Source organism: Variovorax sp. Sphag1AA (assembly GCF_014192575.1).
GTDB lineage: Bacteria > Pseudomonadota > Gammaproteobacteria > Burkholderiales > Burkholderiaceae_C > Variovorax.
In genome coordinates, this window is record NZ_JACHYC010000004.1 from 676,443 (window position 1) to 718,079 (window position 41,637).

Annotated in this window: 34 protein-coding genes (1 of these 34 cut by a window edge); 20 read left to right on the forward strand and 14 right to left on the reverse strand. The window is 65.6% G+C overall.

Translation table 11 applies throughout. The features are described 5' to 3' along the window. The 3 genes in view from FHW64_RS19255 to hemC are tightly spaced (at most 1 nt apart) and all read right to left on the reverse strand, a layout consistent with a single transcriptional unit that may run on beyond the window. On the reverse strand, positions 1-773 hold the 5' portion of the coding sequence (locus FHW64_RS19255; protein ID WP_184529067.1) for a uroporphyrinogen-III C-methyltransferase. The gene continues 304 nt to the left of window position 1, outside the view; only the first 773 of its 1,077 coding nucleotides appear in the window; its start codon is at positions 771-773; its stop codon lies beyond the left edge, outside the window. Continuing rightward, positions 770-1,540 carry a uroporphyrinogen-III synthase gene (locus FHW64_RS19260; protein WP_184529069.1) on the reverse strand — a complete coding sequence of 257 codons (771 nt, stop codon included), beginning with the start codon at positions 1,538-1,540 and terminating at the stop codon, positions 770-772. Before FHW64_RS19260 ends, FHW64_RS19255 begins: the two co-directional genes overlap by 4 nt. A 1-nt stretch (position 1,541) precedes the next feature. Next, positions 1,542-2,489: a hydroxymethylbilane synthase gene (hemC, locus tag FHW64_RS19265; protein WP_184529071.1), complete on the reverse strand. Its 948-nt coding sequence runs from the start codon at positions 2,487-2,489 to the stop codon at positions 1,542-1,544. A 54-nt stretch (positions 2,490-2,543) separates the two neighbouring features. On the opposite strand from hemC, the gene ppc reads away from it, so the two are divergent. Next, positions 2,544-5,390 carry a phosphoenolpyruvate carboxylase gene (ppc, locus tag FHW64_RS19270; protein ID WP_184529073.1) on the forward strand — a complete coding sequence of 949 codons (2,847 nt, stop codon included), beginning with the start codon at positions 2,544-2,546 and terminating at the stop codon, positions 5,388-5,390. A 108-nt stretch (positions 5,391-5,498) separates the two neighbouring features. Here the strand turns inward: ppc and FHW64_RS19275 are convergent, their stop codons facing one another. From FHW64_RS19275 to FHW64_RS19285, 3 genes are read right to left on the reverse strand one after another with little or no spacing between them, the layout of a single operon-like run. Beyond that, the gene (locus FHW64_RS19275; protein WP_184529075.1) at positions 5,499-6,662 is read right to left on the reverse strand and encodes an AI-2E family transporter; all 1,164 of its coding nucleotides are present in this window, start codon (positions 6,660-6,662) and stop codon (positions 5,499-5,501) included. After that, the gene (locus tag FHW64_RS19280; RefSeq protein ID WP_184529077.1) at positions 6,659-7,408 is read right to left on the reverse strand and encodes a LytTR family DNA-binding domain-containing protein; all 750 of its coding nucleotides are present in this window, start codon (positions 7,406-7,408) and stop codon (positions 6,659-6,661) included. The genes FHW64_RS19275 and FHW64_RS19280 overlap by 4 nt, the downstream gene beginning before the upstream one ends. After that, complete coding sequence (locus tag FHW64_RS19285) at positions 7,405-8,493, reverse strand: sensor histidine kinase (protein WP_409350631.1); 1,089 nt, start codon at positions 8,491-8,493, stop codon at positions 7,405-7,407. Before FHW64_RS19285 ends, FHW64_RS19280 begins: the two co-directional genes overlap by 4 nt. A gap of 49 nt (positions 8,494-8,542) precedes the next feature. Here FHW64_RS19285 and argH point away from each other — a divergent pair, with 49 nt between their 5' ends. The 6 genes from argH to FHW64_RS19315 all read left to right on the forward strand — a co-directional run bounded on the left by argH (position 8,543) and on the right by FHW64_RS19315 (position 15,299). Continuing rightward, a complete protein-coding gene (gene argH / locus FHW64_RS19290; protein WP_184529081.1) occupies positions 8,543-9,940 on the forward strand; it encodes an argininosuccinate lyase in 1,398 nt (465 codons plus the stop codon). 118 nt (positions 9,941-10,058) lie between these two features. Continuing rightward, positions 10,059-10,901, forward strand: coding sequence for a glycosyltransferase family 2 protein (locus FHW64_RS19295; RefSeq protein WP_184529083.1), 843 nt, complete (start codon positions 10,059-10,061; stop codon positions 10,899-10,901). A 20-nt stretch (positions 10,902-10,921) separates the two neighbouring features. After that, positions 10,922-11,893 carry a UDP-glucuronic acid decarboxylase family protein gene (locus FHW64_RS19300; protein ID WP_184529085.1) on the forward strand — a complete coding sequence of 324 codons (972 nt, stop codon included), beginning with the start codon at positions 10,922-10,924 and terminating at the stop codon, positions 11,891-11,893. A 4-nt stretch (positions 11,894-11,897) separates the two neighbouring features. Then, a complete protein-coding gene (locus tag FHW64_RS19305; RefSeq protein WP_184529087.1) occupies positions 11,898-13,271 on the forward strand; it encodes a UDP-glucose/GDP-mannose dehydrogenase family protein in 1,374 nt (457 codons plus the stop codon). Continuing rightward, positions 13,268-14,515, forward strand: a complete 1,248-nt coding sequence (locus tag FHW64_RS19310; protein ID WP_184529089.1) for a glycosyltransferase family 4 protein — start codon at positions 13,268-13,270, stop codon at positions 14,513-14,515. Before FHW64_RS19305 ends, FHW64_RS19310 begins: the two co-directional genes overlap by 4 nt. Positions 14,516-14,531: 16 nt before the next feature. Beyond that, a complete protein-coding gene (locus tag FHW64_RS19315) occupies positions 14,532-15,299 on the forward strand; it encodes an SGNH/GDSL hydrolase family protein (protein WP_184529091.1) in 768 nt (255 codons plus the stop codon). Here the strand turns inward: FHW64_RS19315 and opgC are convergent. Next, the gene (opgC, locus tag FHW64_RS19320) at positions 15,281-16,420 is read right to left on the reverse strand and encodes an OpgC domain-containing protein (protein ID WP_184529092.1); all 1,140 of its coding nucleotides are present in this window, start codon (positions 16,418-16,420) and stop codon (positions 15,281-15,283) included. The two genes, FHW64_RS19315 and opgC, sit on opposite strands and share 19 nt — an antisense overlap. A 141-nt stretch (positions 16,421-16,561) precedes the next feature. Here opgC and FHW64_RS19325 point away from each other — a divergent pair, with 141 nt between their 5' ends. Then, positions 16,562-22,453 (forward strand): MG2 domain-containing protein, encoded by a 5,892-nt coding sequence (locus tag FHW64_RS19325; protein ID WP_260305529.1) that lies wholly within the window; start codon positions 16,562-16,564, stop codon positions 22,451-22,453. A gap of 21 nt (positions 22,454-22,474) precedes the next feature. On the opposite strand, the gene FHW64_RS19330 is transcribed toward FHW64_RS19325, so the two are convergent. Genes FHW64_RS19330 through FHW64_RS19340 form a run of 3 tightly spaced genes read right to left on the reverse strand, consistent with a single transcriptional unit; the run spans position 22,475 to position 25,755 of the window. After that, positions 22,475-23,023, reverse strand: coding sequence for a hypothetical protein (locus tag FHW64_RS19330; RefSeq protein WP_184529096.1), 549 nt, complete (start codon positions 23,021-23,023; stop codon positions 22,475-22,477). Between the two features lie 32 nt (positions 23,024-23,055). After that, a complete protein-coding gene (locus FHW64_RS19335; protein WP_184529098.1) occupies positions 23,056-24,465 on the reverse strand; it encodes a phospholipase effector Tle1 domain-containing protein in 1,410 nt (469 codons plus the stop codon). Between the two features lie 36 nt (positions 24,466-24,501). After that, positions 24,502-25,755 carry a hypothetical protein gene (locus FHW64_RS19340; RefSeq protein ID WP_184529100.1) on the reverse strand — a complete coding sequence of 418 codons (1,254 nt, stop codon included), beginning with the start codon at positions 25,753-25,755 and terminating at the stop codon, positions 24,502-24,504. A gap of 317 nt (positions 25,756-26,072) precedes the next feature. Here FHW64_RS19340 and FHW64_RS19345 point away from each other — a divergent pair, with 317 nt between their 5' ends. From FHW64_RS19345 to pbpC, 8 genes are read left to right on the forward strand one after another with little or no spacing between them, the layout of a single operon-like run. Beyond that, the gene (locus tag FHW64_RS19345; RefSeq protein WP_184529102.1) at positions 26,073-26,531 is read left to right on the forward strand and encodes a hypothetical protein; all 459 of its coding nucleotides are present in this window, start codon (positions 26,073-26,075) and stop codon (positions 26,529-26,531) included. Positions 26,532-26,561: 30 nt separating this feature from the next. Next, the gene (locus FHW64_RS19350) at positions 26,562-26,837 is read left to right on the forward strand and encodes a DUF2277 domain-containing protein (protein WP_184529104.1); all 276 of its coding nucleotides are present in this window, start codon (positions 26,562-26,564) and stop codon (positions 26,835-26,837) included. Positions 26,838-26,865: 28 nt separating this feature from the next. Next, positions 26,866-27,276 carry a PaaI family thioesterase gene (locus FHW64_RS19355; RefSeq protein ID WP_260305530.1) on the forward strand — a complete coding sequence of 137 codons (411 nt, stop codon included), beginning with the start codon at positions 26,866-26,868 and terminating at the stop codon, positions 27,274-27,276. 1 nt (position 27,277) lies between these two features. Next, positions 27,278-27,550: a hypothetical protein gene (locus tag FHW64_RS19360; protein ID WP_184529106.1), complete on the forward strand. Its 273-nt coding sequence runs from the start codon at positions 27,278-27,280 to the stop codon at positions 27,548-27,550. A gap of 7 nt (positions 27,551-27,557) precedes the next feature. Further along, the gene (locus FHW64_RS19365; protein ID WP_184529108.1) at positions 27,558-27,935 is read left to right on the forward strand and encodes a TfoX/Sxy family protein; all 378 of its coding nucleotides are present in this window, start codon (positions 27,558-27,560) and stop codon (positions 27,933-27,935) included. A gap of 36 nt (positions 27,936-27,971) precedes the next feature. Next, entirely contained in the window at positions 27,972-28,598 is a 627-nt protein-coding gene (locus tag FHW64_RS19370) for a LysE family translocator (RefSeq protein WP_184529110.1), read from the forward strand. Next, entirely contained in the window at positions 28,595-29,509 is a 915-nt protein-coding gene (locus tag FHW64_RS19375; protein ID WP_184529112.1) for a polysaccharide deacetylase family protein, read from the forward strand. Before FHW64_RS19370 ends, FHW64_RS19375 begins: the two co-directional genes overlap by 4 nt. 34 nt (positions 29,510-29,543) lie before the next feature. After that, positions 29,544-31,721 carry a penicillin-binding protein 1C gene (pbpC, locus tag FHW64_RS19380; protein WP_184529113.1) on the forward strand — a complete coding sequence of 726 codons (2,178 nt, stop codon included), beginning with the start codon at positions 29,544-29,546 and terminating at the stop codon, positions 31,719-31,721. A 310-nt stretch (positions 31,722-32,031) separates the two neighbouring features. Here pbpC and panE read toward each other — a convergent pair whose 3' ends face one another. Both panE and FHW64_RS19390 read right to left on the reverse strand, forming a co-directional pair. Continuing rightward, positions 32,032-32,964, reverse strand: coding sequence for a 2-dehydropantoate 2-reductase (panE, locus tag FHW64_RS19385; protein ID WP_184529115.1), 933 nt, complete (start codon positions 32,962-32,964; stop codon positions 32,032-32,034). Between the two features lie 16 nt (positions 32,965-32,980). After that, positions 32,981-34,648, reverse strand: coding sequence for an L-lactate permease (locus FHW64_RS19390; RefSeq protein WP_184529117.1), 1,668 nt, complete (start codon positions 34,646-34,648; stop codon positions 32,981-32,983). Between the two features lie 94 nt (positions 34,649-34,742). On the opposite strand from FHW64_RS19390, the gene FHW64_RS19395 reads away from it, so the two are divergent. Both FHW64_RS19395 and FHW64_RS19400 read left to right on the forward strand, forming a co-directional pair. Next, entirely contained in the window at positions 34,743-35,900 is a 1,158-nt protein-coding gene (locus tag FHW64_RS19395) for an alpha-hydroxy acid oxidase (RefSeq protein WP_184529119.1), read from the forward strand. Between the two features lie 89 nt (positions 35,901-35,989). Further along, positions 35,990-37,327, forward strand: coding sequence for an MFS family transporter (locus FHW64_RS19400; protein ID WP_184529121.1), 1,338 nt, complete (start codon positions 35,990-35,992; stop codon positions 37,325-37,327). 6 nt (positions 37,328-37,333) lie between these two features. Here the strand turns inward: FHW64_RS19400 and FHW64_RS19405 are convergent, their stop codons facing one another. Further along, positions 37,334-37,903 carry a putative glycolipid-binding domain-containing protein gene (locus tag FHW64_RS19405; RefSeq protein WP_260305531.1) on the reverse strand — a complete coding sequence of 190 codons (570 nt, stop codon included), beginning with the start codon at positions 37,901-37,903 and terminating at the stop codon, positions 37,334-37,336. A gap of 62 nt (positions 37,904-37,965) precedes the next feature. Between FHW64_RS19405 and FHW64_RS19410 the strand changes: the two genes are divergently transcribed. Beyond that, positions 37,966-39,222: a DNA polymerase IV gene (locus tag FHW64_RS19410; protein WP_184529123.1), complete on the forward strand. Its 1,257-nt coding sequence runs from the start codon at positions 37,966-37,968 to the stop codon at positions 39,220-39,222. A 26-nt stretch (positions 39,223-39,248) separates the two neighbouring features. On the opposite strand, the gene FHW64_RS19415 is transcribed toward FHW64_RS19410, so the two are convergent. Beyond that, on the reverse strand, positions 39,249-40,277 hold the full coding sequence (locus FHW64_RS19415) for a purine nucleoside permease (protein ID WP_184529125.1): 1,029 nt from the start codon (positions 40,275-40,277) through the stop codon (positions 39,249-39,251). A 158-nt stretch (positions 40,278-40,435) separates the two neighbouring features. On the opposite strand from FHW64_RS19415, the gene FHW64_RS19420 reads away from it, so the two are divergent. Beyond that, on the forward strand, positions 40,436-41,536 hold the full coding sequence (locus tag FHW64_RS19420; RefSeq protein ID WP_260305533.1) for a DNA topoisomerase IB: 1,101 nt from the start codon (positions 40,436-40,438) through the stop codon (positions 41,534-41,536). Positions 41,537-41,637: the final 101 nt, after the last annotated feature.

Consider the following 41,637-nt stretch of genomic DNA (forward strand, 5'->3'; position numbering starts at 1 on the left):
ACGCGCAAGAGCGAGCGCGCTTCGCCACGCACCGTCAGCAGGACGCGCTCCCACCACGGCGCTCCGGGCGGCACGGGCTCGGCCTGGAGCGCGCTGCCGCTTCCGCGCATCGCCACCGCGTTGACTACGGGAAGGTCGTCGAGGTTGCGGATGAGTTCATCGATCTTCTGTAGCGCCTCGCCCACGTCTGCGCTGGCAGAAGCGCGCAGCCGGTCGGCATCGTGCTGCATCGCGCGCTGCAGGGGGGCAAGTCTCGGCTGCGAGGCGCGCGCGATGCGCTGGTCGCCAGCCTTCAGCGTCGCGAGGAGCGGCTGGACGTTGCCCGTGACCTGCGCCTGCTGCAAGGCGGAGCGCACCGCGGCTTCGATATCGACCACGAGGTTCTCGTCGCGCGAACGCGAGAGGCTCTGCATGAGTTCTTCGAGTTGCGCCCGCTGGAGCGTGACTTCGTTGACACGTGTTTCGGTAAGTGCAAGCCGGGCCGCCGTGTCGCGCACGACCTCTTGCGCCTGCCTTGCGAGCGTGCGGGCTTCGAGCGATTGCGCGAGAGCGTCCGCGCTCTGCCGCGCGAGCTGTTCCTGCATGCCGCTGACCTTCTGCCACAGCGCGATCGAGATCACGAGGGCCACGAGCGCGACGATCGCCAGGACGCCGATCAGCAATCTGGACAACAAGGCGGCTGCGGCGGCAGGGCCGGCCATCGCGGCAGTGGGCGCTGCAGCGCGCACCGCGGGATCTGGCACAGGCTCGATCAAGACGGAAGCGTCGCTCATGCGAAGGATTCTATCGACGCGACCAACGACGACAGAGACGGCGGGGACACGTGCACGCGCCCGAAACCCGCAGTGCGAGCGGCTTGCGCGATGCGCTCGTGCGTTGTAAGTGCGCACGCGGCACGCCACTCGATCGCCGGCACGAGCGCGCGGAGATTCGAGATGGCTTCGGAGCTGCTGAAGAGCCAGATGGCCGAGCCGTCGGCGGCTTCGGCAATCAGTCGCCGCTCTTCGTCACCGATGGCGGGCGCAAGACGGCGGTAGGCGGCCACCGCGTCGCAAGTGCCGCCGACGCCGGCGATCTCGTTCGCAAGCCACTCGCGCCCCGCGGCCTGACCGGACGCATCGCCGCCTCGCACGATCAACACGCGCATGCCGGGACGCACCTGCGATCGCACCAGCGACCAAAGGGCCTCGGAGTCGAACTGCGCAGCATCGGCCGCGGGCGCGTCGATGGACGATTCGGGGACGCCGGCATCGCGCAGTCCGCGCACGGTGCCGGGGCCGGTCGCCCAGAAGCGGCAGTGCGAGGCTGCATCGATGCGGGCACCGTCGAGGAAGTGCGTGGCCGCCGCGGCACTCACGAACATCAGCGCGCCGTAGCCAGCGATTCGCTGCCATGCCTCGTCGATGGGTTTCCGGTCCGCGATCGATGCAATCTCGATCAACGGCAGTGCGACGGCATCGAGCCCCGCAGCACGCAGATCGTCCACCCACCTGGAGGCCTCACGCGCAGGTCGGGTGACGATCACTCGCCGACGCGACATCTCAGTGAGCACCGCCCGCGCGCAAGAGGCCGGCGGCGTTCTCGCCCAATGCACCCGCCTGCGCAAATTCCGCCACGCTCCCCTGCACGTGCACCCGCACCAGCGGCGCGGCACCTTCAGGGTCGCCCCAAGCGGCGTCGATGCGCAGGCCGCCCTCCGGCTGCCACCGGGCGTGAGCGGCCAACGGCATCGAGCAACTGCCGCCCATGGCGCGACTCACTGCGCGTTCGGCGGCAGTGGCCAGCCAGTCGGATCGGCTCGAGAGCGGTGCGAGGAGTTCGATCAAGTCCGAGCGATCCGCGCGTACCTCGATGCCCAGCGCGCCCTGCCCGGCTGCGGGCAGCATGGCGTCGGGTTCAAACGTCTGGCGGATTCGGCCTTCGAGCCCGAGTCGCTTGAGGCCGGCCGCGGCGAGCACGATTGCGTCGTACTGCCCTTCGTCCAGCTTGCGCAGGCGGGTGTCGAGATTGCCGCGCAGCGGTTCGATGCGCAGGTCGGGCCGCAGCGAGCGCAGCAGCACCACGCGCCGCAGGCTGGAAGTGCCGACCACCGCGCCGTGCGGCAGGGCATCGAGCGACTCGAAGCGCGGGGAGACGAGCGCATCGCGCGGGTCTTCGCGTTCCAGCACGCAAGCCAGCGCGAACCCTTCCGGCAGATCCATCGGCACATCCTTGAGCGAATGCACCGCGATGTCGGCACGGCCTTCTTCGAGTGCGAGCTCGAGTTCCTTGACAAACAGCCCTTTGCCGCCGACCTTGCTCAGGGAGCGATCGAGGATCTGGTCGCCTCGCGTCGTCATGCCCAGGAGGGTGACCGCGTGGCCCTGTTCTTGCAGGAGCGCCTTCAGGTGCTCCGCTTGCCACATCGCCAGTCGACTTTCGCGTGTGGCGATCACGATGTTGCTCAAGACCGTTCCAATGAGAGAGAAGTACCGCGGGGATGCTAGCATGTTGCGCCGCAGCAACGTTCGCCGCAGGCCTATTCGACGAGGAGAAGTTTCGAGATGAAGACGAGCCCCGCCCCGGCCGCCCCCAAGCGGAAAGCCAACGACGAAGACCTGCCACTGATCGCCGACATCCGCTTGCTCGGGCGCATCCTTGGCGACGTGATCCGCGAGCAGGAGGGCGAGGCGGCGTACGAGCTGGTCGAGAAGATCCGCACGCTCTCGGTCGCCTTCCGGCGCGATGCCGACCATGCCGCCGATCGCGCGCTCAAGAACCTGCTCAAGGGCCTGAGCGCGGCCGAGACGGTCAGCGTGATTCGCGCCTTCACCTACTTCAGCCATCTGGCCAACCTTGCCGAGGACAGGCATCAGATCCGCCGCCGCACCGAGGCCGATCGTGCCGGCGAAAGCGCCGAAGGCAGCCTGGAGATCGCGCTCGCCCGCATCCGCAAGGCGGGCATCAAGCCGGAAGCGGTCGTGGAATCGCTCGCGCACAGCTATGTCTCGCCGGTGCTCACCGCGCACCCGACGGAAGTGCAGCGCAAGAGCATCCTCGATGCGGAGCGCGCCATTGCCCAACTGCTCGCTGCGCGCGACGAGATCGCATTGCGTCAGCTCGCCTTTGCAGGCAAGAAAGACGCGCTCACGCCGATCGAGTACGCGGAGAACGAGAAGCAGATGCGCACCCGCGTCACGCAGCTCTGGCAGACGCGGCTGCTGCGCTTCTCCAAGCTCACCGTCGCGGACGAGATCGAGAACGCACTGAGCTACTACGAAGCCACCTTCCTGCGCGAGATCCCGCGCGTCTACGCTGCGCTGGAGAAGTCGCTCGGCGATGGCGGCACCGCTCTGGCTGTGGCGCCGTTCCTGCGCATGGGCCAGTGGATCGGCGGCGATCGCGACGGCAACCCCAACGTCACCGCCGAGACGCTCGAATACGCGCTGCGTCGCCAAGCCGAGCTGGCGCTGCGGCACTACCTGACCGAAGTGCACTACCTCGGCGGCGAGCTGTCGTTGTCGGCCACGCTGGTGGATGTGTCGGTAGAGATGCAGGCGCTCGCAGAACGCTCGCCCGACAAGAACGAGCACCGCGTCGATGAACCCTATCGCCTCGCGCTCACCGGCATCTATTCGCGGCTCGCGGCCACCTTGCGCGACCTCACCGGCGGCCAGGCGGCGCGCCATGCGGTGCCGCCGCAGAACCCCTATCTGCGCGCCGAAGAATTCCTTGCCGACCTGCACACGATCGAGGAATCGCTCGTCGACCAGCACGGTGCGGTGCTGGCAGCGCAGCGGCTGCATCCGCTGATCCGCGCGGTGGAAGTGTTCGGCTTCCATCTCGCGACGGTCGACCTGCGCCAGAGTTCCGACAAGCACGAAGCCGTGGTGGCGGAGTTGCTCGCGACTGCGCGCATCGAGCCCAACTACGCCTCGCTCGCCGAAGAGGCCAAGCAGACACTGCTGCTGCGCCTGCTCGATGATGCGCGACCGCTGCGCGTGCCCGATGCAGACTACTCCCCGTTGGCAAGGAGCGAACTCGCCATCTTCGCCGCCGCACGCACCGCGCGTGCCCGCTTCGGCGCGGCCGCCATCCGTCACTACATCATCAGCCACACCGAAACGGTGAGCGACCTGCTGGAAGCGCTGCTGCTGCAGAAGGAAGTCGGCCTACTGCGCGGGACCCTGGCAGAGAACGCAACATGCGATCTGATCGTTGTGCCGCTGTTCGAGACCATCGAGGACCTGCGCAACGCCGCGCCGATCGTGCGCGCCTTCTACGCGCTGCCGGGCATCCACGCGCTGATCCAGCGCTCGGGCGCCGAGCAGGACGTGATGCTGGGCTACAGCGACAGCAACAAGGACGGCGGCATCTTCACCAGCAACTGGGAGCTCTATCGCGCAGGCCTCGCGCTGGTGGCACTGTTCGATGAATTGAACGCCGAGAGCCGCGTTCCGATCCGCCTCCGCATGTTCCATGGCCGCGGCGGCACGGTCGGCCGTGGCGGCGGGCCGAGCTACCAGGCGATCCTGGCGCAACCGCCGGGCACGGTGCGAGGACAGATCCGCCTGACCGAGCAAGGCGAGGTGATCGGCTCGAAGTACGCCAATCCCGAAATCGGGCGGCGCAATCTCGAAACGCTGGTCGCGGCCACGCTCGAAGCCACCCTGCTGCCGAGCGCCAAGGCCGCGCCGAGCACCTTCATGGCTGCCGCAGCGGAGCTTTCCTCGGCGAGCATGGCTGCGTACCGGGCGCTGGTGTACGACACACCCAACTTCGGCGACTACTTCTTCAGCGCTACGCCGATCCGCGAGATCGCGGAACTCAACATCGGCTCCCGGCCTGCGTCACGCAACCCGAGCCGAAGCATCGAGGACCTGCGCGCAGTGCCCTGGAGCTTCAGTTGGGGCCAATGCCGGCTCACGCTTCCGGGCTGGTACGGCTTCGGGTCGGCGATCGAGAAGTTCCTCGCCAACGCTGGCAGCCCCGCCGCGCGCAAGGAACGGCAGGCGCTCCTGCAGCGCATGTACGCGCAATGGCCCTTCTTCCGCACCCTGCTGTCGAACATGGACATGGTGCTCGCCAAGAGCGATCTCGCGCTGGCCTCGCGCTATTCGGAGCTGGTCGCCGACCGCAAGCTGCGGCAGAAGGTCTTCTCGATGATCGACGCCGAATGGCACCGTACCTCGGACGCGCTGGTGCTCATCACCGGCGCCAAGCAGCGGCTGGAGGGCAACGCCGAGATGCAACGCTCGATCCGCCATCGCTTCCCGTACATCGACCCGCTGCACCACCTGCAGGTGGAACTGATGCGACGCTATCGCGCCGGCCAGATCGACGAACGGCTCCAGAGTGGCATCCACATGTCCATCAACGGCGTAGCCGCCGGCCTAAGGAACACCGGCTGACGACATCAGCCAGGGCGCCCGCGGAACCGGCTACGCCGGGCCGCATGGGTGCGCCCCCTTGAGGGGGTGCAGAGCCACACGAAGTGGGCGAGGCTGGGGATGGTCTTTTCACTCGCCTAGCAGCTCTCCAATGGGCTGCAGGTCTTCCACGTGATCGCAGATGGCCTTGGCAACCATCATGATCGGGATGCCTAGCAGCAGCCCCCAGACGCCCCAGAGCCAGCCCCAGAAAATCACGCCGACGAACACGGCCACCGGGTTCATTCGGCTGGTCCGGCTGGTGAGAATCGGCAGCAGCAGGTTACCCACCAGGGTGTGAATCAATAGCGAACTGCCGCCCACCAGAAGCGCCATCTGCACGCTGTTGAACTGGAGGAAGGCCACCAGCCCCGCCGCCGACATCACGATGACGGAGCCGATGTAGGGGATGAGGTTCGTCACGCCGGCCACGATGCCCCACACCGCCGCGCTCTCCAATCCGATCGCCCAGAAGGCAAGCCCCGTGGCGACGCCGACGAGCACGCTGGTCAGGATCTGCACCAGCAGATAGCGCTCGATGTTCTTCGTGATGTCGTCGAGCACGTGCACGGTGATCTTTTTCTTCTGCAGGCTCGAACCGGTGATCTTGACCAGCTTGCGGCGGAAGGTGTCTCCCGAACCCAGCGCGAAGTAGGTCAGGAAAGCGATCAGCGTGAGCTGCCCCGCCGCGGCAATCAGGCCAACCGTACCGCTCCAGAGGTAGTCCCTGACATTGAAGGCGGGCCGCTCGATGACCACGCGGGCGACACCCTTGCGCGCCGCGACCTTGGCCGAGTTCTCCTCGGCGGCCTGCTCGATCTGCGCGGCGGCCTTCTGCACCGTGTCGAGCGCGCTCGCATCCCTGACCCTACCGTCGCCGCGAATCGCGAGTCGCAGCTTCTGTGCCGCAACGGGCAGTGAGTCGACGAGGTCCTGCGCGCTGCCGGACAGCGAATAGCCGGTCCAACCCATCGCGCCGCCGAGGGCAAGCAGGATCACAGCGGAACCGACCCAGCGCGACAACTTCCAGCGTTCGAGCAGGTCGACCAGCGGCGACAGCGCGTAGGTGAGCATCAGGCTCACCATCAGCGGGATGAACACCGCCGCGCCCCAATGCAAGGCGAACACACTCCCGAGCGCGGCGAGCACCACCAGCGAGGCGCTGCGCACATCCACCGGCATGTGCAGCAGCACGCGCTCGGGTTCTGCGAGCACCTCGGGCGATTCTTTCTTCGCGTCGGAGTCGTCGCTCATCGCGGCTCCTTCAGCACCTCGCGAACGGTTGGAAGCTGGCGGCGCGACACCACGACCGGCTCAGGAATCCCGTCGAGCCGCAAAGCCCAGCCTTCCGCTTCCTCGCCGTCGTCGTATTTCTCCAGCGCGCGGATGGCGGAGCGCGCCACGAGCGCGTTCCGATGCACGCGAACGAAACGCTTCGGATAGCGCTCCTCGAGATCGGAGAGCGACCCATCGAAGATATGACTGCGCTGCGCCGTGCGGACGGTGAGGTACTTGAACTCGGACTTGAGATAGAGCACTTCCGACAGCGGCACCCGCTCGGTGCGCCCGCGATCGAGGATCAGCAGCACCTCCTGCGGCTCCTGCATGCCGGCCGGCTGACGTTCGTGCAGAAAGCGCGAGACCTTCTGCAGGGCCTGCTGGAGCCGTTCGACGCGCACCGGCTTCGTCAGGTAGTCGACCGCCTCGAGCTCGAAAGCCGTCACCGCGTGCGCCGCATAGGCGGTGACGAAGATCACCGCCGGCGCGTCCGGCTGGCTACGCAGGTTGCGCGCGAGCTCGAGACCATCGATGCCTGGCATGTGGATGTCCAGCAACACGAGATCGAGACGTTGCGTGCCGAGATGCTCCAGCGCGGCTTCGCCGTTCGCCGCTTCGCCGACGACATCGGCGGCCGGCGCGTGGCAATCCGCCAGGAGCGCGCGCATCCGGGAACGCGCCAGGGCTTCGTCATCGACGATCAAGGTGCGAAGAGGAGTCATGTTTCAGCAGGAATTGCAATGCGTACGCGATAGTGCTTCTGATCCAGGCCGGCGCTGAACTGCGCCCGCATGTCGTGCAGGAGATGCAGACGGTCGCGCACATTGCCGAGGGCGATGCCATGGCCACGCGGCAGAGGCGCGTCGGCCCATCGCAGAGGAGGCAGGCTGTTGATCACCTCGATCAGCACCATGCTGCCGCGGCGTTCGGTGCGAATGCGCAGCTTGGCGCCTTCGGGGCTGGGCTCGACGCCATGCTTGACCGCGTTTTCCACCAGCGGCTGCAGCAGCAGCGGAGGCAGGCGCGCGCTGTTCGCATCGGGGTCGATGTCCCAACGCACGCGCATGCGGTCGCCGAAGCGCACCTGCTCGATGGCGAGGTAGCGTTCCGCGAGCGCGATTTCGTCGGCCAGCGTGACCGACTCGCTGGGATCCGCCAGCGCCTGCCGGAACAGCTCGCTGAGATCCTCCAGCATGGCTTCGGCCTTGGCCGGCTCGTCGCGCACGAGTGCGATGGCGCTGTTGAGGGTGTTGAACAGGAAATGCGGGCGAATGCGCGACTGAAGTTCTTCCAGGCGCGCCGTGGTGGCCGCCGGAGTTCGCCCACGCGCGCGCAGCACCAGTGCGGCGACGATCAGGCTCGCAAACAGCGCACCCGCCAGCGCGCTGGCCAGCCACGCCGAAGTCGTGATGACACCGGTCAGCCGCAGCAGGCCGCAGCCATAGAGCCCCGCCACCGCGCCGAGCAGCGCCCCGGCCACATACTGCGCCCGCAGGGGCAGGCGACCAAGCGGCTTCTTGAGCGCACACCCGACGAGCAGCCAGAGCAGCGTCGCGGGCAGCGCGCCACCGGTAACGGTTGCGGCCAGCAGCAGCCACTCGGACGGCGATGCCGCGAGAAACAGCGTGGCGACCGCCACCACCAGCTCGACGAAGAGAACCGCGCGAAGCACAACGCCGATCTGGCAGGCGTCGAAGACCACCGAGCCCCGAGGCACGGGCACGGATGCCGCCGCGGTCGGGGCCGAAGCCGGTTTCGTCCTGGACGATGGCGAAGGGGTGGCCGATAAAATCGACGGGTTGCGCATCAATGAAACACTGGGTGACCAACCCATTATTGCCTCCCGGCCGTCTCCCATGACCCAAAACCAACTCGACAAGAAATCCGAAGCCTGGTCCGCCCTGTTCTCGGAACCCATGAGCGACCTCGTCAAGCGCTACACCGCCAGCGTGTTCTTCGACAAGCGGCTGTGGCAGGCAGATATCGAGGGCTCGCTGGCGCATGCCGGCATGTTGGCCGCCCAGGGCATCATCGCCGCGCAGGACCACGCCGCAATCGAACGCGGGATGAAGCAGATTCGCGAGGAAATCGAATCCGGACAATTCGAGTGGAAGCTCGACCTGGAGGACGTGCACCTCAACATCGAAGCCCGCCTCACGCAGCTGGTGGGCGATGCCGGCAAGCGCCTGCACACAGGCCGCAGCCGCAACGACCAGGTCGCCACCGACGTCCGCCTCTGGCTGCGCGGCGAAATCGACCTGATCGGCGGCCTCCTGACCGACCTGCAGAAGTCGCTGCTCGACCTCGCTGAAAAGAACGTCGAGGTGATCCTCCCCGGCTTCACGCACCTGCAGGTGGCGCAGCCGGTGAGCTTCGGCCACCACATGCTGGCCTACGTCGAGATGTTTTCGCGCGATGCCGAACGCATGGCCGATGTGCGCAAGCGCCTCAACCGCCTGCCGCTGGGCGCCGCCGCGCTGGCCGGCACCAGCTACCCGCTGGATCGCGAGGCCGTGGCCAAGGCGCTCGGCATGGATGGCGTCTGCCAGAACAGCCTCGACGCTGTCAGCGACCGGGACTTCGCGATCGAATTCACCTCGGCGGCCTCGCTGGCCATGGTGCATATCAGCCGACTGAGCGAAGAACTGGTGCTCTGGATGAGCCAGTCCTTCGGCTTCATCGACATCGCGGACCGCTTCTGCACCGGCAGTTCGATCATGCCGCAGAAGAAGAACCCCGACGTTCCGGAATTGGCGCGCGGCAAGACCGGTCGCGTCGTGGGCCACCTGATGGGACTGATCACCCTCATGAAGGGCCAGCCGCTCGCCTACAACAAGGACAACCAGGAAGACAAGGAGCCGCTGTTCGACACGGTCGACACGCTCAAGGACACGCTGCGCATCTTCTCGGAAATGGTCGGCGGCATCACCGTCAAGCCTGAAGCCATGGAAATGGCGGCGTTGCGCGGCTATGCGACCGCGACCGATCTGGCCGACTACCTGGTCAAGAAGGGCCTGCCCTTCCGCGACTCGCACGAAACCGTGGCACACGCGGTCAAGGCCGCGATTTCACACAAGGTCGACCTGTCGGAGCTGCCGCTCGCCGTGCTCAAGAGCTTCAACCCGACGATCGAAAAGGATGTCTACGACGTGCTGTCGCTGCGCGGGTCGCTCACGGCGCGCAACATCCTGGGCGGCACCGCGCCTGCCCAGGTCCGCCAGCAGATTGCCCGGCATCGCGCTCGGCTGGTCTGAGAAATACGCCATACGGCGGGGGCGCACCATCCGTCGGATGTGTTCCCAAATGTAAAAATGTAGTGCTAAAGTTTGGCATGATTTGCGCTTCCTTCGAAGCGGCAAAGTAGCCAAGCCTATGGAAAAGCCCCGCTGCGTCGTTGTCATCCTGACCTTCAACTCCGCTTCGATCATTCGCGAAACGGTTGCACAGGCAAAGAAGGTGAGTCCTCACGTGTACGTGGTGGACTCCCACTCCTCGGACGGAACTCCCGCCATCCTCGAAGAACTGGGGTGCACCGTGGTGCAGCGCCCGTTCTCCAACTACAGCGACCAGCGCAACTGGGCGATCTCGCAAATCGAACAGGACTACGACTGGCAATTGCACCTCGATGCCGACGAAGTGCTCGACGAACGTGCAGTGGCCGAGATGGGCGCACTGCTCTCGGGCCAGCCGGAGTTCGAGGCCTATCTCATCCGCCGCTGCGACTACTTCATGGGCAAGCGACTGCGCTTCAGTGGCGTGAACCCGTGGCATTTGCGGCTGTTCCGCTCGGGCGTGGGGCGCTGCGAGGCGCGGCTCTATGACCAGCACTTCATCAGCACCGCCAAGGCCGGCCGTCTGCGGGGCTTCATGCACGACAAGAACTCCGCCAAGCTCACCGACTGGATCGCGAGCCACAACCGCTGGAGCGATGCCGAGGCCAAGGAAAAGCTCGGTCCGCGCTCGCCGTCCGCAGGCGTGCTCCAGCCAAAGCTGATGGGCGATGCGCGGGAGCGCACGCGCTTCATCAAGGAGATCTATTACAAGCTGCCGACGGGCCTACGCTCGCTCGGCTACTTCGTCTACCGGTATGTGTTCCGGCTCGGCTTCCTCGACGGGAAGACCGGCTTCTACTTCGCCTTTTTCCAGGCCCTTTGGTTCCGGATGCTGGTCGACGCGAAGATGTACGAGAAGCGCCAAGAGCAACCCCAGAACTGATTCAAGGAGTGACCCAGGCCATGCGGCAATACAACGCCTCGAAGCGAATCCTCGTCACCGGCGGCGCCGGTTTCCTTGGCAGTCACCTGTGCGACCGCCTGCTGGAGCAGGGGCACGACGTGCTGTGCGTGGACAACTTCTTCACCGGCACCAAGCGCAACGTGGAGCATCTTCACGGCCATCCGCGCTTCGAGCTGATGCGGCACGACGTGACCTTCCCGCTCTATGTCGAGGTCGACGAGATCTTCAACCTCGCCTGCCCGGCCTCGCCGATCCACTACCAGCACGATCCGGTGCAGACCACCAAGACCAGCGTGCACGGGGCGATCAACATGCTGGGGCTCGCCAAGCGCGTGCGCGCCAAGATCCTGCAGGCGTCGACCAGCGAGGTTTACGGCGACCCGGAAATCCACCCCCAAGTCGAGGAATACTGGGGCCGCGTGAACCCGATCGGCATCCGAAGCTGCTACGACGAAGGCAAGCGCTGCGCCGAGACGCTGTTCTTCGACTATCACCGCCAGCACAAGCTGCGCATCAAGGTGGTGCGCATCTTCAATACCTACGGGCCGCGGATGCACATGAACGACGGCCGGGTGGTGTCGAACTTCATCGTCCAGGCGCTCAAGGGCCAGGACATCACCATCTACGGCGACGGCCAGCAAACGCGCAGCTTCTGCTATGTGGACGACCTGGTCGACGCCATGCTGCGCATGATGGCCACCGGCGACGAAGTGCCGGGCCCGATCAACATCGGCAACCCCGGCGAGTTCTCGATGTTGGACCTGGCCAACAAGGTCATCGAACTGACGGGTTCCAAGAGCAAACTCGTGCGCATGCCTCTTCCCGCCGACGACCCTAAGCAGCGCCGCCCCGACATCACGGTGGCGCAGAAGGAACTCGGCGGCTGGACGCCCCGCACTCAGCTCGACGAAGGGCTGAAGAAGACAATTGCATACTTCGACAAACTCCTGTCGGAACCCAGCGCAACCTGAATTCATGAATATCACGATCATCGGCACCGGCTACGTCGGGCTTGTCACCGGTACCTGCCTCGCCGACCTTGGCAACCACGTCTTCTGCCTCGACGTGGACGAAAAGAAGATCGCCACGCTCAACGCGGGCGGCATCCCCATCTACGAGCCGGGTCTCGAAGACCTCGTCGTATCGAACGTCGACGCCGGTCGGCTCGATTTCTCAACGGACGTCGAGGCCTCCGTCGCGCACGGCGACGTCCAGTTCATCGCCGTGGGCACGCCGCCCGACGAAGACGGCAGCGCCGACATGCAATACGTGCTGGCCGCCGCACGCAACATCGGCCGCTACATGACCAGCTTCAAGGTCGTGGTCGACAAGTCCACCGTGCCGGTGGGCACGGCCGACCGCGTCAAGGCCGTGATCCAGGAAGAACTCGACAAGCGCGGCCGCTCCGACCTGCGCTTCTCGGTCGTGAGCAACCCCGAATTCCTGAAGGAAGGCGCCGCAGTCGAGGACTTCATGCGCCCTGACCGCATCGTCATCGGCTGCGCCGACGACGAGGACGGCCGCGAGGCGCTGGCGCAGATGCGCAAGCTCTACGCCCCCTTCAACCGCAACCACGAGCGCACGCGCGTGATGGACGTGCGCTCCGCCGAGTTCACCAAGTACGCGGCCAATGCCATGCTCGCCACGCGCATCAGCTTCATGAACGAGCTGGCGAACCTCGCAGACCGCGTGGGCGCGGATATCGAGGCCGTGCGCCAGGGCATCGGCTCCGACCCGCGCATCGGCTACAGCTTCTTGTACGCGGGCACCGGCTATGGCGGAAGCTGCTTCCCCAAGGACATCAAGGCGCTGACCCGCATTGCGCAGGAATACGGCCACTCGCTGCGCGTGCTCGAATCGGTCGAAGCGGTCAACAACGACCAGAAACACGCGCTGACCAACAAGGTGCTGGCCCACTTCGGCAGCGACCTGAGCGGCCGCACCTTTGCGCTCTGGGGCCTGGCGTTCAAGCCGAACACCGACGACATGCGCGAGGCACCGAGCCGCGTGGTGATCGATTCCCTGCTGCGCGCCGGCGCGCGCGTGGTGGCGCACGACCCGATCGCGGTCGAGGAAACGCGTCGCGTGCTGGCCCTCGATTTCGCCGATGCCCCCGAGCTGCTCAACCGGATCAGCTACAGCGCACCCCAGGACCCGATGAGCGCCCTCGACGGCGCCGACGCGCTGATCATCGTCACCGAGTGGAAGGCCTACCGCAGCCCGAACCTGACGAAGCTCAAGTCGCTGATGAAGTCGCCGGTGATCTTCGACGGCCGCAACCTCTACGAGCCCGGCACCATGCGCGAAGCCGGCATCGTCTACCAGGGCATCGGGCGCAACAGCCGATGACGGGTTCGGCCACCTCAGGCTCCGGGACGTCCGCGCACGTGCTCGAGCCGGCCTCGGTGCTGGTGGCCAACCCCATGCAACAACATTCGCACCAGCTGGCGCTCGCGATGCACGAGCACGGCTGGCTGAAGGCCTACTGGGCCGGCGTGCCCGTGGTGGCGCCCGGCGAGTCGCCGCCCTTCTGGATGCCCGAGAGCTTCCGCCGTCGGATCAAGACGGTCGACATTCCGGCCGACTTGAGGCTGCACCCGCTGCGCTTCCAGATGGGCTTCCGCTTCGGTCCGAAGATATTGCCGCAGCCATTGCTAGGGGCGCCAGGCGATCTGGTCCATCGCGTCTTCCACTGGTTCGACGCCTGGACCGCCCAGCGCGTTGCGGCGCTTCGCCCGGCCGTGGTCATCGCCTACGAGAACTCGGCCTATCACACCTTCGCGGCCGCCAAGGCCGTGGGCGCGTACTGCGTGCTGGACGCGGCGTCGGTGCACCAGCGCCTGAGCGGCAGGCTGCTGAATCGGGTCGAGACCCCGTTCTACAAGGAAATCAACCGCCGCAAGGATGCGGAGGTCGAACTCGCAGACCTGGTGCTGACCTGCTCGCCGATGGCCGCCGACAGCTACGTCGCCGAAGGTGTGCCGGCGGACAAGATCAGGCCGCTGCTGCTGGGTGCCCAGCTGCCCTCGGGGCAGAACTTTGCGCCGCGCACGACGACGCGAGCGGTGCCGCGTTTTCTCTTCGCCGGGTCCTTGAGCCGGATCAAGTCGATCGACCTGATCCTGCAAGCCTTCACCAGCCTGGCGCAGGAAGGGCTCGCCTACGAGCTGCATTTCGTCGGTGGCGCGGGCGGTGCCGACCTGATGGAGTCGTTGAGGGCAACGCCCCACGCCACCTATTTCCCAGGCGTCCCGCAGAAAGAGCTCTACCCCTTGATGGCCGAAGCGGACTGCCTGCTTCTGCCGTCGCGCTTCGACTCCTTCGGCATGGTCGTGGCCGAGGCCATGGCCTGCGGCACGCCCGCACTGGTGTCGACCTTCACGGGCGCCAAGGCCATCATTGAGCAGACACCCGGCAGCGGCTGGATCGTCGAACCGACGATGGAGGCGATTCGCGACCAGGTGCGCGCCCTGCTGCTCGATCCCAGCCGACTCGCGCAGGCCAGGGCGCACGCGCACCGCGCCGCCGAACCCTTCAGCTGGCAGGCCTACCGGGCGCGTGCGGCGTCGCTGCTGGGCGGTATGCTGCGCTGAGCAGTCGACCGATCCCATGACGCCTTCCCAACGCATCGCCCAACTCCCCACTCCATCGCTCACACTTCGACGCCTGAAACGGCACAAGGCCGCACTCGCCTCGCTGTCCCTCGCCTTGCTGATGGCAGCCTGTGCGCCCCTGCAGAGGCAAGCCATCACCGCACCGCCGCCCGCGGAAGTGGCTGCCGCCCAGTCTCGATGGCAGCCGGAACTCCAGGCTTTCGCCGCGGCCGATCGCACCATCGCGCCGGGCGGCGTCGTGGCGGTCGGCAGTTCGACTGTCCGTTTCTGGACCACGCTACCGAAGGATTTCCCGTGGGTGCCGGGTGGTGTCGTCAATCGCGGCTTCGGCGGATCGACGCTGCATGACTGCAGCCTGCTGGTGGAACCGCTGGTGCTGCGCCTCGCGCCGCGCCACGTGCTGCTGTACGCGGGCGACAACGATCTTGCCGAAGGTCGCACGCCGCAACAGGTGCTCGAAGACCTCCAGCGCTTCGTGCGCGCGGTGCGGGCCGAGCTGCCGGCAACGCGCATCTCCTACATCTCGATCAAGCCCAGCCCGTCACGCGAGACGCTCCTGCCGGCAATGCGCGAGGCGAATGCCGCCATCGCGGCCTGGCTCAAGACGGTGCCGAACACCGATTTCATCGACGTGTTCAACCCGATGCTCGATGCGAACGGTCGTCCCAGACCGGCGCTGTTCCTACCTGACCAATTGCACATGACCGCCGAAGGCTACCGGCTGTGGCAGCAGGTGGTCGCCCCCTATCTCGGCGCGCCCTGAGGATTGCGCATGTCCCGGCCCCGGCGCTCGATCCACAGCGTCAACCGTGCGACACCGTAGAGCCAACCGAACACCGCGACCAGCAGCAGGGCGTCACCCCACCACGGGCGGGCGAGCTGGTCGTCACCGAACAGGGCCAGCGTCAGCAGCACCGCAATGAGGTGCGCGCAGAACACGGGCAGCGACGCGGCACCCATCGCTTCCAGCGGCGCAGGCCGCGGCAACCACCGCGCCAGCGCCGGACCGAAGCGCACCGCCAGGACGCACAACGCCAGCAGATTCAGCAGGCGAAGCGGCCCCAGTTGCCATTTGTCGAACCACAGGTTGCGCTGGATGTCTGCGCCGAACGGCGCTTGCCCGTGCTCGCCGAAGTGCCGCCACAGCAGCCCCCACAGCGCCACGCCGGCGGCGAGGGTCACCACGGCTGCCGGTAGCCGCAGCGGCTGCGCGTCCGGCGCGCTGCGGCTCGCACCCAGCCAGAGGCCGCCACACCACAGTAGTTGCCACGCCAGGGTGTTGAATGCGCCCATCTCGTGGAACGGCAACTCCATGTGGGTCAGCGCCACCGTCCAGCCGTAGATCCATTCGCTCAGGCCGAACTGGGCGCCCAGCCAGATTGCGGCGCTGATCGCCATTACGCCGGCCCAGCCGTGCCGCATGCCGAAGGCCAGCACCGGCGGGCTGACGAGCATGAAGAGGACATACATCGGCAGGATGTCGAGCAGCGCCGGTTCGTACAGCAGCAGCAGGCCGCTCCAGAAAGCGCGCTGCGGATGCGCGAGGTAGTACGAGACCAAGTCCTTCACCGCCGGCTGGTCGATCCGCACGCCGACCCGGGTGATCACGGTGAACAGGAAAAGCAGCGTCGCCGCCTGCGCCAGGTAGACCTTGAAGGCGCGCTTCCAGAACGCGCGCTCCATGGCGCCGACACCACGCTCACGCGCGACCCGGCTGTAGACCAGCCCGGCGGTGAATCCCGACAGCAAAACAAAGCCTTCGGCCGCCGAAACCCAGCCGAACGGCTGGCCCAGCGGATCCGTCAGGCGGGTCGGCAGGTGCGTCAAAGTCATGAGCACCAGCATCAGCCCCCGCAAGGCATCGATTTCCCAAAGGCGTCGCATCAAAGGGATGCGATGCTACGCTGCCCGCCCTGCATTCCGTCAGCCACACACAAGATCAAGGGAAAAATGCCCGTCAACGCGAGATCGCCCCTGACCACCGCTGGTCGCAGCCTGTTCGCCCTGTGCCTTCTGGCGGCAGCCATGCCAACGCACGCGCTGCAAATCGCCAGCCTCACGCCGCAAGGCGAAGTCGCCCGCATCCGGCAGGTGGTCGCCCGTTTCGACCAGCCCGCCGTGAATTTCGGCGATCCGAAGGCGCCAGCGCCGCTCACGGTGAGCTGCACCGATGCACAAGCCGGCAAGGGCACCGGACGCTGGACCGGCGAGAAGCAGTGGGTCTTCGATTTCGAGAGCGACCTGCCGCCCGGCGTGCGCTGCACCGTCACGCGGGTGGCCAGCTTCAAGTCGGCGAGCGGGTCGGCGCTGACCGGGCCGGAGCGCTACCAGTTCAACAGCGGCGGTCCCTTCATTCGCAGCTGGCAGCCGAGCTACGGAAAGATCGACGAGCAGCAGCTCTTCATGCTCGAGCTCAATGGCGCTGCGACGGCGCAGAGCCTGCAGGACAACGTCTGGTGCGCTGCCGACGGCATCGGCGAGCGCATTCCCGTCAGGCTTGTCGAAGGCGAGCAGCGCAACGCACTGCTGAAGGCCCTCGGCCGCGAGCGCGAGGCCGCGAAGGACGCCGGTCGCTTCGTCACGCTGCAATGCAATCGCACCTTGCCGCCGGGCGGCCGCGTGCAGATCGTCTACGGCAAGGGAGTCGCAACGCCCTCGGGCGTGGCCAACAACGTCGAGCACCGCCTCGCCTTCGAGGTGCGCGAGCCCTTCGCCGTTTCCTTCACCTGCGAGCGCGAGAACGCGCAGTCGGCCTGCCTGCCACTCCGGCCGATGGAGCTGCGCTTCAACGCCTCTGTCTCGCGCGCGCTGGCCGAGCAGATCACGCTGAAAGGCGGCGGCAAGGAATACAAGCCGAAGTTCGATGACAACTCGGCAAGCGCAGATGCGCTGGTCGACGGCGTGACCTTTGCGCCGCCCTTCCCCGAGCAGACGCAGTTCACGATCGAGCTGCCGGCGAAGTTCGAGGATTCATCCGGCCGCGCGCTCGCATCGCCCGCCAGCTTTCCGCTCAAGGTCGCGACCGGCGCGATGCCGCCGCTCGCGAAGTTTGCCGCCTCGCCTTTCGGCGTGATCGAGCGCCTCGCGGAGCCCGGCGGCGTGCCCTTGATGCCGGTGACGGTGCGCCGTGTCGAGCCCGCGCTGCAGGTGCAGGCGCTCACGCCGGGCAAGGTGAGCGATCTCAACCCGCGCAGCGACGCCGAGATCATTTCGTGGTTCCGCAAGGTGCGCCGATACGACAACAACTACACCGTGAGCCGCAAGTCGGCCGCGCGTGACGTGAAGGGCCCGTTGCCGAAGGTGATCGACAAGGATGACCGCAACGACGTGCAGACCCGCATGCTGTCGCTGCTGGGCGGCCAGGGTGGCGTGCGCACGCTGGACATGCCCAAGGCCGAAAGCGGCGATCCCCGCCCCTTCGAGGTGATCGGCATCCCGCTCACGCCGGGCTTCCACGTTCTCGAGATCGCGTCGCAGAAGCTCGGCGATGCCCTGCTCGACGAGCGCTATGGCAACGGGCGCACGATGTACGTGCGGACCACCGCGCTCGCAACCAATCTCGCGGTGCACTTCAAGCTGGGGCGCGAAAGCTCATTGGCCTGGGTCACCACGCTGGACAAGGGCAAGGTGGTCCCCAACGCCAGCGTGCGCGTGTCGAGTTGCGACGGCAAGGAGATCGCCACCGGCACCACCGACGCGGACGGCATCGCGCGCTTCGCGAGCATTTCGCCCAATCCCCCGAGCTGCTCCAACGACGAGGAGTACAGCGCCGACGCCTACTTCGTCAGCGCGCGCGCCAAGGACGCCGATGGTGTCGATGACCTCGCCTTCACCTGGACCGACTGGCAACGCGGCATCGAGCCGTGGCGCTTCAACGTCCCGACGAGCCAGGAGGCCGAGCCCGACCGCGTGGCCCACACCATCTTCGACCGCACGCTGCTGCGTGCCGGCGAAACGGTGTCGATGAAGCACCTGATCCGTACGGAGACGCGTGCAGGCTTCGGTCTGCCGGCAACCTGGCCCGACACGATGGTGGTCACGCACATCGGCAGCGGCCAGCAGTTCACGCAGCCGCTCAAGTGGCGCAAGACCGCGACCGGCGGACAGAGCGGCGAGAACACCTTCGAGATTCCACCAGCCGCCAAGCTCGGTCTCTACCAGGTCGAACTGCGCAGTGGTTCGGGCGACTCGGAACGCAGCTACAGCACCGGCCAGTTCCGCGTCGAGGAGTTCCGCCTGCCGGTGTTCGAAGGCCGCATCGCGCCGAGCGACAAGAACCCGCTGGTCGCGGCGACGTCGGTGCCGGTCGATGTGCAGATCAACTATGTGTCAGGCGGCGGCGCGGGGAGCCTGCCGGTGCGCGTGTCGGCGATGGTGCGCGGCAAGTCGCTGTCGTTCCCTGATTTCGAGGCCTTCAGCTTCTCGCCGCCGCGCAAGGAAGGCGGCGCGACAAGCAATGCCGAGGACAACGAATCGCCCGCCGACGACGCGCGCATCGTTGCCGACAAGCTGCCGCTCACGCTCGACCGCAACGGCACGGGCAAGGTCACGATCGACAAGATCCCGCCCGCACGGTTCACGCCGCGAGAACTGCTGCTCGAAGCGACCTATGCCGACCCGAACGGCGAGATCCAGACGCTGCGCAGCACGCAGACGCTCTGGCCCGCCGGGGTGATCGCCGGCATCAAGACCGAAGGCTGGGTCTCGACCAGTCAGAAGCTGCGCTTCCAGGCGCTGGCGCTCGATCTCGCCGGCAAGCCGCGCGAAGGCGTGACGCTCAATGTGCGCGCGATCGCCCGCATCACCACCACCAGCCGCAAGCGCATGGTGGGCGGTTTCTACACCTACGACAACAAGACCGAGACGAAGGAGATCGGCACCGTCTGCAGCGGCAAGAGCGATGTGCGCGGCCTCGTGCTGTGCGAGGCCGAGCTGAAGGAGCCCGGCGAGATCGAGCTCATCGCGATCGCAAGCGACAAGGACGGCCGGGAGAGCCGCGCATCGAGCACCGTCTACGTCACGCGGCAAGGCGAGCTCTGGTTCGGCGGAGAGGACCACGACCGCATCGACGTGCTGCCCGAGAAGAAGAGCTACCAGCCCGGCGAAGTCGCGAAGTTCCAGGTGCGCAGCCCCTTCCGTTTCGCGACCGCGCTGGTGTCGGTGGAGCGAGAGGGCCTGATCGAGACACACGTCGTGAAGCTCAACGGGCAGGACCCGACGGTGAGCCTGCAGATCAAGCCCGAGTGGGGGCCGAACGTCTACGTCAGCGTGCTCGCGCTTCGCGGCCGGCTGCGCGAAGTGCCGTGGTACAGCTTCTTCACCTGGGGCTTCCGCGCGCCGCGCGAATGGTGGACGGCCTTCTGGTACGAGGGCAAGGAATACGTCGCACCGACCGCATTGGTCGACCTGAGCAAGCCAGCCTTCCGGCTTGGACTGGCGGAGATCCGCGTCGGCACGCAGGCGCACCAGATCGACGTGAAGGTCGCGAGCGACAAGCCCAGCTACCCGGTGCGCGGCAAGGCGCAGATCACCATCACCGGCAAGCTGCCCGATGGCAAGCCAGCCGCCGGCGCCGAAGTCGCACTGGCCGCGGTCGACCAGGCCTTGCTGGAGCTGATGCCCAACGACAGCTGGAACCTGCTCGAAGCCATGCTGCAGCGCCGAAGCTGGGGCGTGAGCACATCGACCGCGCAGATGGAGATCGTCGGCCGCCGGCACTACGGCCGCAAGGCGGTGCCGGCCGGCGGAGGTGGCGGCAAGAGCCCGACGCGCGAACTGCTCGACACCTTGTTGCTGTGGAACCCGAAGATCGTGCTCGATGCCAACGGGCAGGCCACGGTGACGGTGCCGCTCAACGATGCGCTCACCACCTTCAAGATCGTCGCGGTCGCCGATTCGGGCGTGGGCCTGTTCGGCACAGGCCAGACCTCGATCCAGGCCACGCAGGACTTGCAGATCATCAGCGGCCTGCCGCCGCTGGTGCGCGAGGACGACCAGTTCCGCGCGCAGATCACCCTGCGCAACACCACCCAGAAGGACATGAAGGTCGAAGCCACGCCGCGCGCCACGCTGCTGACGCTCGAGCCACAGACGGTCGACATCCCCGCAGGCGAAGCGCGCGAGATCGCATGGATGGTGACCGCGCCGGCGCAGCTCGCGCAGTTGCGCGCCGAGGCCATCCTGTGGGAGATCGAAGCGCGCGATACGGTCAGCGGTGCGCGCGATGCACTGAAGGTGCGCCAGCGCATCGTGCCCGCGGTGCCGCTCACCGTGCAGCAGGCCACGCTGGCGCAGATCGACGGCCCCTTCACCCTCGACGTCGCAGCGCCGGCAGACGCCCTGCCCGGCCGCGGCGGCGTGCGTCTTTCGCTGCAGCCGAAGCTGGCCGAAGGGCTCACCGGCGTGCGCGACTGGTTCGCGGCCTATCCGTACATCTGCCTGGAGCAGAAGACCAGCAAGTCCATCGGCCTGCGCGACGGCAAGGCATGGCAGACGGTGGTGGCCCAGTTGCCGAGCTACCTCGATGGCGACGGCCTTGCGAACTACTTCCCGCCGCGCGACGGCGAAGCCAATCGGGGCAGCGACATCCTCACTGCCTACCTGCTCGCAGCGAGCCACGAGGCCGCCGCGCTCGATTCGGCCTTCGCACTGCCCGATGCGGCGCGCGCGCCGATGGAGCAAGGGCTGATCGCCTTCGTAGAAGGCCGCATCCAGCGCGACTTCTGGAGCCCCCGCAAGGACCTCGACGTGCGCAAGCTGGCGGCGCTCGAAGCCCTGTCGCGCTATGGCAAAGCCCAGGGCCGCATGACCGGCAGCATCACCATCGCGCCGAACCAGTGGCCGACGAGCGCGGTGATCGACTGGATCAACATCCTGCAGCGCGTGCAGGACGTGCCCCAGCGCCAGCAGCGGCTCGACGAAGCGACGAACGTGCTCAAGGCCCGCCTGAGCTACCAGGGCACGCGCGTCGGCTTCAGCACAGAGCAGGACGACCACTGGTGGTGGCTGATGACCAACGGCGACGTCAACACCGCGCGCCTGCTGCTCACGGTGATGGACGACCCGGCGTGGAAGGACGACATCCCCAAGCTCGCCAACGGCTTCATCGGCCGCCAGCAGAAAGGCGCATGGCTCACCACCACCGCGAACCTCTGGGGTGGTCTCGCACTCGAGAAGTTCTCGAAGAAGTTCGAGAGCACACCGGTGACGGGCATCACATCCGCGAGCCTCGGCGGTGCGAAAGCGCAGGTGGACTGGAGCAAGGTCGAGCGCGTGAAGACCACCGACGCCAGCGGTGCCCCGAACCAGACCACCGCCTTCGGCGCACCGGCTTCACCCGGCAACCTGCGCAACAACAGCATGTTCATTCCCTGGCCCGCCACGCCGGCCGCGCATGACACGCTGCTCGTGGCGCAGACCGGCAGCGGCAAGCCGTGGCTCACCCTCCAGTCGGTGGCTGCGGTGCAGCTCAAGGCGCCCTTTGCAGCGGGCTATGCGATCAAGCGCACGATCACGCCGGTCGAACAGGCGGTACCGGGCGTCTACACGCGCGGCGACGTGCTGCGCGTGAGCCTCGAAGTGGATGCGAGCACCGACATGACTTGGGTGGCGGTCACCGACCCGATCCCGGCGGGCGCGACCATCCTCGGCAGCGGCCTCGGCCGCGATTCGCAGATCGCCACGCAGGGAGAAAAGCGCAGCGGCCCCGGCTGGCTGGCCTTCGAGGAACGCAGCTTCGAGGCCTTCCGCAGCTACTACGGCTACCTGCCGAAGGGGCTCACCCGCGTGGAATACACCGTGCGCCTCAACAACGAGGGCGAATTCGCGATGCCGCCGACGCGCGTCGAGGCGCTGTATGCGCCGGAGATGTTCGGGGAGGCGCCCAATCCGCGCGTCAAGGTGGAGGCGCGCAAGTAGCCAGCTGCGCGGTGGCCGCGCTCATTCCACAAGGACGTATTCACCACGTTCACCGGCCCGGCGAGACTTCTCGCCCACCTTGACGCACAGGACCGGCTCCTTGCCGCAGACCGTCAAGGTGCCGGACTGCGTAGCGCGCAGGATGGCCGTACCGAACTCGGCGCTACCGCCGGCCGCGAGCAACGAACCAATGGCGAGTGCGATCAGGGCCTTCCAAACCAATGCGTGCTGCGCCCGACCCGCCGTTCGGCTCTGCTCGCGCAACGTGTCGGCTGCCGACAGGGCATGGCTGGTGGACTGCTGCAGTTGATGGTTGAACTGCCCCAGCGCCTGCTGCGCCCCTTGCGCTACCGCCGCCTGCGAGCCGTGGCTGATGGCCTGCATCGCCTGTTGTGTGAAGCGTTCGGCACCGCCGTGCAGACGCTGTGCGCCCTGTTGCATTGCGCCACTGCTTGCTTCGATGCGATTCAAGGCATCCATGCTGCGCGATTCGATCTCGCGCGCGATGTGCGCGAGCTTCACGATCAGCTGTTGGGTTTCGTGGATGTCACTGGTGTTGTTGTCGGTCATTCGTTCTTCCTCCCTGCTTTTCTGAGTCGCCATCACATCCGGATGGCGTGCGGCCTGTGAGCTGGCGCTTCCTGCAACTGCTGCTGTTGCTCCCATTGCTGCTGTTGCAAAGCATCCTGCGCGCGTTGGATTTCCCCGTAGCGCTGCACCTCCTGCTCCCAGGCTTGCCCTTCCGGTGAAGCCATGAACTGCTGCGACGTGCTCTCCAGCGCCTTGCTCCAGGTCACATCGTCGCCACTGAGCGAGGCGGCGTAGAGCTGATCGATCATGCGGTCCAGATCGCTCTTGGGCGCCGCGGCTTCGTATGTCCTGTCGATCGATGGAGACCCGATGCGGCGCTCCAGTTGCAGCTCCAGCTCAGGACTCATCGGGTCTTTGGCATGGCACTCGCGCACCTCGCCGGTCCGGCACAGGGCGTCCGGGCCAAGGCCGTTGACGTGGTCGCGAAGGCCATCCGCGTCGTAGCCGCTAGTGCGATAGAAAAACGCATGCTGCTCGGAATGGTGGATGCGGAACAGGTCGGGGTTCTCGGGCACCGGTCGCAACTGCAGGATCGGTTGGTCACTCACCCGATTCATGTACTGCGCCGCCAGGTTGTAGCTGAGCACGCCCAGCCCATCGACGGCGTAGGTGTTGCCAACGTCGCTGTGCGCCCCGCTGACGGTGACGTTGAGCGCGCGGCCATCCTCGCTCAAGCCCGCCGGAATGTGGTCGGTGGACTTGAACAAATCGCGGCGCTCGTGCTCCGCAGTCACCTGCAGGACCGACATCACCGAAGGCGGCAAACGGCGGTCGTGTTCCTCGATGCCCGTGGACACCGGGTCCAGCAGCAGTGCGGCCTGGATGGTTTTGCCCGGTGCGACCAGCGGGGGCTTGGTGTATTCGGCGTGAGTGATGAGACCTTCCCCATCGCGAACAATTTTGGCGTCCGTCGGGTTCTGGATGCCGCGCTGTTCGATCATTCGCGTCAGCGCGGCTGTCTGCTCTGCGCCTCGGCTGAAGCCAATCCCCATTACCCGGATTTGAGCGTTCGGATCTTCCTCTAGCCAGTTGTACGCTTGTTCACAAAACTGGTGGTAAGCCGTCTCTACCCTTCTCTCGAAGGTATAGCCGTTGACGCCATCCGGGATGCGTTTGAGCGGGTTGTCCTGGGTGTAGATGCCTTCGACGTAGCCGCTGGCAATGTTTTTGATGCCTTGGTCCTTAAGCTCTTCAATTTCACGATAAACCCTCGCCACGATGCTCCGGTTCTCCGGCGCATCCTTGTACAGGCTGTTGCCCGTTCCATCCTGCGCGGCGATGTAGAGGCGCTCGCGCGGATTGCTGGCATGCAGCAGCACAGGCACTCTCATTTGCGTCAGATCCGCCTCCGCCCTCGCGTAGCCCGCTATCTGCTCTTGAGTGGCCAGATCGGTGTCCACGCCGTCCGCCTTCTTGCTCATGCTCCCCATCATTGATGCTCCTTGATGGTGTTGTCGTTAATAGGTCCGGCTGAATGCCTTGATCAGATCGCTTCGGGAAAAGCTGTACTTGTTGCCAGGAATCTGGGCTTCCTTCGTCGAAACGAATGCCCGCATATAGACATTGATCGTGCGGTCGTTGACCTCCAGGATGATTCCCGGCGTGATGCTGCTCGTATTTGGCGAAACCTCCTCCCGCACGAGGTTGTGAAGGACCAACTGGTCCTTGAAGATTTCCGCCATGTCGATCTCCGCGCGCAATGGCGTGCCGTCCTTCGATCGCCAGGTCACCACGGCAGGCGGCGGAAAGTTCCGGATCGGGCCGTAGCTCGCGCCCAGATTGTTGGGGTACTTGTCTCCGATGGATGCCGAAGACAGCTTCAGCTCGCCATCGGGCTCTTCACGCCAATAGTGACCGTATTTGATGTTGCAGCCATACGCGCTATAGCAGGATGTCCCAAACCAATGAGCAGTGAATCTCAACGGCCAGTCCGCAACGACTTCGGAAGAAGGCGAGGCGCTTTCAGACGACGCAGAGGAGTTGGCTGGATTGGTCATGGCGTTTTGGCATCCTATCAATGCGAGTGAAGTAAAGAGTGCGGCCGCCCAAGGGCGACCTCGTATGGGCGGTTGTCGATGTTCGGTGTCACAGCCAGCGTCCGCGCCGTCCGGCCTCTTGTTCATGCTCCCCATGATCGTCCCTTGATGGTGTTGTCGTTGGTACGTCCGGCTGAATGCCTTGATCAGATCATTTCGGGAAAAGCTGTATTTGTTGCCAGGAATCTGGGCTTCCTTTGTCGAAACGAATGCCCGCATATAGACATTGATCGTGCGGTCGTTGACCTCCAGGATGATTTGCGGGTCAGAGACGCCCCCTTTTACAGAAGTCTCTTCACGCTTAAGGTTGTGAAGGACAAATTGATCCTTGAAGATTTCCGCCATGTCAATCTCCGCATGCAATGGCGTGCCATCCTTCGATCGCCAAGTCACGAGAGCAGGCGGCGGAAAGTTCTGGATCGGACCCCAGCCTGCGCTGAGATTCTTGGGGTACTTGTCTCCGATGGACGCAGAGGACAGCTTCAACTCATCATCGTTGTCGATGCGCCGATAGTTGCCGTACTTCACCTTGCAGCCGTAGGTGCTGTAGCAAGACGCGTCGAATTTGTGCCAGAAGAAACGCAGCGGCCACTCCGCCGCATCAGCATCATGCCCGCCACCGGACGCAGGTGACACTCTGGCGGGGGATGCAGGAGGATCAGTTGGATGGGTCATGGCGTTTTGGCATCCTGTCAATGCGAGTGAGACGATGAGTGCAGCGCCCCATCTCAGTTTTCGAGCCGATGGGCGACCTTCGACGAACGAGTCAGCCCCCTGCCGTCGGCCTCTTTATGCTCCCTTTGCATGAGCGGCGCTCCTCAAATGCCGCAAATCATAGAGCCTCAATTCCGAAAAATAACCAACCCCTCGAATTAACAATTCAATGAACATTGCAACTGAATTGCAAATCAAACCCATGCCGGACATTTCCAGCGCAAACTCAATCAATTTTCGGTATCCTTACGAGACAAAAACTATCGGAATCTGTCACTGTGAAGTTGCGCTCGCTTGTCACCTTTTTTATTCTTCTCTGGTTGGCCTCTGCAGTCGCGGTCCCTTATTTCGCGGGGGACCTAAGTAAGGCCGGCGATTTCGGCTCCAGCTTCGGCGGCGTGTCGGCGCTCTTTTCGGGGTTCGCGCTCGCCTTGGCCATCTATTCCATGGTCCTGCAGCAGAAGCAAAGCGCCGAATTCGAGCGTGTCACGCTGGGCGCGCTTGAACAGCAGGCCTCAGCCATCAAGCTAATTGAAGAGAGTCTGGCCCAGCAAGCCAGCACGGCCCGAACAACAGCGCTCACCGCATTGATCGATCACGAAGAGCAGCGCGTAGAAACATTGCGCCAATGGGGCAGCATGGCGGGTGACGAGAACAAGTACAGCAACGGAATCAAGGCTGCTCAAAACAGAATGAGCCAGTACCATGCGCAGCTGCGCGAGCAGGCTGGCGCGTAGTCTTTTCCTTCCCATTCCAGGAGCGTGGCGATGTGCAGAAGCATCAAGACCCTGTTCAACTTCGAACCGCCTGCGACCGAAGAAGAAGTCCGCGCCGCAGCCCTGCAGTTCGTGCGCAAGCTCAGTGGCTTCGCGCATCCGTCGAAGGCCAATGAAGCGGCGTTCGATCGCGCGGTCGAAGATGTCGCCGCCGTCGCGCGCACGCTCATCGGATCGCTGGTGACGACCTCGGAACCGCGCGACCGCGAAATCGAGGCCGCGAAGGCCCGCGAACGCACGGCCGTCCGCTTCGGCCACAGCCACTGAACCCTGTCCCCCGCAGCCAAGGAGTTCCATGTCCATGCCGACCGTCGAACAGATCCAGCAGATCCTCGATCCGATCTTTCCGGGCCTGATGGGGGTGCGCCTCGTCACGCTGGAGCCGGAGCGCGTGGTCGCGAACCTCGTGGTGCGGCCGGATCTCTGCACGGCGGGCGGCATCATGCATGGCGGCGCGTACATGGCCTTCGCCGACACGCTGGGCGCAGTGGGCACCATCATCAACCTGCCGAAGGGCAAGCGCACCACCACCACCGATTCGAGCACCAAGTTCATCGGCGGCGCGAAGGTGGGCACCACGGTGACCGCGGAATCGGTCGCACTGCATCGGGGACGCACCACGATGGTGTGGCAGACCACCGTCAAATCCGAAGAAGGCAAGCTCTGCGCCGTGGTGACGCAGACGCAACTCGTGCTGGAGGGCTGACATGCGCACTCTGCTTTTCATCCTGGGCGGCTTCGTGCTGCTGGCGGTGTGCCTGGGCGCCGGCAAGTCGATGTCGGGCGGCTTCGGAGACGGCATGCGGATGAGCATCATCGCGTTCGCGGCCCTCTGGTTCGTGATCGCGGCGGCGAACATGTGGTTCGGCGTCGCCAAGGCCGGCTATTCGTTCGGCGAAGAGCTGCCGATCTTCCTGCTCATCTACCTGCTGCCGCTCGCGGGCGCCGCCTTCGTCGTGGTGAAGTGGAAGCTCTTCTGACCCACCCTTGAGCGCTTCGTCCGACTTCGCCGAGTTCGTCAAGGAGCAACTGGCATCGATCCACGGCCTGCAGGGCAAGCGCCTGTTCAGCGGCGTGGGGCTGTCCGCGCACGGCGTGCAGTTCGCGATGATCATCGACAACGTGCTCTATTTCGTGGTGAATGACGCCACGCGCCCGGCGTACGAAGCCATGGGCAGCCAGTGCTTCTCGTACACGACGAAGCTGCGGCATGTGGAGGTCAAGCGCTACTACGCGGTGCCCGGCGAAGTCATCGAGGATCACCAGCGGCTTGCCATGCTGGCACGCGAATCGCTGGAGATCGCTGCGCTGCCCCGGAAGAGTGCAAAGCCGAAGCCCCGAAAGACGGCGAAGGCTGCGCGCTAGCATCCCGGGTCATCCCCAATTTCTGAAGGTTTCCGCATGTCCATCCAACTCTGGCTCGCCTTCGTCGCCGCTTCCGCAGTGATGCTGGTCATCCCCGGGCCGACCATCCTCACCGTCATCAGCTACTCGGTGGCGCATGGGCGCCGAGCGAACGTGCCGCTGGTGGCAGCGGTCGCGCTCGGCGACTCGACCGCGCTGGTGCTCTCCCTGCTCGGGCTGGGTGCGCTGCTCGCCACCTCGGCGTTCTGGTTCATGGTGATCAAGTGGGTCGGCGGGCTGTACCTGCTGTACCTCGGCGTGAAGCTGCTGCGCGCAGGCATCTCGCCGGCGCAACTCGCTGCGCCGGCCGCACCCAAGTCGCGCTGGCGGCTCTTCGCCAACACCTGGCTGGTGACGGCGCTGAACCCCAAGGGCATCGTGTTCTTCGTCGCCTTCCTGCCGCAGTTCATCAACCCGCGCGCGGACGTGACGCACCAGCTCTGGATCCTCGCGATCACCTTCGTCGCGATGGCGACGCTCAACGCCACGCTCTACGCGGTGTTCGCCGGTTCGGCGCGCAGGCTTCTGGCCTCCCCGCGCGCACAGCGGCGCTTCAACATCACCGGTGGTTCGCTGCTGTCCGCGGCGGGCGTCTGGGCGCTGCTAGCCCGCAGGCCGGCATGAAGTACACCGGCCCGCTGCCTACGCACGGACGGTTCGACTACGCACCGATCACCCGTCGCGCGGACCACGCGTGGCCCAACGGCGCGCGGCTGGCGGTGTACCTCGGCCTCAATCTGGAGCATTTCGCGTTCGGCGAAGGCATGGGCGCGTGCATCGGCCCCGCGTCGCCGCATCCGGACGTGCTGAACTTCTCGTGGCGCGAATACGGCAATCGCGTGGGCGCGTGGCGCTGCCTCGAGCTTTTCGACAGCTTCGGCATGGTCTGCGGGACGTTGCTGAACACCGCGCTGTACGACCACTGCCCTGACCTGGTCGCCGCCTCGGTCGCTCGCGGCGACGAGCTCATCGGTCACGGCCACAGCAATGCGGAGCGCCAGGGCGACATGGACGAAGCCGGCGAGGCAGCCCTGCTCGCACGATGCCGCACGCGGATGCTCGCGGAAAGCGGCAAGGCGCCTGCGGGCTGGTTGTCGCCGTGGATTTCGGAGAGCCACCTCACGCCCGACCTGCTCGCCGAGGCCGGCTACCGCTACACGCTGAACTGGTGCCACGACGACCAGCCGGTGCCGATGCGCACTCGCAGTGGCCGAACGCTGTGGTCAGTGCCCTATCCGCAGGAGCTGAACGACATCCCGATGATCATCGCGCGGCAGATGGACGCCAAGGATTTCGCCCAGATGATCATCGACAACGCCGACGAGATGCTCGACCAGTCGCGCCGCCAGCCGCTGGTGATGGGCGTGGCGCTGCATCCGTACATCGTCGGCCAACCGTACCGCCTGCGACACCTGCGCCGCGCGCTGGCCCACCTTGCACGGCTGCGTGACGCGGGCGAGATCTGGCTCACCACACCCGGCGCGATCTGCGCGCACATGGCGACGGTCAGCAGTCCCGCCGCTGTGGCAAGCTAGCGCAGGCCGCTCGCGCGCGGCCGTGGCCGCCTTCATGTCGTCATCCCGCCTGTCAGTCTCGTTCCTGCTGCCCGCGCTCGTCCTCGTGCTGGCGCAACGCGCGTGGGCGCTCGCCACCTTCGATGAAGTGCGACGCGATTTCCGTCCGTCCGACACCCTGGTGCTGGACCGCGACGGCCAGTTGCTGCAGCGCGTGCGGACCGATCCAGCGGTCCGCCGGGGCCAATGGATCGCCCTCGCCGACATCTCGCCCGCGCTGCGCACGGCGATGGTGATGAGCGAAGACAAGCGCTTCTACGAGCACAGCGGTGTCGATTGGCGCGCGGTGTCGGCGGCCGCCTGGGGCAATCTCTGGAACACGCGCACGCGCGGCGCCTCCACGATCACGATGCAGCTCGCGGGGCTGCTCGACGACGACTTGCGGCGCAGCGGCGGCGGCCGCAGCCTCGGCCAGAAACTCGGCCAGACGGTCGCGGCGCAGCGTCTGGAGCAAACCTGGCGCAAGGACCAGATCCTGGAGGCGTACCTCAACATCGTCCCGTTCCGGGGCGAGATCGTCGGCATCGATGCGCTCTCGCGCACGCTCTTCGGCAAGGCACCGCACGGCCTCGATGCGCGCGAGGCCGCCGTGGCAGCCGCGCTGGTGCGTGCGCCGAATGCGAAGCCGGCGGTGGTCGGACAGCGCGCCTGCGAGCTGATGCGGGCGATGGAGCCCGGAAGCCGGCCGGATTGCGACGCCGTCGACATGTTCACCGCTGCCGCGTTGCAGCGGCGCGGCTTCGATGCGAGCGAAGGCATCGCACCGCACCTCGCGCGGCGCGCCATCGCAACGCGTACGGACAGCACGCATGGCGATGTCCGCACCACGCTGCGCGCACCGCTGCAACGCTTCGCGCTCGGCACCCTCCAAAGGCATCTGCGCGAGCTGCGCGGCCGCAATGTGGAAGACGGCGCGGTGGTGGTGCTCGACAACGCGAGCGGCGACGTGCTCGCGTGGATCGGCTCCTCGGGCACCCTGAGCCGCGCGGCGGAGGTCGACGGCGTGCTCGCCCAGCGGCAGCCCGGCTCCACGCTCAAACCCTTCCTCTACGCCGAAGCCTTCGCCGAGCGGCGCCTCACGGCGGCTTCGCTGCTCGACGATTCGTCCGCGCAGATCAACACCGCAAGCGGCCTCTACATCCCGCAGAACTACGACCGGCAGTTCAAGGGCTATGTCTCCGTGCGTACCGCGCTGGCAGCCTCGCTCAACGTGCCGGCGGTGCGAACCCTGGTCATGGTGTCGCCCGAAGCCTTCGCGCGGCAGCTGCGCGCGGCTGGACTGCCGCTGGCGCAGAGCGGCGACTACTACGGCTACAGCCTTGCGCTCGGCAGCGCGGAGGTGTCGCTTCTCGCGCTGACGAATGCGTATCGCACGCTGGCCAATGGCGGCTGCTTCGGCGAGACGCGCTATCTGCCGGGGCCGGCCACCCCGCAGGCTGCGGGCGCGCAGGCGATCGATCCGCGCGCGGCATTCATCGTGGGCGACATCCTGAGCGATACGAACGCACGCGCCCGCACTTTCGGGCTGGACAGCGTGCTCGGCACGCGCTTCTGGACCGCCGCGAAGACCGGCACCAGCAAGGACATGCGCGACAACTGGGCGATCGGCTGGTCGCAGCGCTACACCGTCGGTGTGTGGGTCGGCAATGCGAGTGGCGCGCCGATGTGGGACGTCAGCGGAACCAGCGGCGCCGCGCCGGTCTGGGCCGAGGTGATGGGCTTCCTGCATCGCGGCGTGCCGAGTCGCGCGCCAGCACCACCCAATGGCGTGGTGCAGAAGCAGGTTCGCTTCGGTGACGAGCTCGAAGCGGCGCGCAGCGAATGGTTCATCGCGGGCACGGAGCAGGCTGTATTCACGATCGCGCCGGACGCAACTGCGGCGTCGGCGCCACGCATCACCTCACCGGCAGACGGAACCATCATCGCGATCGATCCGGACATCCCGCCCGGCAGCCAGCGCGTTCGCTTCGATGCCGACGGCCGCGCGCTGCAATGGCGAATCGACGGCAAGGCCTTCGCGCGGGGCAACACCGCGCAGTGGCTGCCCTGGCCGGGGCGACACCTGATCGAGCTCGTCGACGCGCAAGGCCAGGTGGCCGACAGCATCCGCCTCGAAGTGCGCGGTGCGGGTGTAGCGACACGGGCCAAGGCCACGAAGAACGCCAGCCGCTGATCTGTGCAAGTGGGCGGTTTCGTCCGACGACTGTCAGCGCGGACCGACGCCGCCGAACCCCCGAATGGCGGACAGCGTCTGCGTCCGCCAGCCCACGGCGACCGGGGCAGGATGCCGCTGGAGCCGATGACCCCCGAGCGCTATAACTTTTCTAACAGTCGCCATCACACCAAGGGGGTGCGAGATGTTGATAACGATGAGAACCGTGCCGAAACGGCAGGACCCGCAAGTCGTCATCGAGTGGATTCGCGCATGCATCTGGGCGAGCGTCGAGGGCTGGCCCTTCTGCCCGCTCAAGTAGATGAGCTGCCTAAGCCGGCGTCGACTCTCGCGCCCTGCGCGCTTCGTAGGCCTTGAGGTGCGCATGCGCGACGCGCAGCAGCGACAACGAATCGCTCGCGCCACCACGTCGCAGCAGGTCGCCGACGATGTGATCCGCTTCGATGGGGCTCCCGCGTTCGATGTCCTTGAACATCGAGGCCGTCATGAGTGAACCGGGTGTGGTAACGACCGCACGTGCCCTTTCGATGGCCACGGGCCGCAATGCAAAGCCATTGCGGGCGGCGATGGCGGCGCATTCGTCGACCATGCCAACGCAGAGATCCGTCGCGCCGGCTCGCACGATGTCGCCAACCGCCGCGCGCATCAGACAGGTCATGCTGGCCGCCGAAGCGATCAGCACCCATTTCTCCCACATGTCCTGAAGGATGTTGTCCGAGGCGACGGCATCGAAACGCGCCTTGCCGCAGGCAGCTTCCAGTGCACTCATGCGCGCGGAACGCGTCCCGTCCAGTTCGCCGTAGGTCAATCCGTGCGTGTCGTTGAGATGCAGCACAGCGCCCCGCTCGTCGAGCACTGCCGAGATCATGCAAAGCCCGCCGAGGATTCGCTCCTTGCCGAAGCGCTGCGCGAGATCGTCGAGATGCCGCAAGCCGTTGAGCACCGGCAGGATCGCCGTGCCCGGGCCCACGGCGGGCGCGAACGACTCCATGGTCTCCGCGAGGTCGTAAGCCTTGCAGCCGACGATCACCACGTCGTAGGGCCCCGCGATGTCCGCGCTTTGCACCGATGGCGGCGAAGGCAGGTGGAGATTTCCGTGCGGGCTCTTGATCACCAGCCCGGTCTTCGCGAGCTGTGCTGCGCGGCGGGGGCGCAGCAAGAAAGTGACGTCTTCGCCCGCATCGAGCAGCCTGCCGCCGAAATATCCGCCGAGCGCACCCGCGCCCACCACCAGGAATCGCATCGTTGCCTTCCGTCTCCTATTTGACGACCATCATTGTGAACGGCCAGACGTAGGCTTGCAGGGTCACGAAGATACCGACGAGCGATGCCAGCGCGATGGAATGGAAGAACACGTAGCGCAGGATGTCGCCCTCGTGGTTGAACCACCGCGTGGCGGTGGATGCGACCACGATCGACTGCGCATCGATCATCTTGCCCATCACGCCGCCCGAGCTGTTGGCAGCGCCCATGAGGTTTGGCGAGAGACCCAGCTGGTCGGCCGCAACCTTCTGCATGCCACCGAAGAGCACGTTCGATGCAGTGTCCGAACCAGTGAGCGCCACGCCGAGCCAGCCCATCAGGGTGCCGAAGAACGGATAGAGCACGCCAGTGTTGGCGAATGCGAGGCCCAGCGTGCTGTCGAGGCCCGAGTAGCGCGTGAGCGTGCCGAGCGCCAGCATCAGCGCGATGGTGAGCAGCGAATACTTCACCAGGTTGAGCGTGCGGCCGTAGGCGACGACGAGCTGCCCGACGCTGTACTTGGCGACCAGGCCGCCCACGATGGCCGCCAGCAGGATGCCGGTGCCCGTGGCCGACAGCAGCGTAAAGGCATAGACCGCGCCTTCCTTGGTCGGCCCCGGGACGACCGGCGGCATCTTCTCGACAAGGTTGTGCAGTCCGCCGATCGGGAAGTTCGGCGCGAAGAGGCCGTTGAGCCAGGTCTTGACCGGCGGCAGGCCCCAGATGAACACGAAGACGGTCATGATCGCCCAGGGCGTCCATGCGCGCACCAGCTCGGCCTGCGAATGAGGCGTGCGCTTGGCTGTAGCGGTGGCTGCCGGCGTGCCGCTATCGTCTTCGTGCCCCTTGAGCGATACCGAACGCCAGATGTTGCGGGGCTGCCAGACGCGCAGGAAGAGGATCAGCGACACCATCGAGACGATGGCCGCGATGATGTCCACGAGCTCCGGCCCGATGAAGTTCGAGACAAGGAACTGCGGGATGGCGAACGAGACGCCGGTCACCAGGATGGCGGGCCAGATCTCCATCATGCCCTTGCGGCCCGCGAAGGCCCAGATCAGCCAGAAGGGCACCAGCAGCGAGAAGAACGGCAACTGGCGGCCGATCATCGCGGTGACCTCCATCAGGTCATAGCCATGCACCTTGGCAAGCGTGATGACCGGGGTGCCCAGCGCGCCGAACGCGACCGGCGCGGTGTTGGCGATCAGCGAAAGGCCCGAAGCCGCCAGCGGCGAGAAGCCGAGGCCAATGAGAATCGCGGCCGTCACGGCCACCGGTGTGCCAAAGCCGGCTGCGCCCTCGAAGAACGCGCCGAAGGCAAAGGCGATCAGCAGCAGCTGGAGACGGCGGTCCTCCGTGATGTCGGAGAGCGAGTCCTGCAGCACCTTGAAGCTGCCGTTCTGCTCGGCAAGCTGCTGCAGGAAGATGATGTTCAGGACGATCCAGCCGATGGGCAAGAGGCCCGTCAGACCACCCAGGAAGGCCGCGCGGCCCGCGAGGCCGGCAGGCATGCCGAAGGCGACGATGGCAATGATCAGCGCGCTGATCAGGCCCAGCCCTGCGGCGATGTGCGCCTTCATGTGGAGGAAGCCGAGACACACCAGCATCACGACGACCGGGATGGCCGCGAGTGCCGTGGAGAGCACCATGTTCCCGAACGGGTTGTAGACCTGTTGCCATGTCATAGATGTCCGCCTTTTGTTGTCTGGAGTTGGTCGGAAGAGGCGCTGCGGATAATAGGCACCGCGTAAAGATCAGACAACCTAGGAGCCACCCCCAGTGCCAGACCTCTCCAAGATCACGAACATCGAAGACCTGCGAGCCATTGCCGAACGCCGCGTGCCGCGCATGTTCTATGACTACGCCGACTCGGGAGCCTGGACCGAAGGCACCTACCGGTCCAACGAAGAGGACTTCCAGAAGATCAAGCTTCGGCAGCGCGTCGCGGTCAACATGGAAGGCCGTTCGACCCGCACCACGATGATCGGCGAGGAAGTCGCAATGCCCGTGGCCATCGCGCCCACGGGGCTCACCGGCATGCAGCATGCGGACGGCGAGATCCTCGGCGCACGCGCTGCGAAGGCCTTCGGCGTTCCCTTCACGTTGTCGACGATGAGCATCTGCTCGCTCGAAGACATCGCGGAGGGCACGGACCGCCATCCCTTCTGGTTCCAGCTGTACGTGATGCGCGACCGCGAGTTCATCGAGGCGCTGATCGAACGTGCGAAGGCCGCGAACGTCTCCGCGCTCCAGCTCACGCTCGACCTGCAGATCCTCGGCCAGCGCCACAAGGACATCAAGAACGGCCTGACCGCGCCACCCAAGCCCACGCTGAAGAACCTCATGAACCTCGCGACCAAGCCGCGCTGGTGCATGGGCATGCTGGGCACCAAGCGCCGCACCTTCGGCAACATCGCAGGCCACGCGAAGGGCGTGAAGGACTTGTCTTCGCTGTCGTCGTGGACCGCCGAGCAGTTCGACCCCACCCTGAGTTGGGCGGACGTCGAATGGATCAAGAAGCTCTGGGGCGGCAAGCTGATCCTGAAGGGCATCATGGATGTGGAGGACGCGCGCCTCGCGGCCTCCAGCGGTGCGGATGCGCTGATCGTCTCCAACCACGGCGGACGGCAACTCGACGGAGCGCCCTCTTCCATCGCAGCACTACCGGCGATCGCCGAGGCGGTTGGCACCGAGATCGAAGTGTGGATGGACGGCGGCATCCGCAGCGGACAAGACGTGCTCAAGGCGCGTGCGCTCGGTGCGCGTGGCGTGCTCATCGGCCGCAGCTTCCTCTATGGGCTCGGCGCCTTCGGTGAAGCCGGCGTGACGCGCGCACTGCAGATCATCCACAAGGAACTCGACATCACCATGGCCTTCTGCGGCCGCACGCACGTGGACGAGGTCGACTCGAGCATCCTGCTGCCCGGCACTTTCTGATCAGGGTTACGGCGGCGGCTGACAACGCCTGCTCGTGCTGTGGGGCAAACTAGGGATTGCCCTAACAACACATAGAGAGGCGCCCTTTCATGAGCTCCGTCACATCCAGCGCGGGGTCGACCACCATCGACTCCGCGAACTCTCCACGCGCCTACACCAGCGAAGAAAAACGACATCGCATCTTTGCGATCATGGCGGCGTCGTCGGGCAACCTCGTCGAGTGGTTCGACTTCTACGTTTATGCGTTCAGCGCGCTGTACTTCGCGCCTTCGTTCTTTCCGAAGTCGGATCCGACGGCCCAGCTCCTGAACACCGCGGGCGTGTTCGCAGCCGGCTTCTTGATGCGTCCCATCGGCGGATGGCTCTTCGGCCGCGTCGCCGACCGGTATGGCCGCAGGACTTCGATGCTGATCTCGGTGACGATGATGTGTGCCGGGTCGCTCGCGATCGCATCCCTTCCCACCTACGCGGCCATCGGCGCGTGGGCGCCGTTCCTTCTGTTGATCTGCCGGCTCTTCCAGGGCCTGTCGGTAGGCGGCGAATATGGAACTACCGCAACCTACATGAGCGAGGTCGCGCTCCGCGGACAGCGCGGCTTCTTCTCGTCCTTCCAGTACGTCACGCTGATCGGCGGGCAGTTGCTCGCGGTGCTGGTGATCGTGATCCTTGAACAGCTCCTGAGCGAAGCCGAACTCAAGGCCTGGGGATGGCGCATCCCCTTCGTGATCGGTGCGATTGCCGCGGTCGTGGCGCTGTTCCTGCGTCGCACGCTTCATGAGACCCAGACGGAAGCGTCGCGGACCAACAAGGAAGCGGGCACGCTGTCGGGCATCTTCCGCCATCACAAGGCAGCGTTCTTCACCGTGCTGGGCTACACGGCCGGCGGTTCGCTGATCTTCTACACCTTCACCACGTACATGCAGAAGTACCTGGTCAACACCGTGGGCCTGCCGATCAAGACCACGAGCTACGTGATGACGTTCGCTCTCTTCGTCTACATGTGCATTCAACCGGTGTTCGGCGCGCTGTCGGACCGCATCGGGCGGCGCAACAACATGCTGCTGTTCGGGGGTCTCGGCGCGCTGTGCACCGTGCCGATCCTCACCGCACTCCAGAGTGTCTCCAGTCCGATGGTGGCCTTCGTCCTGATCATCCTGGCGCTGGCGATCGTGAGCTTCTATACATCGATCAGCGGCATCGTGAAGGCCGAGATGTTCCCGCCCGAAGTGCGCGCGCTCGGTGTCGGGCTGGCGTATGCGGTCGCGAATGCGCTGTTCGGTGGGTCAGCCGAATATGTGGCGCTGGGGCTCAAGTCGATCGGCCACGAGACTGCGTTCTACTGGTACGTCACGGCCATGATGGTGATCGCGTTCCTGGTGAGCCTGCGGCTGCCTCGGCAGGCAAGCTACCTGCACCACGATCATTGAGCGGAGTCAGGTCTCGGCTTCCCAAAGCCTTGGATAGCGGCTGACGAAGCCATCGCCGGTGATCTCCAGCAGCTCGGCATAGTCGAAGCGCGGCGAGGTGTACCAGTAGCCTGATTCGCCCCGCCGCTCGTAGCGTTGACTGAGTTCGACCAGGCTGCCGCTGTCCAGATCGAGCCACGCAGCAGGCGCATCGGCCGCCTCGCCTTCGGCGAGGTGCAGGCGCCGCAGCGGCAGCAGATTCGTTGCCGGCGTAAAGCCCAGGTCGAGATCGACGCAGTGTCCGAGGTCGGGCACGGGTGAATCGTTGAGCTTCCATGCCCCGTGCGCGTCATGCACGATGGAAAAGTCGATCTGCTCATTGCCGAGCCAGCCGCGCACCGTGCTCCACTGGGTGTGCCAGGCCCGATCGCAGCGCACCCGGTAGTGCAGTTGCGCAATGCGGCCGTCGTCATGCCGAAAGCCCGCCGCGCCATCGATCTGCCAGTTTTCGCCGTTGCGGTCGAGGCGACAGACGTCGTGCCCCGGAGCATCGAGGCGGCGCCAGAGCATGAAAGCGACGGGCTGCATACGACGCATGATGGCACTGGGTACCCGCTGTGCGCAACCCTGGGCAACCAACCAGCAGTAGCGCGACGAAAATGGCGTCCGTGACCCCCACGCCGATTCGCCGTATCGCCCATCTCGACATGGACGCCTTCTATGGATCCGTCGAATTGCTGCGCTACCCGCAGCTCAAGGGCCTGCCAGTGGTGATCGGCGGCGGGCGGCGCAAAGTCGACGAGGTCTTGCGTGATGTGCCCGACGGCGGGACGCTCGCCGATATTCCCCTTGGGGCCTTTCCCCTGCTCAAGGACTACGTCGGACGCGGCGTGATCACCACCGCGACCTACCCCGCGCGCCAGTTTGGCGTCGGATCAGCGATGGGGCTGATGAAGGCCGCGAAGCTATGTCCCCAGGCCATCATCCTGCCGGTCGATTTCGACGAATACCGGGCGTATTCCCGTCGCTTCAAGCAGGTCATCACGGAGATCGCACCGGTGATGGAAGACCGTGGCGTCGACGAGGTCTACATCGACTTCACTCACGTGGCTGGCGGACAGCGCGAGGGCGGGCGGGTGCTGGCGAGGCTCATCCAGAAGTCGATCTTCGAGGCCACGGGGCTGACATGCTCGATCGGCGTCGCGCCCAACAAGCTCATCGCGAAGATGGCGAGCGAGTTCAACAAGCCCAACGGCATCTCCGTGGTGTTCGAGAGCGATCTCGAGGGGCGCATTTGGCCGCTGCCGTGCCGCAAAGTCAACGGCATCGGCCCAAAGGCCGACGAGAAACTGCAGCGCCACGACATCCACACCATCGGCGAGCTCGCGGCACGCGATCGCGACTGGCTCATCGCAAACTTCGGCAAGGCCACTGGCGCATGGATGCACGAAGTGGCTTGGGGGCGCGACGACCGCCCCGTGGTCACGGAGAGCGAACCGGTCTCGATGAGCCGCGAGACTACCTTCGATCGGGACCTGCATGCTGTGCGGGACCGCGCCGAGCTGGGAGCCATCTTCACGCACTTGTGCGAGAAGGTGGCTGAGGATCTGCAGCGCAAGGGCTACGTGGGCAAGACCATCGGCATCAAGCTGCGCTATGACGATTTCAAGATCGCGACGCGCGATCAGACCATTGACCACTTCACGGCCGACGCCAGATCGATCCGGCAGATCGGAGGGCAGTGTCTGAAGCGAGTCCCGCTGGAACGACCGCTGAGGCTGCTCGGCGTACGCGTGGGTGCCCTGATGAAGGCGGGCGAGGTGGACGCCGCGAAGCTGGCACCCGCGAATTCGAGTAGGGGGCGCCAGGTCGCGGACGCCCTTGACGCCACGGCCCGGACGGCCTCGCTCTTCTAGCCAGGGCAGTCCGTGGTTCGGTGGCGTCAGCGTGCTGGGACGCCGTTCTGCCATTGGGGCCAGTTCGCGACGATGTGGTCCACGACGCGGCTGCCGACCAACTCGATGTTCTCCACTGTTTCTGCGAAACCGCCCGCGGTTTCCCCCGGCGCCGGGTCGAGATGCTGCAACGTGGTCTCGCGTGGATTGCCCTGGTCGAAGTTGACGGCGCCGCGCAGGCTCATCACCCGATCGGTTCCATGGGTGCGCTTGATCACAAGCGTCACCGCGGCGGCTTCCATTTCGGTGATGACATAGTCGTCCGCGCCGTACAACTTGGCGATGTACTGCGCCTGGTTCGACATGCCAGGGCCATGGAAGAACGTGTCACCCGTCATGTGCGTGCCGGTGCCGACGAATGGTGCGCGGCGCGCGGCGGCCTGTGGATAGCGAAGGCGGTAGGCGCGGGCGGAGTCCGAATCCTTCAACGGCGTGTCGGCAGAGAGCTTCATTGCCCACGCCACCAGTTCGGGATTCAGCTTGAAGCGGCGGTACTCCTCGTAGCCTTTGCGCGGCATGAAGGTTGGCTCTCCGGCCTTGTTTTCTTCGGGCGCCCAGCGATGGCCGAGGTCATAGTCGACCAGCCATGTGGCCCAGCTCACCTCCCCGATGGTGCCTCGAGAGGGCGGCGTTCCGGCCACGCCCGAAATGATGTAGTAGGTCTGCGAGAAATCGAACTTCGGATTCAGCAGGATCGCCTGCATCGAGGACGACGAATTCACCTTGCCCATGCCGAGGACCGCGCCGCAGACGCCGTCCGCGTTGCAGTACACAGGCTGTAGCGCGCCCGGAATGGTGATCGGCGTCGCGCCCTTCCAATAGCGCTCGTACCAGTGCTGGAACTCCCCGGCGCGATCGCCCGTGTTCTGCCCGATCTCAAACATCGCAGCGACAAAGACCTTGACCTTCACCGGCTCTGCCGTACGAGGCTGCGTGGTGGTAGCACAACCCGCGGTGAGCACGATGGATGCAGACAGAGCGAGAGCTCGGGTGCGATCGGACCAGATGAGCGACATAGATTTCTTTCGTTGGCAAGGAATGATGCGCGGACGCCAGCCAGCGGGGACGTACCGAAGGCCGATGCGGCGTCCTACAGCGACGGTCGAAGCGGATGAGCACTCTTTCAGGTACTCAGGCTCCACGATCGCCGTCGACCGGAATTTTCGCAAGGCCCATGCCCGCCATCGCACCGCACTTCGCTCCCGTTGCCAATGGGCTCGTGTACGTGGACTCCAGCATGCCCGGGCTTCGGCGCTTCAAGCGCGGGGCGGCCTTTCGCTATCGCGATGCGAAGGGGGCGTGGGTGCGAGATTCCGAAGAGATCGCGCGCATCCGGAGATTGGCCATCCCGCCGGCCTACAAGGATGTCTGGATCTGTCCCATTCGAAACGGGCATCTTCAGGCTACGGGCGTCGATGCGCGCGGTCGCAAGCAGTACCGGTATCACGAGGAATGGCGCGCGTTCAAGGACGAGACCAAGTTCGAACGCGTGGAGGCGTTCGGGCGCACGCTGCCCGCTATCCGCCGCAGGATTGCGCGCGATCTTCGAATCGAGCAGGGCAAGCCCTTGGGTCGCGAGTTGATCCTGGCGACGATCGTGCAACTGCTCGACACGACATTCCTGCGCGTCGGCAACGAAGAGTACGCAAGCAATGGGTCGTACGGGCTCACCACGCTTCGCAACAGACATGCAGACACGCGCGGGCGCGCCCTTGTTCTGCGCTTCCGCGGGAAGAGCGGCGTGCATCACGAGGCAAAGATTGACGATCCTCGGATCGCCAAGGTGGTTCGTCGCTGCCAGCAGCTGGCGGGGCAGGAGCTATTCCAGTACGAGGGCGATGACGGTGAGCCCAAGACCGTCTCGTCGACAGACGTCAACGACTACCTGCGCGAGATCGCCGGAGAGGACTTCAGCGCCAAAGACTTCAGGACTTGGCACGGCACGGTTCAGGCCTTGGAGATGATTCGCCTCAGATGCATGTACCCCGCCGCGAGCCCGAAGGGTCCGCCAGACCGGGTGAACATGAAGGAAGTCCTGTGCGCAGTCGCCGCTCGTCTCGGCAATACGCCTGCTGTTTGCAAGAAGGCCTACGTGCATCCGGCGGTGCTCGAACTCGCTGGAATGGTCATTTTGAATTCGACGGAATCGAGTGTGATTTGGGACTACATGGCATCCAAGGCGCGAAAGCGACGATATTTAGATGCGTCCGAGCAGCGGCTTCTCGAATTTCTCTCGGTATCGCGAATGCGCTCTTTGAGCGCAAAGTCGAAATGAGAATCCAAAAGCAAAAAGCCCAGCTGATTAGGCTGGGCTTTTTGGGGCTGTAAGAGCCTGACGATGACCTACTTTCACACGGGAACCCGCACTATCATCGG

What these genes read in the sequence shown, in the direction of transcription:
- FHW64_RS19260 (WP_184529069.1), bottom strand. Translation starts at nt 1,540, where the DNA reads ATGTCGCGTCGGCGAGTGATCGTCACCCGACCTGCGCGTGAGGCCTCC.
- hemC (WP_184529071.1), bottom strand. Translation starts at nt 2,489, where the DNA reads ATGCTAGCATCCCCGCGGTACTTCTCTCTCATTGGAACGGTCTTGAGC.
- ppc (WP_184529073.1), top strand. Translation starts at nt 2,544, where the DNA reads ATGAAGACGAGCCCCGCCCCGGCCGCCCCCAAGCGGAAAGCCAACGAC.
- FHW64_RS19275 (WP_184529075.1), bottom strand. Translation starts at nt 6,662, where the DNA reads ATGAGCGACGACTCCGACGCGAAGAAAGAATCGCCCGAGGTGCTCGCA.
- FHW64_RS19280 (WP_184529077.1), bottom strand. Translation starts at nt 7,408, where the DNA reads ATGACTCCTCTTCGCACCTTGATCGTCGATGACGAAGCCCTGGCGCGT.
- FHW64_RS19285 (WP_409350631.1), bottom strand. Translation starts at nt 8,493, where the DNA reads ATGCGCAACCCGTCGATTTTATCGGCCACCCCTTCGCCATCGTCCAGG.
- argH (WP_184529081.1), top strand. Translation starts at nt 8,543, where the DNA reads ATGACCCAAAACCAACTCGACAAGAAATCCGAAGCCTGGTCCGCCCTG.
- FHW64_RS19295 (WP_184529083.1), top strand. Translation starts at nt 10,059, where the DNA reads ATGGAAAAGCCCCGCTGCGTCGTTGTCATCCTGACCTTCAACTCCGCT.
- FHW64_RS19300 (WP_184529085.1), top strand. Translation starts at nt 10,922, where the DNA reads ATGCGGCAATACAACGCCTCGAAGCGAATCCTCGTCACCGGCGGCGCC.
- FHW64_RS19305 (WP_184529087.1), top strand. Translation starts at nt 11,898, where the DNA reads ATGAATATCACGATCATCGGCACCGGCTACGTCGGGCTTGTCACCGGT.
- FHW64_RS19310 (WP_184529089.1), top strand. Translation starts at nt 13,268, where the DNA reads ATGACGGGTTCGGCCACCTCAGGCTCCGGGACGTCCGCGCACGTGCTC.
- FHW64_RS19315 (WP_184529091.1), top strand. Translation starts at nt 14,532, where the DNA reads ATGACGCCTTCCCAACGCATCGCCCAACTCCCCACTCCATCGCTCACA.
- opgC (WP_184529092.1), bottom strand. Translation starts at nt 16,420, where the DNA reads ATGCGACGCCTTTGGGAAATCGATGCCTTGCGGGGGCTGATGCTGGTG.
- FHW64_RS19325 (WP_260305529.1), top strand. Translation starts at nt 16,562, where the DNA reads ATGCCAACGCACGCGCTGCAAATCGCCAGCCTCACGCCGCAAGGCGAA.
- FHW64_RS19330 (WP_184529096.1), bottom strand. Translation starts at nt 23,023, where the DNA reads ATGACCGACAACAACACCAGTGACATCCACGAAACCCAACAGCTGATC.
- FHW64_RS19335 (WP_184529098.1), bottom strand. Translation starts at nt 24,465, where the DNA reads ATGAGCAAGAAGGCGGACGGCGTGGACACCGATCTGGCCACTCAAGAG.
- FHW64_RS19340 (WP_184529100.1), bottom strand. Translation starts at nt 25,755, where the DNA reads ATGACCCATCCAACTGATCCTCCTGCATCCCCCGCCAGAGTGTCACCT.
- FHW64_RS19350 (WP_184529104.1), top strand. Translation starts at nt 26,562, where the DNA reads ATGTGCAGAAGCATCAAGACCCTGTTCAACTTCGAACCGCCTGCGACC.
- FHW64_RS19355 (WP_260305530.1), top strand. Translation starts at nt 26,866, where the DNA reads ATGTCCATGCCGACCGTCGAACAGATCCAGCAGATCCTCGATCCGATC.
- FHW64_RS19360 (WP_184529106.1), top strand. Translation starts at nt 27,278, where the DNA reads ATGCGCACTCTGCTTTTCATCCTGGGCGGCTTCGTGCTGCTGGCGGTG.
- FHW64_RS19370 (WP_184529110.1), top strand. Translation starts at nt 27,972, where the DNA reads ATGTCCATCCAACTCTGGCTCGCCTTCGTCGCCGCTTCCGCAGTGATG.
- FHW64_RS19375 (WP_184529112.1), top strand. Translation starts at nt 28,595, where the DNA reads ATGAAGTACACCGGCCCGCTGCCTACGCACGGACGGTTCGACTACGCA.
- pbpC (WP_184529113.1), top strand. Translation starts at nt 29,544, where the DNA reads ATGTCGTCATCCCGCCTGTCAGTCTCGTTCCTGCTGCCCGCGCTCGTC.
- panE (WP_184529115.1), bottom strand. Translation starts at nt 32,964, where the DNA reads ATGCGATTCCTGGTGGTGGGCGCGGGTGCGCTCGGCGGATATTTCGGC.
- FHW64_RS19390 (WP_184529117.1), bottom strand. Translation starts at nt 34,648, where the DNA reads ATGACATGGCAACAGGTCTACAACCCGTTCGGGAACATGGTGCTCTCC.
- FHW64_RS19400 (WP_184529121.1), top strand. Translation starts at nt 35,990, where the DNA reads ATGAGCTCCGTCACATCCAGCGCGGGGTCGACCACCATCGACTCCGCG.
- FHW64_RS19405 (WP_260305531.1), bottom strand. Translation starts at nt 37,903, where the DNA reads ATGCGTCGTATGCAGCCCGTCGCTTTCATGCTCTGGCGCCGCCTCGAT.
- FHW64_RS19410 (WP_184529123.1), top strand. Translation starts at nt 37,966, where the DNA reads ATGGCGTCCGTGACCCCCACGCCGATTCGCCGTATCGCCCATCTCGAC.
- FHW64_RS19415 (WP_184529125.1), bottom strand. Translation starts at nt 40,277, where the DNA reads ATGTCGCTCATCTGGTCCGATCGCACCCGAGCTCTCGCTCTGTCTGCA.
- FHW64_RS19420 (WP_260305533.1), top strand. Translation starts at nt 40,436, where the DNA reads ATGCCCGCCATCGCACCGCACTTCGCTCCCGTTGCCAATGGGCTCGTG.